The following is a 57,671-nucleotide window of genomic DNA, read 5'->3' as shown; positions in this document are numbered from 1 at the left end:
CCACGATGTCGTGGTGACGCCGAGCCAATTCGGATTCCGGCTCCCCGACGCCGGTCAGGTACTCCCGCAACGACACTCGACAGAAGCGGTCGAAGGATTCGCCCGTCCTCTCGATGAACTTGCGGGACCGGTTCAGAAGCTCGGCCGGGCGGACGTGCACGTCAAAACGGGCCGGCGAGGAGATCCGGGATTCGCCGGTCGCCGGATCGGTCACGAACGCCCGCGACTTCCATTCAGCGGTCCGCTCGACCACCGGCTGATCTTCGGCAGGCGCGTGGCTGCCATCGTTGGTCGCCCAATGCCCGGTGATGGCGTAGGTGGTGGCGACCGCGACAGCCTCACTGAACTGCCGCATACCCACCGCTGAGGCACCGACGGACAGCGGCAGATCGACTTCATACCGCTCTTTGAAGTCGGCTGAACTGGTCAGCATGACTTCGTTGTTGGCTTCAGAGAACCTATCTGACACCCAGGCATCTGAGTCAGACGGCCACGCCGCATATTCGTCTGTCTGCAACCGCGCGAGACCCACGTCGCGAACAGGCTCCCCCGCAGCCGTACGCAGCAGGATGTGGGATTCGTTCAGTGCCTCGATCAACGGATCGAAGACTTCACCCACCATTGAGCCGGCGGCAACGCTCACGAGGTTCGACAGGGACGCGTAGATCTGGCGTTCGATTGTTCCCTGGCTGCCCTCGAGGACGCGGGCGAGGATCTCTGAGGTGCTGGTGAGGTTGCCGCGGAGGCCGTTGAGCGTGCTCGTCACCTCGGCCGGTAGTTCGATGACGTCCGAGGGACTGTACTTCGCGAGGTCTTGCGCGCTCGGCAGCACCACGTTCTGCATGTACTGTGAGACCCGCTTGACCAGTGCTGTTGCATACGGGAGACCGAGCTGTGCAATGGCTTTCGTGGTCACTGCTTCGAGGCGCTGAGCGAAGACCACGTGCCAACGGTAACTCCACGAATAGGCCTGCTCGTGGCTGCCGTCCAGCAATGACTGGCGGCGGTCGGCGAGCGCGTTGTGCACACTCGACACCCAGTGAGCGGCGTTCAAGCCGTCGCGAGCGTCGATGTAGCCGCGCAGATTGGTGTTCACCACGTGTGCAGACAGGCTCGTGACATCCTGACGAGGCAACACTGTGGTCGTGATCCATTGCCCGACAACTGCTTCACCGGCAGTCACCGGAAGCTCGAGCTCGTTGCAGATGTTGGACCACTGACTGTCCAGGATCGCCGCGGCCTGGTCATCATCAGAGGCCGGATTACCGGGTTGCAGATGGCCGCGCAGCAAGCGTTCGGCGCTGCTCCGGGCGAGGCGTTGTGCCGAGTACTCCGCGTACCGATCGCGGCCCATGCTCAAGCTGGCGAACCCGAACGACCCCCACGGCAGGTTGTCCCACTGACCGTTGCCCCAGCCGATGAACTCGCGATTGCCTGCGGTTCCACCACCGTTGGACAGGTCCCATTCGACAAACTGTTGCGACGCAGACTTACTCATCATCAACGCCGACAGTCCCCTACCCAGACCGCGATACACGGCCTCGGGCGAACCGTCGCCGAACAGGGTGCGCTCAGCACCGACATAGCGTCCGACCGGGAAGACACGAGCAAACGGGATCAGTTCACCCTCTCCATTTTGCTGCCCGAGTGCGCGGAGGATCGAGACATCGTGTTCACGGGCGGCACCGGTTTGGCTCGCCACGATCTCACCGAGCATGGCCAACGCATTCGCCCGCACACCGGTGATCGCCGACGAATCCAGACTGTCGAAAATGTCCGGCGCGACCATGAACACGCCCATGAGACGCGGGTCGACGCCCGGAATCAGTGTCAGCATCCGGCAGATATCGAGGGCCATGGAAGCTCCGGCACCACCGGCCATCGACGACACCACGAGAACCACCGGGCTCTCACCGGCGTCGAACTTGCCCGAACCGGGAAGGTCGAGACGTCGCATCTCGCTTTCGGTTTCAACGCGGAACAGGCGATCCCAGCTGTGCTGCAGCTCTTCCCGCACCTTCGCGACCCGGCTCAGAGTGATCATCCGGCCGAGCGCGCGATACTGCCCGGCGCCGGTACTCAAGGGCGTGTGAATAGAACTGGGGTCCCGTGGCGCCCACGTCGCCAAGGCGTCCAGCTCACCGCCCGAGGCCAGACGTTGGGAGATGGCGTTGTCGAGAACCTTGTAGCTGTCACTCTGCGGTCCGGTGCCGACATAAGCGCCACCCTGGTCGCGGACGTTGCCGAGCCCGTCGGGGCCCGGGGACGGAGCTGTAGGCACGTCGAGGTGCACGAACTGCCAGCCGGCCGGGATCTGTGTGACGCCGAATGCAGCGAGGTCCGAACGCAACTGGTCCATCATGTAGGCCAGCGTTGCGCCTCCCGAACCACCGCAGCCGACAACCAGAAATCTCCTCATACTGTTCTAGCCCTTCATAGCGTTGGTCGATTTCAGCGACGGAATGGGTCGAATGGTTCGTCAGGAATCCTGGGAGCAGCTCCCGGAGAACCCTTTTCGAGCGTCGGACGGCTCGGCGACGGCGAACCCGGTCGTTGCTGCCCGGCGAACGGATCAGCACCGGGTCGTGCGGCAGATCCGAATGGATCGCCCGAAGTCGGTGATGCCGAGGGCGACCCGGAACCACCGAAGGGATTGAACGCCGTCGTCGCCGCCGGAGGCTGAGCTGACGGACCTCTCGGAGCTGTCACTGTGGTCCGTGAGCGCAGCTCTTCGAGGGTGCGCGGCAGATGCCGCATCATGTCCTCGACGAGCGCGTTGACCTGCTGCGGTCCGGCGTCACCACCGGCGAGCAACACCACTGTGGCCCGATCTGCGGGACCGTTCGGGTCATGCAGCACAAACCATGTGTTGTGCACCGCCAACGGCAACCGAGCGTTCGGCGTCTTGCCGTGCATGGCAGGCGACTTACTGCCTGCACCGGCTCGATCACCGGACTTGGCGACCACAAACCCCGCACCCAACGGCGACAAACCGGTTCGAGTGATCAATTCGATGCCACCGAGGTCAAGGCGCCGAGCAGGTTTGTCCAAGCCTCGAACCAACTCGACAAGGTCGCGATCCCTGATGGCGAACGGCTGTCCGTCACGCAACACCGATCCCCCACTCACGGTGACCGGAATCTGCTGCGCACGCAGTGCCCTGGCCGGGATCCGCGCCGTGAACCACTTCGCCAAGTACAGCAGGAGCAACGGCACACCGGGGCCCAGGATCAGTGCCACCACGAGTGCGATGAGGAAGTTGTTGGTATTCAACGGCTTCTGCAGATCCGCGGTGAACGGCACCTGCACCGCCACGGCCCGCTCGGCTTCATCGGGAGGTGAGACGATCACCTGCACCGATCCGTTGACCACACCGTTGACCGCATCCGGAATCGACAGGGTCAGCGGCAACGTCTCCTGCTGCCCTTCGGCCAACGTCACACAGTTGTCGGCCGACGTCGACGATGCGGCGACGGTCAGCTCGTCCAGACCATCCGGAGCGGCAACAACCTTCGCGGCCGGTTCTTGCGGCAGCCAGACGCATCCGGGGCCGGTCACGGTCAGCGAGCCCTTGAAGTTTCCGTTACCCTCAACGGTTCCGAAGTCGATCGTGCTGCCGACCGAGGGGAAGCCTCGGGGCGGATCGATGGTCGCCGGGATGTCGATGGACCTCGGCGTCAGCAAGGTGCCCTGCACTCGTTGGCCGTTTGCACTGGTGGCGTCGGCGGTGGTGATTGCGAGCGACAGTCGCATCGTCGCGCTGCCGGCGGGCACTCCGGAGAGATCCATCGTCACCGGGTTCGAGATCGCACTCTTGTCCACATCGGAGACGACGGGGTAGCTCTTCCCGTCCTTGTCGACGAGCGTCGCTGAGAACTTCGCCTTGCCCAGTAGTTCCGTGGGATCGATCTTGCTGCCTTGACCGTCGACGACGGAGAACGTAACCGGGACATCGGCATCGTCACTATGCAGCGCGGCATTCTGATCACGGTCCCAGGACGGAACGAGATCACCCGAGATGTGAATGTTCGATTTGCTTGTAGCCCCGGAAGCACCGGCCGGATCAACGAACGCCAAAGCCCACACGCCCTGCCATTGCGGCGCTTGAACATTGCTCATCTCGAAGGACACGGTCTTCTGCGACGGCCACTGGTAGTCGACTTTCACGCCGCCCAGGTCGCCTGTTCCACCAGCCCGATTGTCGAGCGGCAGCCGTTCACCCTTAGGCGACACCAGGGTCGGCACCAGATTCGCACCATCAGCCGTGGCCAAGACGTTGACGTTGCCGACCGAGCGGTCGAGAACGAATCGATGCTGACCCGCTTCACAGACCACCCGAGCGCAGACGATCGCCTCGGTTTCCAGCGGAGCCTGGCCGGGCGTGCTGAATGCGTCGAAGGCGAACAGCAGGTCGTCGATGTCTTGGGCGAGATAGAAGTCGCCTGGAATCGGAGATGTCAGGTCGCCACATGCCGCGGGTTTCGCTTCACCCGTGGCGATAGACCTCATCAGATCGAAGTCTGCTGCCGAGGAACCCGCCGGCGCGAGTCCGATGCCGAAGGTGACGATTCCCGACGACCGTAACTGGTCCGCCAAACCTCCCGAGCGACAGATGCTCTCGGTAGCTGCCGCGACGGCCTGATCGACACCGGCCTGCCCATTGAGGTCGACGCCGGGCGCATATGGCTTGTCCGCTCCGCCTCGCGGAGTGAAGTCGAGTTTGCCGTCAGAGAACCAAGCAACGGCGCGGCAGTTGCCGCCTCCGACCTCACCGGCTGCCGGTTCGGAGAACTGTTGACGTGCGCCTTCCAGTGCGAGCCAGTAGTCGGTGTCGACGCCGGTGTTGCGGTTACGGAAGCGATCGATGCTGGACTCCACCACGGGCAGCGACGCTTCGTCGAGCGCGGTCCATCCGAGCTCGCTGCGGTACTGGTCGGCGAAACCGGAGACCGCCACCTCGATCTTCACCCCGGAATCGGAGGCGAATCGCGCCAGTTGCTGTGTCAGGTACTTCGCCGCCGTGACGCGTGCGGCGTCCGGATCGGACGTCTGCAGGCTCGTCGATTCGTCGATCATCAGCAGCATTTGTCCGGATTGTTGCGCCGCCAGACATGCACCGAACTGGGTGGCGCCGTCGCCCTCATCGGCGCTCGCTGTCGGCGCCAGCACAACAGCAATCACCGTGACGCAGAAGAACATCGCGAGCAGTTGTGCTACTTTTCTGATCTTAACGCTCATTGACGACCTACCCAGAACGCGAAACCCAGTGCACCAATGACAATTCCGACGACAGCGATGAGAACGACCGCGCCGTACGCGGTGGTCGCCCAGCCAGGGCTGGTATAGATCGGCGCGGAACGGCGTTTCGTGTCAGCCAGCGTGAATGCGGCCAAGATCCCGATGGCGATCGGACCCGACAAAGCCCATCCAACGATCGACAACCAGTCCGAACGACCGATGAGCCCGACGACCACACCCAGCAATGCGGTCACGCCCGCGGCGATCAGCAAACCTGTCGGCGGGCCTGCGATCTGGAGCGGCCCCGGTTGGGGCACACCGTTGCCACGCGCGGAACCGAATGCACGTTGAGAGGGTACGGAACGAGGGTTCGGCACGGCACTACTGCCTGATCCAAACGGGTCGAATGGTGCTGACACAATGCTTCTTTCAAGTACTGGTATGGACAACGCTCCGCCGAAGCAAATGTCAGCCCATTTGAAATTGCCGATACGCGACGCAACTAGTACGGCACATTTCAGATCCGCAATAGCCTTGCCTGACCGTCGAATTGAGCGCCGTCAGGCCTGTCATACAAACAGATGACACCGACTCTCAAGTCTCGCAACGCATTTAACCATCCAGGTCCGACATCCACCGCACCAGTCCGGTGAATAGGCCCGATCAGCCCACGTTCACACCGTATTCACGCGCGATTCCAGCAAGGCCAGATGCATACCCCTGCCCGATCGCGCGGAATTTCCACTCAGCTTCCCGGCGATAGATCTCGCCGAATATCATCGCCGTTTCCGTCGACGCGTCCTCACTGAGATCAAATCGGGCCAGTTCACGGCCATCTGCCTGGTCGACAACACGGATGAAGGCATTCACGACCTGCCCAAAGTTCTGGCCAAGGGCGGCGGCATCGTGGATGGTGACCGGGAAGACGATCGACTGCACTCCTGGAGTCAACGCACTCAGATCAATATTGATCAACTCGTCATCACCTTCGCCCTCCCCCGTTCGGTTGTCTCCGGTGTGCTCGATCGCCCCGTCGGGTGAGGTGAGGTTGTTATAGAAAACGAAGAAGGAGTCGTCGAGTACCTTCCGATTCGAATCAACAGCAAGGGCACTCGCATCGAGGTCGAAGTCGACCCCCGAGGTGTCCCTGACGTCCCATCCGAGCCCGACGCCGACTGCCGTCAAGTTCGGAGCTTGCTTGCTCAGGGAAACATTTCCGCCTTTACCCAGGCTGACCGACATTTTTTCCTCCAACTAACTCCGTGCGCGTAGTCCAAACGATGGACACGGAGCGGTTCGCTTTTCCATTGTCGCACTTGACATTATCGCGTTGCGACATCCCGGGCAGAGGAATTACACGCAGCGCTATGGACGGGCGTTAATTCGGCGAATTGCCGAAACGGCGGGCTGTCCACGCCGGCCAATCGTCCAGCGGCAACAGAAAGTTCGTCTGAACAGATGATTGTCGATGACGTTCGAGAATCACATCGCCACCGCCGACGCACCTTCGCTACACCACCGAGCTGTCCGAACACCTCGGCATTGCCCAGAGCTGAATGCCGATCCGCAGTAATTGAATTCAACGTGGACCGGAACAACGTCGCGCACGCTTCGAGAAGTCAGACACGCGTCGGTGACCACGCTGTTCGGAATCAGCAGTGTATCTGTAACACTCAGGGCCCGGGTGGCTATATCTCTATGACTGCCGTCGACTCCCCTCCGACGGCGCACGCCCCGAAAGGCCACCCCTCCGCCATGCCCGATCCCTTTGCCATGCCCTCCAACTGGGACCGCCCACCGCCCGGCCCGCCGCAGCGCACAAAAAAACGCAAGTGGCCGTGGATCGCCGGTGGGTTGGTGGCGGCACTGGTGGTCTTCGGTGCCATCGGCGCGGTGACCGAGGACGACAAACCGGCAACTGTCGCTGACAAGGCGCCCGCTCCCCTGAGCACGACAACCACCACCCTCACCGAGAAGCCGCTCCCGGTCGCGACCCCCATCGCGCAGGTGAACAACGCTTCCGGTGCCAACAGAGCGATGATCAAGCTGAACGCACTGGAGGTCAAAGGCCGCGCGCCGAAGACCGGGTACGACCGTGGCCAGTTCGGCAACGCCTGGACCGATGCCGTGAGCGTCGAAGGCGGACGCAACGGGTGCGACACCCGCAACGACATCCTGCGCCGCGATCTGACCGGAATTGTCTACAAGGCGGATTCACGAGGCTGCACGGTGCAGTCCGGCGTGCTTGTTGACCCATACACGGCCACGTCGATCAATTTTCTCCAGGGCCAGGACACCTCGAGTGCCGTCCAGATCGACCACGTGGTGGCGTTGTCGGATGCTTGGCAGAAGGGCGCGCAGCAACTCACGCCCGGCCGGCGCGTCGACTTCGCCAATGATCCGCGCAACCTGCAGGCCACCGACGGCCCCATTAACCAGCAGAAGAGCGACGGCGACGCTGCCACCTGGTTGCCGCCAAGCAAGGCATACCGCTGTACGTACGTGTCCCGACAGCTGGACGTGAAGGCCGAATACCAACTGTGGGTCACGCAGGCCGAGAAGGACGCGATTGCACGCGTTCTCAGCACCTGCGGTGCCTCGATGCCAGAGGCTCCCGCTGTCGCCAAAACAGAAACCGCGACTCCCGTTCCCAGAACATCCACACCCGCGGCGGTTCGCCCGGCGAACACTCCGCCACCGGCGCCTGCGTACACGCCGCCTCCTGAACCCGTCTACACACCACCAGCGGTGGTCGACGCGCCGTCGGTCTCCTATGCGAACTGTTCCGCTGTGCGCGCTGCGGGCGCAGCTCCGATCTACGCGGGACAGCCCGGTTACAGCCGCAAACTCGACCGCGATGGTGACGGGATAGCCTGCGACACGTAGCCGCCGCTAACCGCGCCGTAATACACGAACGATACCTACGAGTTCACCGGCGATGGTCCCAGAAGATCGGCGACCTACACGACCGGTCGTCACCTGCCGGCTACGGCCACAACTCGAGCCTTGAGCAACACCGACTCCTGAGAAGATTCAGTCGCGCCGCAGGGGTCCGATCCACGGTGTCGACGATGCCGCGCATCAGCCCGCTACACCGCCACCGCCGGTCTTTATCCCCTTTGACATCACCAAGTTTGCCATCTTCGAGTGATAGCGCATCGCAGCGTCAGGCGATGACACACCGCGACTGGGGTACCCCTGTGAACCGGTCGATCATCCAACTGAGCGCGGTCGGGATACCGAAGAACTCCGGGATACCGTGTGCTGCTGCGGTTCCCGGGAGTATCTGTGGCAGCGGGAAGGTGGTGAACTGCACCGTCGCACCCCGGCCGCACCATTCGCGGGCGACTTCGCGTGAGCTACTCCATGGCACCACGTCGTCATTGTCGGACGCCACGATGAGAATCGGTGCTTCGGGCGTCAGGGTGCCGATGCGCTGCTCGTCGAAGATGGGCTTGAGGACCGGGCTCGCGGTGGCCACCTCACCCAAGGGACGACCACTGCTCGTCCACGCGCTCGTCCGTTGAAAGGCGTACCGCGCAAGCGTTTCCGGTACACACTGGTTCGAGGTCTCACGCAACAGCGACTTTCCCGCCTTGTTGAGCACCCGGTCCAGTTCAGGACGGGCTTCGGGATAGTCGGCGTAGATCCCGTTGAGCGCGTATCCGACAGCGCCGGTGAGGATTCCACCTTCGGCGAGCGCCAGGGTCTTCAGCGGGTCCACTGGCGGTGCGCCGGCGTAGGTTCCGCGGACGTTGAGTTCGGGCGCGTACTGGGCTTGCAGTTCGGCGGCTCCGGCGACCGCTCCCCCGCCCTGCGAGTAGCCCCACATCCCGAACGGAGTGTTGCCTGGGAGGGATTTCAGGTCGATGGCCGCGCGGGCCGCGTCGAGCACCGCTTGGGCCTGGCCCACGCGGTTGAGGTATCCGTGCACGGCAGGGGTGCCCAGACCTTGATAGTCGGTGACTACAACCGGGATGCCCTGAGCAACCGCCGCGTAGATCGCAGCAATTTCGTACTGCACCATCACGTCGAGTCCGCCGCCGTAGTGAATGACGGAGTTGAACAGCCGCGACGGTGCACACTGATCGCCTTGACCGTGGGTACCGACGGCCATACTGATGATCGGACGCGGACCGGGCTTGGCCCAGGGAATGGCCGGCTCAAAGTAGGTGCCGGTGACTGCGATCGGTGCACCATTGACGTCGGTGCTGGAATACATGATGCGGGTACCGGTGGCCGGGAAGGCACCACCGGCGGCCGGGATGCTGAACGCCAGTGGTGAGGGTTCGGACCGAAGAATACTTCCCGGGGTAGCCGAGACATCGGCGGGCGGCTGGTAGAACGCCGGCAACGGTGCCGCGCCCGCACTTCCCGCACCGGCGCACACGGTCGCCGCGGCGAGGGTCACCACCGCCAGGACGCTGATGAGCAGATGGGGCAGGCGTGCGACGGTGGGTGCCATTCTGCGGAAATTACCAGGTGCGAATTGCAGGGGGACCATTTTCGCGGACGCGGTGTCCGGGTAATTTGGGTGGCATATGAGATCTTCACTCGCGTCGTGCGAGAGATGACTGGTAGGGATCGGAAACTTAGTTCAATTCTTCCGGAACGAGAATGTCACCGCGCCACGGGAGATCACGCCCCTCCGAAAAGCCGCCGCAGCCACCCGCCGAAACCACCCCCGCCGCCGGCGGGTTCGTCGGTCGCTCGACGGTTGATGTCATCGACGTCGTGGAACGCCTGCGCTCGAGCCTGGATCGCCTCCACCGAATCGAGACCGGGATCAAGGAACGGGCGGCGCTCCTGAGTGCCGACCAACCGGGTGCGAAGCGCCGCCATACGAACAGTTTCGGCGTCACGCAGAGCCAGTCGAGCGGCGGTCTCCTGTTGCCGGACGAGCCTGTCATCAACGGAGCGAGCGTGTTTCGCGGCGTCTTCCAAGAGCTTCACCCGCTCATCGAGCTGCTTGCGACGGTTATCTAGCCACTGTTTGCCGTCTGCTACGGCTTGCTTGTCCGACGCGCGACGGGACGGCTTCAATTTGTCGACCAGTTCCTGCATTGCGCTTGCCTGCACTACCGAAGAAGCGATCCAGAACAGATCTGGCCCGAAGTCGACATCGCCCAACCACCCGCCTGTAGCAGCTTTCGATGAGGTGATCACCGCGACTGCTGCTCGCGCCTTCTCCACGAACTTGCGGTCCTTCTTGTCGCACTGCGACACCTCGTGGGAGGTGATGAGATAGCCGGATTCCACCAATGACCTTTTGTGCGAGTCCCGTTCGTTCCGCAAAACTTCACGCAGCCATGCGCCTGTCGCGAGGACAACCATCGCCACGAATGCACCCACGAGAAGGAACGCGATGTGCACCATCGAGGCGGCGACCAATGAAACGGCCACGCACACGGCGGCCGTATTCACAGTCAACGTTCGACTCGACACCACCGACAGGACCGGACGCTCCCTGCGGCGAGGTGCATCGGCGGCGTAGTACTCGCACAGGTCATCCACAGGAGTCAGAGCTCTTCAATGGTGATCAGGCCGTCCTGCAAAGCCCGCGCCAACAGGGCGGCCTTGGTGTTGGCCGGGCGACCGACAGCCTCGTACTTGCCGCGGATGCGCGAGATGTGGGTGTTGACCGTCGCAGCGCCGATAAAGAGCGAGCGCCCAACCTCCTCCTTGCTGTCGCAGATCAACCACGTTCGTAGAACCTCGATCTCACGCCCACTCAATTTCGGCCCAGTGGTCCGGGCACCTGCCTCATCCATCGTGTCCATCACGGATCCAAGTCCTCCTTCGGAGACAGTCGGAGTTGACTGCCATCTACGACGAGAAAGTAGAGGGAAGGTCTGACATTGAAATCCATTGCGCGACTGCGACTTTACTTCCACACGTGTCATTTCGAACGCATGATCGAGCACTACCCGTCGGCCGCCGCATCTTGTCAGACCGGCTCGCTACCCTCTCCCAAGGACGCCAGGAAGGGATCAGCGAACCGCTGGCGGGTATCCGCACCGCCACCGGCTCGACGAACCTCATGCCGTAGGCGGTCGAACAGGGGACACACAGTCGCCCGCGCCATGCCCTAACGTTGAACGTTGCCGGAGTCTCAGGACCCCTGGCATCAGATGCAAGACAAACTCGGAGGACGTAGTGAACCAGCGCGATGCACGTCAACGGTTCGGCATCGTGGCCGATGGTCTCACTATCGACCTTCATGCGCATCCGGCCGTCAACCTCGCATTGGTACACAATGGTGTGCCACTCGTGATGGGTCTCGAGATTCGCAACGACTCGGACGCAGACATCGTTGATGTCAAGGCGACTGTCGAACTCCATGGAGGCGGCCGGCAACTCTCGCCCTCACACAGTGAGGTCCTGGACGGGCCACTCACACCGGGACGAATCGCCTTCTGGGACAACTATCCGGCGCTGGTCCCGCAGATCCCCCATCTTCGAGAACTCAATGAAAGCTACACCGCAACGATTTCGGTCACCGTGTCCCGGTTGTGGGGCGATGACATCCACCTGAACGCACCGATTCGGGTTCTTGCCCACAACGAGTGGTTCAACGCACCGGTCTTTTTCGATTCACTCGCAGCGTTTGTCCAACCCAACACGCGCGCAGTCGCATCGGTTTTGGACGTCGCGTCGGAGATCCTCGCCGCGAACACCGGTGACTCGGCGCTCGGCGGGTACCAGAAGGGTCCCGAACGCGCGGCATTGATCGCGGCGGCGATCTATGAAGCATTGCGACGCCAGCAGATCCGGTACATCAATCCGCCCGCGTCGTTCGAAGGCACCGGCCAGAAGATCCGCACCAGTGCCCAGGTTCTCGACGAGCGTTTCGGCACTTGCATCGATCTATCCGTCACGTATGCCGCATGTCTTGAGCAGGCAGGCCTTCGACCACTCATCTGGCTGACCACCGGCCACGCGTTTGCCGGATACATGCGCGAAGAAACAAATCTCGCGCACACCAGCATCACCGAGCCGAACGTCATGATCAACCTTGTCGAGTCCGGCCAGGCCGTGCCCATCGAGGCGTCGTTCTACGACCTCACCCCCGCCGGTTCTTTCAAATCTGCTGTTGCTCAAGGCCGCAAACACTTCGCCGATCCGGATTCATTGAGCGGCGTCGTCGCAATCGGATCGGCTCGCAAAGACGGCATTCGCCCACTACCAACCCTCGACGAGATTGCCCACATTCCGATCACGCCACCAGCGGTCTCCACCACCGCCGATCTCGATCTTCCGCCGGAGTTGCGAGGACCCACGAATTCGTTTGAGGCCGTGTTCGATACCACCGACACCGCACCCGCGCGCGTCCAGAAGTGGAAACGATCGCTGCTCGACCTGAGCACACGCAATCGTCTGCTCAATCTGAAAGCCTCACGCGAGGTCATCGACCTGCACGTACCCACCTCTGGCCTCGCGCTCCTCGATGACCTCATTCACAATGAAGCGAAGATCGAGCTCGTACCCCACGACACGATCAACTCGATCCATGAACTGCAGGGCGCACGCCGAGCCCAGGACATCGACGACGAGACCGTGATCGAATACCTCCGGGACCGTGGCCGTATCTACGCTGCGGTACCGGCAGAGTCCTACCAGACGCGACTCAAGCACCTTCAGCGAACAGCGCGCACCATGCTCGAGGAAACCGGCAACGCGAACCTCTATCTCACCTTCGGCGGGCTGATGCACACCACCAGCACCGGAAAACTTGCCCGAGCGCCGCTGTTCCTGTTGCCGGTCAAGGTCATCGGCGGAACCGGACGAAGTTCGTTTCACGTGGTTGTCGACACCAGTGGCGTCTCGACACCGAACTACTGCCTCGTCGAGTGGTTGCGTCTCAAGCACAACGTCACGATCGACGCACTCGAATCGCCTCCGCTCGACGGCAGCGGCATCGATATCGATGCTGCTCTCCGGGGCATACGCGCGGCAATGGTCACACACAATCTGGATATCAGGATCGACGAGACAGCCGCACTGGCGATCTGCCAGTTCGGCACCTTCGGAATGTGGAAAGACCTGGAGGATCATTGGGACATCCTGGAGAAGAGCCCGGTGGTCCGGCACCTGACGCACACTCCCGGTGAAAGCTTTCGCGACGCGCGGCGCCCAGACGGTGCCGGCATCGAATCCGTCCCGGTCGACGAACTCGACGTGCCTGTTCCCATCCCGGCCGACGGCTCGCAGCTACGGGCCGTTGCGCTTGCCGCAGAGGGCCACACATTTGTGTTGGAAGGGCCTCCGGGAACCGGGAAATCGCAGACCATCACCAACCTGATCGCCCATACATTGGCACAAGGAAAGACAGTTCTCTTTGTAGCCGAGAAGCAAGCCGCGCTTGATGTGGTGAAGAAGCGCCTGGCGAAGGTCGGGCTTTCCGACTTCACGCTGGACCTGCATGGAAAGAATCAGAGCGCCAATGTGATTCGTGCACAGCTGAAGAAAGCTATCGACAACTCGCCGCACTACAACCAACGTGCCTGGGCTGCGCGGCTCGCCGAACTACGGTCGAAACATCTTCCGCTTGACAACTATCCGAACAAAATTCATCAAATCAACGGTGTTGATCACTCGTTGTGGTCCGCGCACGACACCCTCCTCAGCTTGGGCGACGGCCCGATTGCATCGATTCCACCGGCATATGTGGCAGCCCCACCGGTGGACGTTCCGGTGATCACCGCTGCGCTGCAACAGTTCGAACGGGCAGCGCGATCGGTCACGATCGATCGCCACAACCCGTGGAGCATCGCCGGACGTATCGACGCCGAAGCACCCGACAGTGCCTATGTGGATGCGAGTCACCGCCTGTCAACAGCCCTGACCAGCGCCAGACAACTACCTGCTGTCGTCTCGATCCTGGAACGGGTGTCAGCACCTGAATCGATCAATACCCTACTGCCCCAGGCACGTCGACACGTCGGCCAACTCGCAGGCACCGCAGCCGCCATACAACAACTTCACACGCCGCACTGGGACGCCGAACGGCAATCATTTCTGGGCGACCTCACCGCGCTACAGCAGCAGTGCGGTCCGATCACCGCTGTTTTCCTACCCAGTTTCATCGAATCCGGGTCTGCCGATGCCTTGCTGCTTGCGGCAGAAGAAGCCATCAAAGGTCTGTTCGGAAAGAAGAAGCGCACCGAAGAATTCATCCGGAACAGCGCGTCGGTACTCCTTCCGGGTATACAGCTGGACCCCGAAGCAGCCATCCCGCTCCTCCGGTCCATTCCGAGCACCCGGGAGCTGGCCGGCCGCACGGTGGCGCGCATGCACGGCCTGCTCGGTCCGCTCGCGCCACCGATGTGGAATCCCTTCAACACCGATGCCGCACAACGACTTCAACCGGCGTTCGATCAGATCGAAGCAACCAGCCACTTCGCCGGCAGTCAATCCCAACTGTGGCAGATCCTCATTGATGCCGGCCCGTTGCAGGAACCCGACATCGACGGACTGGTTGGTGTCGCCCAATCCTGGCAGGAGTGGCGCAGGCTGCTGGGAACCAGCGACACAGACTTCGATCACTGGTGCAACAAATCCCAGTGGTTCACTGCCTGGTTGCGAGACTCCGATGCATGGACTGCGGACATCGCTGCTGCCGGAGCGACACCCCTACGCCAATGGTCGGCCATGGCGTCGTTCCTCGACCCGCTCCGCGTCGCAGGTCTGCACCTGTTCGTGGACGAGCTCCTGACCGGCGCCATCGGCGCCGGCGACGCCGAGATCGCCTTCATGCGAGGGGTTGCGGTCTGCTCACTCGACGAACGACGGCGGGCACACGGCCTCCTCGGCTTCGATCAAGCACTCAAAGACGGTGAAATCGTCGACTACGCCAAAGCTTCCGACAACCTGCGTCAAGAGCAGATCGCGGCGCTGCCCGCACAGCTACTCGAGAGGCGGCCATTCCAGGCCAATGCGCTCACCGGAGATGTCGGTCAGCTCCGACGGCAACTGGATACCAAGCGCGGTGGCACCACCTTCCGGCAGTTGATGAACCGCTACGCCGAGCACATTCTTGCCGCGACGCCCTGCTTCTTCGTCAGTCCCACATCGTTGGCCCAGTTCATCCCGCCGGGTTCCGCCACCTTTGACGTCGTCGTGTTCGACGAGGCGTCGCAAGTCACCGTCCCACAGGCGATCGGCGCGTTAGGGCGTGGACGTTCCGCGGTGATCGTCGGCGATTCGCAGCAGATGCCTCCCACCGCGATCGGGCAGGTCAATACCAGCAGCGGCGACGATGCCAGCGATGGTGCCGGAGAAGACGAGGAGGTGGTTCCCGACGATCTCGAGAGCATCTTGACCGAGGCTGTGGAGTCGCAGATTCCTCGGCTGTGGCTCTCGTGGCACTACCGGAGTCAAGACGAATCTCTGATCGCGTTCTCGAACAAGAAGTACTACGAAGGACGGCTCGCGAGTTTGCCGTCCCCTGGCCTGGACGACACCGCGGGCGTGGAATGGCGCCGGGTGGACGGTCATTTCAACCGCGAGAACACCAAGGTGCTCCATCGGACGAATATCGTGGAGGCCGAGGCGATCGTCACCGAAGTTCGTCGACGCCTATCGAACGCCCACCTGGCCGGACAGAGTATCGGTGTCGTCACCTTCAACACCCAACAACAGACTCTGGTGCTCGATCTGTTGGAAAAGTCCGGCGATCCGCTGGTGCTCGACCAACTCCGGGCTGACAAAGAAGACGGGATCTTCGTCAAGAACCTCGAAAACGTGCAGGGCGACGAGCGTGACGTCATCCTGTTCACCACTGCGTTCTCGAAGAGGCCCAACGATCCGAAGATGCCGCTCAACTTCGGTCCCCTGACCCGGACCGGTGGCGAGAAGCGGCTGAATGTGGCGGTCACCCGCGCCCGACGCAAGGTCATCGTCTTCACGTCGTTTGTGCCATCCGACATCGATCTGTCCCGCACCAATTCGGTGGGCATGGCGCATCTGCGCGGCTACCTGGAGGCAGCCGCCAACGCGGCCGACATCGCGGCACAGTCGGGGCAGGCATCCCACGCCCCGTTGGATCAGATCCAAGCCTCGCTCTGTGAAGCATTGCAGGCGCGCGGATTTGACGTTGCAACGAACTACGGGTTGTCCGAGTTCGTGCTCGACATCGTTGTGCGCGAGGACAGTTCAACACCATGGCAGGTCGCAGTCATGCTCGATGGACCGCTATGGGCCCAGCGCCCGACTGTCGCCGACCGCGACCTGACACCGCAACTACTCGAAACGATGATGCATTGGGGCGCATTCGTTCGCGTATGGCTGCCCGAATTGATCACGCAGCCCGACGCGGTGATCCGGCGAATCTCTGATGCGATCGCGCGGTCGAAGGCTCAGATGGCTGCGCGTCAGGCTGCGATCGACGAAGCCGCCGAGGCTCAGGCCATGGCAATCGCAGCGGCCGAGCCGATTCCGGACACGGTCGCCGAACTCGTCATCCCGAGCGAACTCGCCCCAGACCACGCCCGCTGGCTAAAGCCAGAGGATCTACTGCCGCCCGTTGATCCGCCTCTGCAGGAAACCGTTGCGCCACTGCGCAATGCCACCGCGACTCTCGAGTCCCCCACCGGCACGGGGACAGGCAACGTGAATGGGGACATACGCGAAATCGCCTATACCGAGGCACCAGCCACTGCCTTGGGGCCGAGAACCGACCTCGAACGGGTCAACTCCCCTTCTGTTCGGGCAACGATCACCAACGCCGTCCGTGAGACTGTCGACATCGAGGGCCCGATCTCGATGGATCGACTTGCTCGCAGCATCGGACGCCGTTTCGATTTGAGTCGAGTCGCTGCGAGTAGACGCGACATCATCGTTGGGTGCGTGCCCCACGAGCTGATCCACTCCTCTCCACTCGGCGAGTTCGTCTGGCCCCGCGAGATCGATCCGACAACCTGGCGCGGATTCCGGCCGACACCAACAGGTCTGACGCGTCCGCTCATCGATATCGCACCCGAAGAGATCGTCAACGCGATGATGTCGGTGTGCGCCACCAAGGTCGACGACGAAACGCTGCGTCGCCAGACACTCGCGGTGTTCGACCAGAAACGGATGACCGGGCCGGCGAAAGAACGCCTCGACGCCTGCGTCGAACTCGGCATCAAACGGGGACAACTGATTCACCTCGACGGCTTCTATCGATCGGGTTCATAGTCGTCGGTGCCAGCAGGTAGCCAACCACGCTGGGACACAACAGCCTTCGCTAAATCGTCGATGCCATGGGGCAAATCTATTCGCGCCCGACCAACATTTGAAATGAACTTAGCCATGCACCCAACCATCGCACCTGCTGGCCGATCCACGTTCCGGCGGAAGCGCGTTCTCATTCCGGCGGCGATTCTCCTGGTCATCATTGTCGCTACGGCCTCCTTTTTTGCGTGGTATCACCGCAGCCCGGAGCAGATCGCCAACGCCGCAGCCGGCGAGTCTCGCGTCGAGATACCGCCGGACGCAATTGAGGTTTCGGCCACCTACGACCGCATCCGCATCCAAGGTGGTTGCTCCCGATTGTCATTCCTACTGCCGAGTCTGCAATGGCGCACGTACTTGCAGCAGTACGTCACCGGTCCATTGGCGGCATCCAGCTATGGCCCCACGTCAACGTGCGACGACATCCCATTCAATTGTGTCGAAGATGTCCGCCCCAATGGGCTCACAGGGTTCATCACCAAGGACGAGGTTGACGATGGGGCCAAATATCGGCGTCTCTTCGTGGTCCCGGAATGTGAACCTGGCCAGACACTCATATCGTGGAGCGCGTTCGACGTGTAGCTCAAACTGGGACGGCACGGTTGAGTGCGAGGGCTTCGACGTGTTCGTCGACCACAGCTTGCACAATCCACCGGTCCCGAACTCCACAACCGCGCCCCATATCGAACGTGTTCCCGAATTGTCGCATCGCCTATAGCGGCGAGATCATGCGCTGCTGCCGAGCCTCCCGCGGAACACGTTTCGCTCAACCCATCGGTAGGTGACCCACGCTGTCGCACGCACCAGACCCTTCGACCTGGTGAGGGGCATGCCACCCAATTCGCCGCCGTACGGCGCCATGCCGGTGGCTGCAACATCATCGATCCCGAGATCTCGCCCGGCGTTTACCTGGTCTGTGGTGGAGCGGTGAGCGTGATGCCCACGGGCCCACAAGTAGGCCGGGCGGCAAGACGGATTCCCTGCGCCGATCGCGATCGATCACTCGCTTCGCGTCGAACCCGCAGTTTAATCGGATACGATCACGCGACCACTTCTCCTGGCAGCAACCGGAGGCGATTTGATAGACCTACCACGAGCTCCGCGCGCTCTCGCCAGCGAACGCCTTCGATCCGAGCGCGCTGCGGCAATCAGATTGCCCCACGTGCGACCTATCAACGATTTGATAGAAAAGATAAGTCGAGACACAGGCGTGACGGACCTTGCCTACAACGACCCGACCTTCGGTGGCATCGACGCCGAGGTCTTGTTCGTTCTGAAGGCACCTGAGGGCGACGCGAGCGCGGACCGGCACCACGTGAGCTTCCAGAGCTTCGACAACGACGACGCCGGTGCCGAGTTCCTGTTCCGAGCCTGCAACAGGCTCGGCCTCGCTCGCGAAAAGTGCGCAGGATGGAACATCTGCCCGTTCCCCATCGAAGGTAAGAACCCTTCCCGCACAGAGCTCGATCGTGCCCGGCCATACACGATGCAAGTACTCGAATTGCTTCCGCATCTCAAAGTGGTTCTACTGCTTGGTAATCCAGCACAGAAGGGATGGGAAGGCGTATTCCTACGTCGTCGCCCCGATGTCGAGGTGATCATGGGGGCGTCCCCATCGCCACCAGGGATCAACCAGAAGCGAAATCGCGACAATTTCGAAGACGCGATTCGGCGTACCGTGCGAATCGTAGAACCAACATGAATTGTGGTCGCCGCTGCATCAGCAAGAACGTGACAGCTGAATCATTACGCTCCGGGGCTTGATGAAAGGCAGCAAGCAGTGGACACTGAGCCGCGTTGGGATGGCATCGTGACTTCGACACACTTCGACACGTCGACAGTACGAGCACGCCACGAGTTTGCGGATCACGCGAAGCACGGACACTGGGACGCCGTCACCGACATGTTGAAAGAACAGCCTGAGCTGATCAACAGCACTCGACTGGACAGCGTTTCGCGATATACACCGCTGCACCAGGCGGCATACCTGGACGCACCAGCAGAAGTCGTCCAGGCGCTCTTGAATTCCGGGGCGTGGCGGACGCCACTGAATCACCGTGGTGAGCGTCCCGTTGATGTAGCAGTGCGGCGAAACAACCAACACCTCGAGCAATTGCTCGAACCGGTCCTCCGAAATTCGGTACCAACTGGAATTCTGCGTGTCATCCGCGATTATTTCCACGAGGTCATTCGCGGCCGGATCCAGGAAATCGACCCCACTCGTGAGCTACGACTACCCGAGCTGGACCCGCTACTCGAATACGAATCGGTGAAGATGTATTCGGTGTCCCCGGCATGTACGGCGGATTCAGCTATTGGTTGGAGGCGGACGGTGTCGAAGCAACGCTGATCTCGGAGAGCTGGTGTCGAGTCGTCGAAGGATCGGGGCAACGACACGAGATAACTTCTGCCGGTTACGGACTCACCGATGACGGCTTCGTTTGATCATCGAAGACTGAGCCCGACCTCCCTGAACATCACTGTGCACCCAGCCCCTTCAGGGCTTCGACTAGTGGTCGAACCGAACCCCGCCCGGTGTCCATTGCCTCGGCGAGGAGTTTCCTTGCCGTTCGAGCTATTTTGCGCGCATCGCTCTCTAGCATCCCTTCGAATCGTTGATCCAATAGCCAAGGGGCGTCGGTCGACGCTTTTGCGGAAACGAGGTCGAGAAACACCTCCATCGTCCTCACTCGCTCCTTGATCGAATCTCCTGTGCAGTCAATCCATTCGAGTTGATCACTCCACAATTCACGCCGCGCATGGCTGTCTGACACGTCAACGAAGCTGCCAAATGGCGCCATCACACCACTGTCACTGCGAAATTGATCGACTTCGAGCGTCAGCCGCGAAACATTGTCATCGTTGAGCGATGCCCCGACAACCATCAGATGACGAGTCATCAACAACGACTGCAGCAACGACCCTGCGGGTCTTGTCGCAGCGTCATATCTGACGAAGTGACGTCGAGTCAGAACGATGCTGTCTTCGTGATCTACGTCGCCGTGCATCTTCAGTATCCAAGGCGAGCGGGGTGACGTTGTCGCCCAAGGTAATACACTGTCGACTTTTTGCCCGGTTGCACCTACAGCAGCCTCGTAGAGGCGATCGTAATTCGTCGTGATCACTTCGTTGCACTGCAGACTGGCCAGAAGCACATGAGCAAGCGACGGCCGCGTGACCTTCTTGATGATCGCCGCAACCTCAGCGCCAAGCTTTCCCTCCAGACGTTTCTCCAGGAGCTGCGCCTGGTCCAATGCGGGGAGGTCCTTGAGGTCGTCGAGCCTCTTTGAGTGGTGCTCTGAAAGCTGATCCAATAGGTCGTCCCATCCAGGTAAACCCGCTGCGACGCTTACCCCGGCACCGATGAATAACGCTAAGTGCTTGGCGGCTGCCAACGCACCTAGTGAGTCAGCACTTTCAATTAACGCCTTCGGAAGCGGCCAGGAACCCATCTCCCTGCGCTTATGCTGCGCAGCTGCGAAGACTGTTCGCTCTGGCGTCACCAAGATGACGTCGATTCTGAGCCGTCTGACGGCCTCCTGCAGCGTTTCCAACAGCGTCACAATGACTTCACCTTTTCGGGCAGCCATTCCACCACCAGCAATACCCAGAATCGGCATCGCGACGCGAAGTACAGGCCTCCCGCCGCCTGGCTCGTCCCGGCTGTCGACGATTGTGTTCAGCAACTCTGTTACGCGAGAAGCAAGGACATCGAGTCCAGCGGATAGCACGTCCCCGACATCGATGAACCACACGTTGGCGCTGTGCGCACTCTGGGCGTAGTGGGCGGGCCAGCTTGATGGTCGCACATTTGCGATTGGGGCGGTCAGAAGCGCGTGCCATCCCGACTGAACATGGAAACCAGCGTCCGTCGGCACCACGGCCACGTCATGCTCAACCATCTCGATGCGACCATGAACCAGGAAGATGTGCCCACTGGGCGAGTTAGTATTCATTCGCCGAATCTAGCCCCACCCGGCGGACAAACGCGGAATCCTCCGGCCATCCGAGCGCAGTACCATTCGGCACCGGGGCCATGGTTCGCCACAACGGAAGCACCGTTCGAAGACACACTTCCGGTCGTTACGGTAGCGTCCACAAGAGCCCAACGATGGTGAGCCGAGGCCGAACTCGATTCGACCGCGACCGAAACGCCCAGCGAACGAGCATCGGTTCGGTCGGCGGCGCGGTCGTTGGCGGTTCCGCTAGCGAGCGGGCAAGAAACCCGCTGCCGGCCGACGCTCCGTACCAACCAGACAGGCTCTATCCAGCATGCGGTTCTGTAGCTCACACGAAACCTCCGGTACCAGAAGGCATGAGTGACATGCAGCAAGGTTCGCAGCTCCCGCTCCGGTCGACATCGATTCCAGGCAAACGGGGTCGGCCGAGCACCACTGCGCTCGCTCAGTCGCGGATTCGATGATCTTCGTGATGTTCTGAACCGTCCCGTGCGAGCACAGGCCGCCTAGGCTGCCTGCCGCATCCGCGGTTGCGGTATAGAGCAGGATGCCTGTTTGGCCTGGTTCGCCGTAAACCCGTTCCCGGATCGATGACGCCGGGTAGCCCGTGTCCAGTGCAAGTTCGTTCAGAAGCGCATGTGCCAACGAATGGAGCATCAGAAGTCTCGGCGAAATCGGATCGACCGTTCCCGCTTGCGCAGGCGCCGCCGATTGCATTGCTGCGGTGAGGGTCGCGGCCCGCGTGATGGCGAACTTCTCCGTCTCCCACTTCGCAAGGGCCTCCTCACGGAATCGAACGAATACTCCCTCGCCGAGAACCTCTACCGCCGGCAACCAGTCCACGCGCTTCCGAGAGAGAGCACCGGGGGACGTGGCGGCGGTTTCCTTGACCGCGCTGACACGCGCAAACCCACGCAGTGCCCGGACCTCGCGCAACCTGGTGACGCGCGATACAAGGTCCACCAGGTCCGCGATACCGTCCTCTGACGATACCGACTCGGGAACACATACGAAGGTCTCAGATCCGTGTACTTCGGGGTGCGACCGGCCGAGCGCCTCGTACTCGTCACCTCGAAGTGCCTTGACAGCATCCTCATACGATGTGGGATCACCTTTGTGTCGCCGGTATGCGTCGATGAGTTCGTCAGCGTCGACACCATGTTTCCGAGCCAGGATCCCGAGCATCGCAGCGAGGTCGTCACCTTCGATGTCCGTCAACTGCGGAAGGATAAGGGCAAGAACCTCTTCCACTCTCGTTTCAGATCGATCAACAGTGAGCGCAGATCTCACATCCGCAAACCAGACGTTCGACGCGCCACGTTGCAGACCCACGAGCTGCTCGCCACAATTCTCACGGTCGCCGTCGAGCCATGGGGATGCACCGCCGCACTTCATACCGAATGCGCCGCTACCCAGCGCGCCCTCCAGTGTTCTCGAAGCACCACATGAACATGTGACCGAAATGCCTGCCAATGTCGAGTTGGCCGCGTCGGTCGTGATCCTTAGCGGGTGCTTCTCGGTTCCGATTTTGTCACCCCGGTGCACCCAGAAATCGTAGGGGAAGTCTTGGATGTGACTGTTTGTGCAACACGCGACAAAACGTGATGGCACAAGTCTTTTCGTAATACAGTGCCGACATTTGTTGACGTAACGGCCCTCCACCTTGTCCGCGAGTCGCTCGAACTTGTCGAGTCGTGTGCAATTCGGGCAGTAGACCCACTCTGGGAAGCGCGCGATCGGAACCATCGAGCCACCTTCGCCGCCTGGCGGCGAGTAGAGGCGGCTCACCCCGAGCAAGCTGCACAACCGCGGTTCGTCGACAAGCTCCTCAGGCCGGGGCTTCCAATTGTCCAGTCCCGCGACGATGAAGCTCTCTGACTCGACTGGCAAGATTGCTCCGACGCCGTACGTGGTAATCAACTGCGTCCGTCGAACTGTCGCTTTGACTGGCTGACGTTTACTCAGATTTCGGCTCAGAGCCATCTGACTGTGCCTCTCGCGCAAAGTATTTCTCGAACATACGGGACTCGACATCAACGTCGCGCATACTTGACAAAGTCGGCCAAGCGGGTTGCTTCACCGGATAACTCGCAGGTTGCGAGCCGTCGCTGGCAGAGGTGAGCAGTGGTTGCGCTATCGACCGCCGACGGGACGCCTTCGGGTGGGACATTTTTCCATACTCGTCGACTTGATCTCTCTCGGCGGATTCGGACCAAGTAGTGACCAGTGCCTTCAATTGATCAGCGAAGGCGTCGGCCTCTTCTGGCGAGACGCGAGTTGCCCTTGCGATCAAGGAGTCAACGATGCCGTCAACTTCCGACCTGTAGCGCTCGATCTTCGATACCGATCCGTCCTCACGTAACCCCTGAACCATCAGTCGTACCGCCGACACCAGCGTGCCGTGAGCACCTCTGTCCCGAGCCCGGGACGCGAAAGGTGTAGCCGTAGTTGCCTCCACCTCTCGGTAGAGAGCTCGATGAAACGGGATGAACGACTCATAGTGGGACGCGTCGCGGGATCTCTGCGCGTTGAGCGCGACAATCACCAACCCTGGGTGACGACGACCGACGCGGCTGGTCGACTGGATGTACTCAGAGGTGCTCTGCGGCTGGCCGGCAACCACCATGAGGCCAAGCCGGTCGATGTCCAGGCCGACTGAGATCATATTCGTGGCCAGCACAACGTCGGGGCTGTCGGGCGACGGATATGAAGATTCCAGGGATGCCATCGCCGTAGGGATTCTGGTCTGGTCCACGCGTGAGGTCAGCTCGACCGGCTCTTGGGAGATCAGTCGCGGATCAGCTCCGCGGCGAGCTGCCACCACCTTCAACCGATCAGGGACGTCGTCGAGCACTTGCAGGTAAGTGGACCCCAGGACCCGGAGGCTGTTGAAATAGCCGAGCAGAGTCCAGTAGTCGTCCTTGACCTTGTCGTCGACCCCCAACGCGTGTGCTGATTGAAGAAGCGACGAATACAATCGGACCAGCATTGTTGCTTGGCTGGTACCCGGCGCCATTACCCCGACATATCGTCTGGTCCCCTTCTGCTGCGGCGTCGATTCGACGGAGAAGTAATTGTCCGACGGATCAAGCCCAGGGGGCGGAAACTGGACCGACTCGCGATCGAACACTTTGCGGACCTGATGTTGGGCGCGGCGGATGGTCGCGGTCGACGCAAGTACCTTGGGCCGCCCGGCACCGGTACACGCGAGGTCGAGCGCTGACTCGTAGAGCCCGACCATGGTCCCCAAGGGCCCTGAGATCAAATGAAGTTCATCCTGGACGATGAGGTCGGGTCGAGAATCAGGGCCGTCGACCGACAGCAGCGGACCCACTTGTTGACGCCACGCCATCAGCGCGAACTTGTCGACTGTGCCGATGATCAGGGACGGCCTCTCGCGATACACATCCTCATCGGTGACCCAACAGGGCAGCCCGTTGGCAAAATCGCACGAACTGTTCGGGCACGAGATGATCAGCTCCCGTCGGTTGCTCGCGTCGTAGTCACGATGGCTGAGTCCGACACCGCACCACGGACAGCGAAGCAGCTGAACCGGGGTTGACCCCTCGGGCTGTTCTCCAGACGCGTACTTGTTGAGAATCTCTCGAGCTTCGTCCACCTTGTTGGGCGTAGCTTGATTTCCGACCCACAATCCCAAGGAGATCGATTTCGACTGCGGCAATTCGCGTCTCCGGATCAATTCGAGTGCGCAGATGAGACCTGCGGCCCTCTCGAACTGTTGGCGGGTGAGCAGCCGAAGCGTGTAGCGCATGATCGCCGAGACCCCGCCGTCGTCCTCGCGTCTTAACCTGCGCAGCAGGATGGAGAACGCGATGCATCCGAGATAGGCCTCGGTCTTCCCACCGCCCGTTGGAAACCACAGCAGATCGACTACTTCTCGATCGCTGTCGAGCGGGTCGGCGATTGCCGAAATGTTCATCAGAACGAACGCGAGCTGGAACGGCCGCCACTCCTGCTCACCTAGGACAGCGCCGCGGGCCTTGTCTTGTGCATTACGTTGCTCGACCATGGCTTCGTTCATCAGACGAAAGGCGCGCCCGACTGTCGGGTCTTCGAGGGCCTCTATTCCCTTGCGGATGCGTTTCGCACAGATGGCGGCAAGATCCATGTGTTCCAGCGCCGGCATGCGATGTACGACCGGCATCTGTTCGGCTGCCTGCCGTCGCTCCGCAATCCAGCGCTCATAGGCGCTTGCCATCTCCTCCAACTGCGCGAAATCACTGTTCCGGGACAGTTCGCTCATCGACAGCCGATAGGTTCCATAGTCGTCGGAGTCATCCCCGCCTGACGGCCGCGCCAACCTAACATCATGTACTGGAATGAAAGTCGTCCGGAGATCCCTGACGACTTCAGCGAACTCGTCCCAGATGACGGCACAACCATGTCCTACTGCAAGCGAAGGCTCGTTCCGATACAAGAACTCACTCGACCTGGCGTCTGGATCATTGCTCTCTGTTTCTCGTGGTCGTCGCCTGTCGATGAAGCCGCCCGTGATAGCGCTGACAACGATCTGGGGCCGAAACCAGCAGTGCGCGTCACTATGTCCCTTGATATCGGCTTCTGATGCGCCGTTGACCAGCGAAAGCGTCACTCTCACTTGCCCGTCGACCACCGGCCTCACGAGACCAACCAAACGCAGCTTCTGATCACCCTCGGTGATGGGTTCATCGATCCGAGTCATTGTGGTGGTGGATATCGATTTTGCCAGGTCAGAATTCACATCGATCGGCGACCAACTACCTGATTCGGCAGCTTCATAACGCCGAGCGCTCGCCATCACCCTGATGTCTGGGGTCTCTCGAGGATCGACAGTAAAGGTGAGGCCCATTGACGATGGTTTTGTTGCGTGCGAAAGTGCGACCGCCGATTCGGTCGCTCCGTCGGCAACTGGTGTGCCGCCGGTGAATTCTTGGGCTTCGTCGGCCTCGAGGCCCTCGTGATACTCGGATTCGGTCGATACGACCGCCGACCTTCGGGGATGTAGGACACCCACGACTATTCGGTTGAGCGGCGGCTCGTTTAGCGCGACTGCCTCGACAGGGCCGGCCAGCTCGTCCTCGAGTCCGGCAACGATCTCATCTCGAGCCTGGTACCACGGCGAAAGGTCTTCGCTCACTGAACACTCCCCTGATCGACTACCTGCGCAAAACCGAACGGCCGTGGTTTCAACCAAAATCGAACACCATCCTCGACTGACCATCTCGACTCGATACCCTCGATGGCCACACTCCCGAGGTTTGGCCAACCGTAGGACGGACGCGTTCTGTAAAGCTTTGCCAACGACTTTCCAAACTCGACCGTTGTAACACCAACTGCGACATCACCTAGCCGACATCGGTAGGTCGGCCACTCCGCCCTTCCTGAGGCAAGGAGCTGAAAGCCGATGCGCGCCTTCGAATCAGCACGCACCAATGCCTCCTGCCCTGCGTCTTCGCCTACACGTGCGTCAGAACGGAGGTCGGCAGGCGTGATGGCCACTTCGGTTGGCTTGTCGAATGCCGGGTGTGGGCGATATACAAGCCCGGTACCACGGAGATTCTTGGTGAATGGGGCCTCCCAGTCGATGATGACGATCTTGTCACGGGCGCGGGTCAGCGCGACGAAGAGCAGTTCACTCTCGGGTTGGCGCCGGCCGACAGGCCTCAGAAGGGCCCGCGCATCGACAACCGCCACGTTGTCCCACTCGAGTCCCTTGGCCTGGTGGATCGTGGACACGACCACACCGTTCGTTCGGTGATCAAACCACGGTTGAGTTGGCTCAAAAGTAGACGCGCAAAGTTTGGCTATCGCGCGCCAGGAAATCTCTGACCCCGAGTTTGAGGCGTGCAATAACAACCGGAACCAGCCAGGATCGACGTCCTCGCGAATCTCCGAAAAGGCTGTGAAACCGGCCATTGTCGCCGGTGCTCCCCCAAGCGTCGCCCAGAGCTCCGCGACCCATGGCGCCACTACTGAGCGTGAACGCCTTTGCTGACGCACAACGCAATTCAGACCGCTGCTGCTGAGTTCGTGGAACAGGCGGAGGGCTTCTGCATTGGTGCGGACAAGGACCGCCGTCCCACCACTCCAATCGGCCGCCTTCACGGCGAGCTCGGGGAGCTGTAGATGCGTGAGATCTGAGACGAGGTCATCCAACCCGTCCAACCGCTCCCCGTCAGACGCCGTTCTGAGCTCTCGCGCCACGGTCATGACCTTCTTCGGTCCTCGGCGCCGCGCTCGGTACGACCCGTTCAGCGTCAGCGTATCGCTGATACCCCTGCGGCGAAGCTCAGCTTCCAGCTGAGTCCACGCTGACTGACCTTCCGTTCGCGAATCGTCGAGAAACTCGTAGATCGCCTGCAACGGATCGCCGAACACAGTCACCCCGGCATCGTCGGGCAGGTGATCGATCATCGCACAGAGAAGGGTGCGACGTTCCAACGAAAGGTCCTGTGCCTCATCGACGATGAGATGAACGACATCATCCAGTTCGCCGTCATACTCATTTCTGAGCTGAGCCGCGGCTTCTCGGACGATCCGATCGAAGTCACGGCTACTCGGCCGAGGCAATTCGGATCCGGTACCCGTCAACTGCCATGCCAGCGAGTCGAGCGTCATGGCTGCAACGGAAATGTCCAGGCCGGCCAGTTCCCCACCAAAGGCGTCAACGGCTGCTTGGATCGCAGCGCGCGAAAATGAGACGTACAGTACCGATGCGTCTTGGTCGCTGGCGGCGTCGGAGCCACTGATCTTCTCGATGAGAGCGATACTCGTGGCCGTCTTTCCGGCTCCTGGGCCGGCAACCACCATCCGGCGCGCGTCGTTTGGTGCCTCCAGGACTCGTCGCTGCGAATCATCAAGCACTAACTTCATCGGACTCCGGTTCTCCGGCATCGATGATCTCTTTCAGGCTGTCGAAAACGATACTGTCTCCGAATTCTAGGACGTTGTCGATCACGTTGACGATCAAAACCTCGTCACTACCACCATTCAAGGGTCCTCGCAGGCCACGTCCAACCATCTGCTGGTAGCGCATCTCACTGCTCGTTGGCCTCGTGATATAAACGGCCCTCGTCTTTGGGGCGTCAAACCCTTGTGACAGCACCGCATAGTTGGTAAGCACACGTAGATCTTCGGACTTGAATCTCTCAATTGCGAGTCGGCGATCATCAGGACTGGTGTCTTGATCTATCGACGCCGCCGGACGACCAGCAAGAGTCAGCAGCGTCGCCAGCGTCTGTGCGTTCTCGACGGAAGCAGCGAACACGACAATTTGCCAATTATCCGGTTTGCCTAGGATCGACTCTACGATTGTCTGGGTTCGTTCGTGGACGCGGCCCAGCCTCCGTTCGGCATCGCTTGGCATCCAGTACTTCTCGCGAAATACCTCGAGTTCACTCGCCGACAACCGAATATCGGTACCGGCAAGAATCTCTAGAGACGCACGCGCTAGGACCTCGTCGCGCTGCAGACGAACTTGTGGTCTTTCAGTACCGAACACGCTTTCGTCGAGAAAGTTGTTGTCGAAGCGCCTCAGCAGACGCTTCGTTTCGTCACTGTCTCTCCGCCCCCGATAGGGCGTGGCCGTAAGACCAAGAAGCAACTTAGCGCGCTCATCGACGGTTCTCCCGCTCCATTCAAGGATCTTTCGGTAGGAGGGATGCCCCGCACCGTGAGCCTCGTCGATGACGACCAAGGGAGACTCCGACAGCCAGGCGAATGCTGGATTCGAAATGGCACTCCTGGCAAGCTTCTTCCACGTCGCCACAACAACCTGGACCCCGCCCGTCTCTTCTACCGTTTCGTAGTTAGACCAGTACCTGCTCAGGATTAGTTGAGCATCCTCCGCGCCCTCGGCTCGCCACAAGTATGACCAAGTATCAATTGCTTGCTCGCAGAGCTCTTTTCCATCGGTTATCCACAGAATTGGGCCAGGCAGGTCTGAGTTGGAGTTTCCAAGTGCGCCGCCCCGGATAGCGTAAATAATCGTCTGCACCGCGACGCGCGTTTTTCCAGCGCCGGTTGGCAGCGATATAATGCCGCGTTTCGGACCGTCGCCAATCAGCATTCCAAGAAGGCGGTTTGACACGGTCTTCTGATAGTCGTGAAGGGGTTTCAGTTTGATTGGACCGTCAACATACTCCGTCGGTTTGTTTCGGCCGAGCATCTTTGTTCCGGCCCAGGAATCGCTAAATCCGAGCTCACTAACCCATTTTCGCGTTGAATACGAACCATGCCACGTGGAGGGCGGCGTAACCGGAAGGTTTTGGGGATCAACCTTGCAGACGCGCTCAAGCACACGCGTACCGAACATTGTGACACATAAGCCTGCCAGCTCTAGCCCACGAGGCGGACGAAGCTGGGATTTCGAAACGTATTCTAGTGCATCGCGGGGCACTAATGCCTCAAGACGTTCTTCGCCAGCGAACAATAGGAGTCGTTCATCGTCCGACGCTGCTCGCCTGATATCTCGAAGCCTCTTGGTGTTTTTTCTTCGCTGGATTCCATCTAGGAATACGTCTACTTGCTCATTTGAATCATCGAGCTCCAGACACGTCAGAATCTGTTTCAACACTTGATGATCCGAGCTTCCGGTCACAAGAAGAGTATTCTTTTCTCGCGCCTGGACGCACCCTACACGCATTTCCGGGCGCCCTGGGACCAGAGCAATCTTGCTAATCGATAAGCACTTCTGCAGGGTGAGATCATCTGGCTCGTCTTCCATCTCAACCTCGTCGAAGACGTTAAAGACATCCACCAGACGGACCGGCTCAGCACTTGTCTCGTAGCTGTAACTCAACGGAAGGTCTCGTCCCTCCATACATCCCCAGAACTCCCGCAAGTTGTAAGCATCGTCGGGGCTGTCTACCACGACTGACGGGATTCCAAATTCTTCGAGGTCTCTTTGGGCTTCATTTGAAGTGGCCACTGCCACTTCACTGGCCGGCAAAACCACCCAATCGGCGCCGCGCCGAACACTGAGAGTTGCAGGAGGGGTATCAGGATAAGTGTGGCACCACCACGCATAGAGTGCACCGACTCTCTCGACGTCGTCGCGGGCGACGTGCGTGCCGAGCAGCCGAGTGAAGTCACCGCTGCTAAGCTCAGAAATTTCCGTCCGGAGACCAAGCACCTGACTGGCTTCTTCGCTGAGATCAACTCCAATTACGCACGGCACCAATCCTTCAATCTCACCGGTATTCGAGGACGGATGAAAAGCCTCGCCTACCGGCACCGACCCGAGCACCGTTGGCAAGTAGCCGTGCATCTTGATCCACCAGATCTCGGCGGCGGTGAACCGTCCAGCCTTTCCCACCTGCGGATGTGTCACTTTAACGCGAGGGACATGAAGGTGTTTGATCACAGCGACTGTAAGCGCGACCCTATTAGTCAAGGTCAAGTCAGGAAGTAGTTGCAACGGTCCAAGCAGCGAATCCAGTCCGTCGATCCGCATGTTCTCGCGCGCAGATAAGCTAAGTCGCATTTGGTCACCGACGTCGCGTCTGACCTCCTTGACGTACCCACCTACCCATTTCTCTCCTCCGCGGAGTCCCGGTACGGGCCGCCCTCGAACACCTAATAGCGCAAGGATCTCGACATCCGCGGCATGATACTCACCGTCGACCAGGTGCTTCTCATCATCCTTCAGCTGCTTCAGGCACTCGCCAGCGAGATATTTACCCTCGGGGAGGACCCAAATCCCGCGCCCGTCCAGCACGTGGACGACTGAAGCCGCCTTGCCCTGCAGAATCCGATCGAACGCTTCGCGGACCGTCGCTTCTCCGGAGCCACGCATGGCTATCCAGAGCTGATCCCACTCAATAGGACGCCCACTCGCGAGGTCAGCAAGAAGCTGAAGCACTTCACCACCGCTGTCGAAGGGGGTGATACCCAGCTGCTCCAGCGCGGTGAGCGTCTGTGGTCTCTCTGTCACCTCACGGTCGATAAATGCCGCCGCGCTTTGCTGCATATCCGTTCGAATGAAACAACGTCCACTGACCGGCCGTTGTAGCTTTCCACTCTCCAACAGGATGATTCGCGACTCTCGAACGTCCATGCGAACACTGTCATTTATCCCCTGGACCTTCGACGCGATCTCAATTGCTGCGGCCGAATGGTCAGCATCCGGCGTTGCAACGACAGCTTGCAGCCAGTCGAGCACCCGACCCAAACGTTGATTGTTGTCCTGCATAAGTCGATCGACTCGCGACCGCCGGTCAACAGTTCCAGTGCAGTCCGGATGAACCCACTGGTCTCTTTCGCCTGCGACCTCAAGCCATCGCGCCGCATAGTCACCGACCAGTTCGCTCGGGACTCGCCTAAGAGCGCTCGGGGACCTGAGTTGACCGTCCAGATCTGGCAGACACCTGGAGGCCCGAAGCGCTTTAAACACCGGCTCGTTAAGCACCTTATCCGCCCAGCTTCGATCTTCCTTTCCACGAGCGGGCAATGTATCGATATATCGGGCATAGCCGCCCTCCACAACGAGATCCTTTCGAGCTTCAACGACAAGCCTGGGTAATACCTCGGTCAGAATCTCATAGTTAAATAGGCACTCGATTACATTTATCCGGTCATCGGATAGTTTCCACGGCGCATTGATTCGGCCACTAAGGGTGGTCTCGGACTTTACCGGGAAAAAAGCACTTAACTGACCTAAACCCTTACCAGTCTTAGGCACGGCCCAACTCACTTGCACAATTTCACGACGCGCTGAATGCCCCGCGGATTCCAGCGCCGCTTCCGATGGCTGGTGATCTACGGTGAAAACCGACCACTCCTGCTCACCGTCTTCAGTGGTCAGCACGATCTTTTTGCCTCGCTTGGAAGCGGCGAATTGGCGGTTTCGTCCTGCGACCTCATCGCGGAGATCGAGCAGCCTAACGTGTGGCGCAAAAAGATTGAAAGATTCATCAAACTCACCAATCTCCACTGAAAGTTGTTCGACCACATTTGGCCTTAGCGGTATCTTGACGATCGTCACCGCCCACTCGGAAAGCGCCGCGAGGACGGAGTCTGACCGCATTTCCTGTTCTGCATCAAGCACCCAAGCCAACCTCAGCGCTGGAACGTCAGCTGGCTCCAGATGCTCGCCAACCTCGTTGGTCAGCTCACGCGCCGTTTCGACGCGGTTGAACTCGAAGGAAACCGACTGACTGAAAATCTGCGGTCTGTCAGAGATACCGCTAATGGACTTGAAGCCGAGGCCGAAGCGGCCGATTTCACTGCCGGTCTTATCCGACAAGTGTGTGTAGAGCAGGGCGCGCACTCCAGAAGCGACGAAAGCCCTGCCCTGATTGGCGACGTAGAGGGCCTCTGCCGTCAAGGTCACCTGGACCCGCCCCGGCGACTCTCTAAGGGCATCCGCAGCATTTTGGATCAGTTCCTGGATCTGTTTTCGGCCGTAACCACCCTCGGCGATACCGCGCTCTTTGCCTGCATCTTCGTGTACGCGGTTGGAGTCCTGCTTGTAAACCTCCACACACTTGGCGTGAAAATCGTTCACCAGACCAACGAGCGACTGGTCGGGACTTGCCCACCCCTGCTCAGACATCGAGCCTCCACATTCTCAGCGGCTAACTTGCCACTCCCACATACCGTTTCAAGAGAAGTGATATCAGGTGTATCCGACAACGGCGGGCGAAACCCGATCAAAAGAGGTTGTTTGAACTACGGAACTTTCCGGTCCACACCCCTCTGCGCCGTGACCGCTCGGTTCGTCTCGTGCACGTGTGCCGACACCATCCGCCCACCGGACCGGTTCGGATGTCGCCCCGCCGGCTACTATCGCTGACATGACAGACGAATCCGATCGCAGCGCTCAAGCGCAGGTTGTAGATCTGTTCGCGGGTCCGGGGGGACTCGATGTGGGCGCATCCTGGCTCGGACTCTCAGTGGTCGGCGTCGAAATCGACCCCAACGCATGCGCAACTCGTGCGGCAGCCGGCCTGGCGACGGTGCAGGGCGATGTACGCAGGTTCGGGCCGAAGGATTTCCCAGGTGCAACGATTCTCACTGGTGGACCACCGTGCCAGACGTTCACGCTCGCCGGGACTGGATCGGGGCGCAAAGCCCTGGAGAAGGTCCTCTCACTCGTCGAAGACATGGCACGGGACCGGGATATCACAGAAAGTGTCGACGAGCTCGAGGACGAGCGAACGGGACTCGTGCTCCAACCCCTACGATGGGCTCTCGAAGCACTCGCTGACGAGAGACCATACGAGGCGATCGTTCTGGAACAAGTCCCGTCCGTGCTGCCTGTCTGGGTCGCTGTGGGCGAAGTCCTAGCGCAGAACGGCTACCGCATCGATCACGGCATACTTCGTACCGAGCAATACGGTGTACCTCAGACTCGCCGTCGAGCAATTCTTGTGGCCCGCCACCAAGACGAAGTTGCCCTGCCGACTCCTACTCATGAGAAGTACCGGAAGGGCAGCCCTCGGCAGGGTGCCATCGGAATGCTGCCGTGGGTCTCGATGGGTGAGGTTATCGATCGCGGTCGAGAGTTCACCGTCATCTCCAACTACGGGAGTGGCGGGGACCCCAAGAATCGCGGCAGGCGTACTTCCGAAGAGCCAGCGGCAACTGTCACCGGCAAGGTGACCAGGAACAGGCTGCAGTATGTTGACGGCAAGTCAGATAGACTCACGCTGCCCGAAGCAGGTCACCTTCAAACTTTTCCGCTGGACTTTCCGTGGGCCGGCAGCAACATCGGCCAACAGATCGGTAATGCAATCCCGCCACGGCTGGCCGTACACGTGTTGGCCGCGGCAACCAAGCTACCCGTTAGCGACGCTGCGCTGGACAAGATCGTTGACACACCATGGAGTAGGTCGCGCCATGGCATGGACTACGCCGTCAATTCGAGCCAATTACCGGCACCGCTTACCGAACGTCTCACCTAGCGTGCCGTGCCCGTCCGAAGCGAATCAATAGTCCCGACGATTGCGTCTGCAACACCTTCCGCAGCCTCGTGTTCCCAGAATCGCAGGACCGTCCATCCGCGACTTTGTAATTCTGCGTCGGTTCGTCGGTCCCTCGTCATGTTGGCATCAAGTTTTGCAGCCCACCACTCAGCGTTCGCTGCCGGTCGTGTCGCATGTTGAGGACACCCATGCCAAAAGCACCCGTCGACGAAGACGACAAGTTTCAGACCGCGCCACACGATGTCACCTCGGGCCCGGAGATCTTTTTCCGGTCGGACATCAACGCGGTAGCGAATACCGCGGGAATGAAGTTCCCGCCGGATCAAAAGCTCAGCTTGAGTGTCTCGGCTTTTTTGCTTGCTCATGCGGGCCTGGACCGATTCGGACGAGGCAACGGGACGCGAACTACCGCGCGCCAGAGACTTTGACTTCATCTCCACCCCCACCACGGCGACGTCGTGTTCGTTTCGACTAACCTTCCAGATCGATAATCGGCGAACTCGCCTTCGATGAATCGAAAGTAGTGAATCTAATTACGCGATCATCGGAGCTCTGTGCAGAACTCGGTGCGACGTAACCGAATCCAATGACCACCTTGCTTGGATCAAGCCGTCCGCCGTTCGACCGCAACTCCTCACGGTACTGCGACTCGACGATAGGATACAAGATGAGAGCGCCGCGTCTGTCGTATGCGACGAGTTTCGTTTCTCCCACCTTAGCGGGCGACAAGCTTCCGTCTGACGCGCCAGCGACGAAAGACGGTACCGGGCGGTGCTTCGGGTCACTGATTGCTCCAAATAACGGACCACGACGTCGATCGCGCGCGAACCACGAGAAGGAGCGATCGTGTGACCCCAAAACCAGCCCGGGTTGCGCCATAGCGTCCGAAGTTACATCTGAGCCGAGAAGCTGCGGAGCGAAGACAAGCCAGTCATTTACTTGCGGAGGTTCAGATTCAGTAATTCTGCTCAGATATGTCAGATACGGCGCGAATTGAATTGGCGATACCCACTTGAGTTTTTTAAGAAGACCCAATAGGTCTTTCGCTGTAATCTTCGCCGTTAAGGCCTTCAAAGGAAAACTAGTATCACCCAAACTGTAGGTAAAATCCGTGGCATCTTTCGAAAGAGAGTCAAACACTGGTTGCCAAAGCTCGTTATTCTTCTTGAGATCAGCGGCACTAGTCGGATACGCCGTTGGCTCTTTCCAGACGCCAGGTGTCGCTATTTCAACGAGCCGCGCATTATACATTTTATTCGGACTCGCCGGCTTAAGCCACGCAAGATGCTGAGAAACCAGGGGCGGAACCTGCGCAGGTGTGAGTTGCGGGACTCCGTCAACCATCTTCGAATACTGCTTTAGTTCTGTTCGAAAACTGTTCTCGTCGTTACACACCGCCTCGAACGCCTCGTAGAGGTCGATTTCCTTCTTCCCCACCTTCTCAAGGCGTCCGATATACAGGCGAACCAGGTCACGGTAGCCATCGCGGAAGCCGAACCACCGGCCCATCTGCATTAGCGTTGAGGCGTTGCCAGCGCGACGTCGGAAATACGTGACCGTCAAGCCCTCAACGGTGAACCCGCGCGATAGCTTCTGCCCGCCGATTAGAATCTTCCAAATCGATCGCTTGGAGAAGTCGGCTTCGCCCGTCTCTATATCTTTGTCGCCGTTCACCACGATTATAGGTTTTTCGTCCCCCCCGATCCGAATCGCTGCCGGACCAATAAAGGGCATCAGCTCCTGGTAGGTAGACGGAACAGAGTTACCGGCTGCGCGAACTCGCGAAACCGGCTGTACGTCGGTTTCAAACAAGTCGCTCAAGCGGGAATGGCCGCGTGGGCCTGTATAGCCAGAGTCAAACCAGAGTTTCGTCACCCTGGCCAGCAGTTCACGATGTTCGATGGTCCAACCAGACTCGTGAATCAACATGGTGTGATGCTGAAAGAACCGGTCGCCCAAGCCCCCGTTGGCCTCACGATAGAGCTTAATAGCAGCAGTGAGAACGAACATGTCCATCGCTCGCTGTAGACATGTGTCGTCGTTATCTTCTCCACTAATGTCGCGCACATGCGCTTTCTCGTTTGAGTTCGCAAAAGTTCGCTCGTGGTCCGACAGGGATGAATCCAGGTCATGGAAATCCGATGCACCCATGTATCCGAATGGTCGAGGCAACGAGATGATGAAGTCCTTGGGGAAGATGTCTTCACTATCGCTTGGATCGACAAAAACGTTCGCGAAAGGCGTGGCAGTATAGCCAACATATTGCGCGCGCGGCAACATCTCTAGAAGTTCCGATATTTTTCGATTTATTGCCGTTCTTTCAGCGTTCGGCTTCCCTAAATCTACGGTATTCAGCGAGGCTTCATCGGACTCGTCGTCTACTATCAGGACCGGTATTTCCGACAGAGGCGTCGTAATATTGTTTAGGTCCTTCACAAGTTTCTTCAAGACCGAGCTATTCTTCTTGACAACCATCAGGCGGGCCGAGGACCGATCCAGATTTCTTGAATCATAGAGTGGAAGTCCGGGCTCCCTTTTCTCAGATTCGAGAGCCACGATTCCTTGACGAAGACTCTGATAATCTTTCTCGCGTGTGGTCATCCGCACGATGTCAAATGCCCCGAGCGCCGATGGTAGCTGACCGAAAGAGACGAACTTGCCCTTGATCCATGCAGGGTCGTCTGCATAGTCGGACTCGAACTCGCTTGCGCCTCTGAGGATATTCTCTCGTCCTACGAGTTCCATGTCGAGCCTGCGTTGAGTCTGCTCTCTCAGCAGATTTAGCGTGCCACCTAAGACAATGACCAGCCTGTACCCGGCGTCAATCGCTTTTGCGATTACGCCGGTAAAGTTCGCGGTTTTCCCCGACTGCACATATCCGACAACGAGACCCTTGGATTGATATGCCTCTGATCGCGTGGGGTCCGCTAAGCGCTCCACAATGCGGTCAGACGCCTCATCGATACCGTTAACCGCTGCGACAGGCCACCCTTTGTCCAGCAACAGATTATGGTAAGACGGCCAGTACCACTGACGGTCTCCCAATCTCTCTGGCGGATACCAGGGTTCGTGATTCTCGGCGATCACGACCGGGCCGTCTTCATTAGGAACCGGAATCAAGTCGGTCAGGAGCTGCTTGGTGGGCGGGTCGAGGTCAAGTGCACGATATACGTCTTCGCGTCGGCCAGCTGTTCTCAGGTCGAACGATGACCACTCTGGCGCGTCGCGGTAGTCCCAGTGGATCAATTGGCGACGCCACAGCTCGATGAGGGGATCCGAGGGACGAGCCGCCGTAAGGGCCTGCGTGAAGTCTGCCTCTGTCGCATACGTCTGCGCCTCAGCGGCCATATCCTCCACCTGATAGTTGAGTGCGCGTGAGAGCCGCTTCGGTCTGCTTCCGTTCATGTCCGCCAATACGGCGCGGTGCAGGTCTAGTCGAAGCGTGTCGGTCATGGTGATCCTCGTCTTTCAGGGAAGGCAGAGTGTTGAGGGGTTCAGCGGGGAGTCATCCGAAGTAGGGAGCCCGGTTACGTCAATCTCATACTGCACCGACAAGATTCGGTCGTGCGAGGCGGTTGGGAGATTGTCGAACCGCAGTCTGGGAACCGCCTTCGACTTCAGGAACAATGGCTCGTCCCGCAAAGCCCATCGCTCGTCGTCGAAGTGGTCCGCGCTCCAGCCCGCTTCCGCCAGAAGGTCGGTCAGCCGCGCCCCTGCGCTGGCGCTTTCGTTTGTGGCCGACAGTCGAACTGCTTCTATCGACTCAGAGAGTAATCGTCCGCTCGCCCCACCGCGGGTCAGTCGTATAGACGTGAACCATAAAGGACGTCCGGGAGAAGGCTCCAGCTGTCTGAACCCGTGGACCGCGTGGCGCCGGCGCTCTAACGAGGTCGTCTTCACCTCGACGTCGAACGCAGGAAGGACGAAGTCGCGTTCTTCGTTCGCTGGTCCCGTCCAGGACTGCATCGCAACATCCCACCCGAAATCCAGCGCCAGCAAGCGAAGGACTGCCAACTCGCCATGGAGACCGAGCCGCTTCTGTAGAGAGGCAACACGCTGTTCATCCAGCAACACATTCCAAGACCGTATGGTCTCGGTAAAGGCGACGTTCAGGGAGCTACCTGCATTGATACGGCCCGCGATCGCGATCAACAAATCGTGAAAGTCGCGAAGAAGCGAGAGCTCCGTCGTTCGAATCCGTGCCATACGAAGCCCTCGATGAGATACCTGGTCGATGCAGACGGCGGGCAATCGCGAGTGCGGCGGGCGATGGCCGGGTTCGAGTTCAACAAATAGCGCGATTTCCCGCCCGTCGTCGACCACTTCGTACTGCACGAGTGGATGCGCGCCGGATTCCGACAGTCGATAACTCGTCTCCAGCGCCTCCGCGAGGTAGTGCTCAATGGCGGACCATCGCAACTCACCTGGCTGATGTTGGTCAGTCATGGTCAGCTACCCGATCCAGTTCGGCCCGCGCCGCCGAAACCAGGATGGCCTGCCACAGTTGAAGGTTGTCCTTTTCGCGGCTCCCGCTGTACTCAGTTTTAAACACCTGATTGAGCATCAGGTACACCAAGGACTTCACGAGCGGTGCATCGTTCAGAGTGCCGCGTCGACCCCCGAGGATTGCGGCGCGATAATACTGGTTCAGCTGTATCTCGCGGTTGTTGCGATCGATCTCGAAGAACTGGCCGTGATCGAGCTGTTGCCAGCGAACCGCGATCGGGTCTTCTCCCGGGATGAATGGAAGCTCCTCCTCGACCGTCTCCCGTACGGACGCGTCGATTCCCTTGCCTGGAGGGATAACCGGGGTGCGGCTCACCACAGACCGCTTGCGTGAATCGCGGTAGACGCCATCTGCGTCAACAACGAACTGCGGGAAGAGCCGGCCCGTGGTGTCCTGGGCGTTCTCGAGCGAGGTCACGACTTCAGGCGACATCTCGACGCCATCCTTTTTGACGCTCATCCGGAACACCTTCTCCGAACCGTCTGGGATGTCCACGGCCACGCGCGAGAGCGAAAGATGCTGCTCCGGCTGCCTGAAGTTGTTCCAACCGCCGGCCTGGACCAGTCTGTTATGGCGATAGAAGTAGAAGCCCTGGCGGTCGATGACCGATCCGACAGCCTTGTACTCGTCGAGCGTGGATTTCGCCGGCCAGATGTGGGCATCGAACTCGACGAGGCCAACAGATCCCACATCTGCCACGAACGTTCGCGGGTACTCCGGGTGGCCGGTGACCGGGTAGGCGAAAGGGTCAAGTGCGATAACCCCGAAGTTCATGTACTCGACTCCGCTCTGGGCATCTTCGACTGCGATCGTGATGTTGAAGTCGTCCCGCGACAGGAACCGATGTAGGTGTAGTCCTAGGTGCAGTGCCAGCTTGCTGATGGTGCGATGCAGGTAGCGATCCGTTTGGCCACCTGCGCCGTTCTGTGGAAAGTTCTTGACTCCATCCCATCGGATGACGGTGCCGTGCCACACGATCGGACACTCGTAGTATCGATCAATGAGGCCTTGCGCGTAGTCCGGATCCACCACGTCGCATTGAAAACCTGATAGGGCGCGCTCCATGAGCCAGCGTCGTCCTGCCGCACGTGTTCGTCGAGTTTTGCTGATGACCGTAACCGAAGACGCGTGGCTCAGGGAAGCCGATTTCAAACCCGTGCCGAACATGCCCAATGCCTGTGCGCTGTAGCTTTGACGACCGCCCACTGTCATCGCGACGTCGAGGCCGTCTTCCGACATGCCTTCACCGTCGTCGATGACGAGGAGGCTGATCAAACGATCGTCCTCACGCAGGAAGTGGATCACCACGTCTTTCGCGCCGGCATCGATGGAATTGTCCACCAGATCAGCGATGGCGACCTCGAATCCATACCCTTGGCTGCTCAACGCCTCCATGTACCGCGCGTCTGGAGGGAGATGCTTGGTACCCGTTGTGGGGACTTCGAACTTCCAGTCGTCTGCCATGCCTGTCCCTGTGATTCGTAACTCACGATATTTCAACCCGAACATATCGAACGAGCCAGCGCTTGGTCGCAACACCACATCAGCCGTCTGTCATTCCGTCGCCCAAATGGCACCGGCGAGAGAATCATCTAGCGACGTCAATGTAGTGCGGTTGTGAAGCCAACTGTGCGGAGTCGGGCCGTTCGCTCCCCTACCCGACACGCCCTTGGTGGCAGCACAGATAGGATCGACCAGTAATCCGCTTCGGCCCGACAGCATGCGTCTATATGACAAGGCTCCACCCGTGCGGGAAGACTTTCATGCCTTCCTGGAGCCGTCTTGCCGTTGTACCGCAACTCTGTCGCTGGCGTTCGATCTCAGATCGAGTCCGGGAGTCTCGTATCCCTATTGACCGAACAGTTCCGTTTCCAGATTGGGTACAGCCCCTCCCCCGCGGAAGTCCGCTCGTGGGAGCGAAGCCTTGCAGTCCTCGCAGGCGATCTTGTGGATGCAGGTCTCGAGAAGGCCGAGCTTCTCGTCGAGTACCAGCTGCCGCTAACCAGCAAGCGTGCAGATGCGGTGATATGTGGTCTTCACCCAAAGACCGGTCAGCCCTCCTACGTGGTGGTCGAACTGAAGCAATGGAATAGCGCATCGGTCCTCGAAGGTACGGACGACGTCGTATTGCTCGACGGTGCTGGCGAGCGACTACACCCGGTCGAACAGGTGCGCCGCTATTGCACCCACCTGAGTGATTTCATCGCGACATTGGGCGGAAGTACCGATCAACTCGCAGGTGTCGCCTACCTGCACAACGCCACCGACATGGACATCCAAGACCTCTGGAAACTGCCACAGTCCGATACCGGACGTCTCTTCACCGGGCAGCGGCGCGGTGAACTGTTGAAGTATTTCAACAGCAAGATTTCAAACAAATCCGGTGCCGATGCAGCGGACCAACTGTTGTCGTCGGCCGTCCGTCCCAGCAAACAACTTATGGCCCTAGCCGCGGACGAGGTGCAGCGTCGCGAGCAATTCGTTCTCCTCGACGAACAGCAGACCGCGTACTCGTTGGTCCTGCGAGCCGTCGACGAGTCGTACCGGTCCAACACCAAAGAGGTCATCATCGTCACCGGTGGTCCTGGTTCGGGGAAGTCTGTCATCGCGCTGAGCTTGCTCGGTGAACTATCGCGGCGTGGCCGCACCGCGCTTCACGCGACCGGGTCGTCGGCGTTCACCATGACCCTGCGCCGAGTAGCAGGTGCTCGCGCACCGAGGGTCAAGCAAATGTTCAAGTACTACAACCAATTCATCGACGCCGAACCCAACGAGATCGACGTGCTCATCAACGATGAGGCTCACCGGGTCAAGGAAACGTCGACCAACCGCTACACGAAAGCGGCACTCCGCACTGGTCGACCACAGGTCGAAGAACTGATCGATGCGGCGCGGGTACCGGTCTTCCTGTTGGACGAGTTTCAGGTGGTTCGGCCGTCCGAGCGAGGAACCGTCGCGGACATCAGCGGCGCCGCCGAACGTATGGGATGCAAGGTGCGGATGGTTTCGCTCGACGGGCAATTCCGTTGCGGTGGCAGCCGCGCCTACGAGAATTGGGTGCTTCGTCTACTCGGCCTCGAACCGGGTGGACCTATCGAATGGATCGGTGACGAGTCCTTCGCGGTGCGGGTCTCCAACTCGCCATCCCTAGTCGAACACCAGCTGCGATCGCTTCTCGACGAAGGCTATTCGGCGCGAATAGCGGCCGGCTATTGCTGGACCTGGAGTGATCCGGTAAAGGGCGGCGGCCTTGTCGACGACGTCGTGATTGGCGACTGGAAACGCCCGTGGAACAACAAGAAGCAGACATCGCACGACGGTGCGCCCGGCACGCCCTACTGGGCGTCAGACCCGGCTGGCTTCAACCAGGTCGGATGTGTCTATACCGCGCAAGGATTCGAGTACGACTACGGCGGCGTCATCTTCGGACCCGATTTGGTGTGGCGGTCGGACCACTGGGAAGCAAGGCCTGAGTTCAACCACGACAACCAGGTCAAGCGAGGTAACCCAGATGGTTTCGACCGGGCAATTCGGAACACGTACAAGGTTCTACTGACTCGAGGTATGCGCGGAATGACGTTGTATTCGACGGATCCCGAGACGCTCGCCCTTCTGCAAACGCTGCTTCCTCATGACTGATTACGCTGGATCGAATGGAACCTTTCCAGATCCTCGCCCGATGCGCGTAGGAGATGTTTACAGGTATCCGCGCGGGTTTCCAGATTCTCAATCTAGCGTCGACGGCTTCCCAAACTTCTTCTTCCACACTGCAGCCCTCGGTGGCACGCGCTTGTCGTTGGAAAGTGGCATCAACCTCCCGAAATCGGTCGGAGCGGTGGATGGTGCACGCAGACCGGTTATCGCTCTGCGTTCCAGCCCCGCGAAAGCTGGCAGTGAAACTACGCCATGGCACGACGTATACAACCTCAATCACGGTCACGTGAGATACTTTGGCGACCATAAAGTGACGTCAGTGGGACCAGTCGGCAATACTCGGGGAAATGCTGGACTCCTTGAAGCTTCTTTGCTTCACAGGGCGCTTACCCCAGATGAGCGTGCCTCGGCGCCGCCGGTCATGATATTTCGCGCGGTCCCCGAAGGTGGCGTCGTTAAGGGGTACGTCGAGTTCTGCGGTATCGCTATCGTCGAGCGGGTCGAAACGCTCGTCCAACGCGATCCAAAAACTGGACAAAGCTTTGCCAACTATGTGTTTGACCTAGCTGTCCTTAGCACTGCGGCAGAGAGCGAGCTCGTCGACTGGAGATGGATCGACGACCGCCGGAATCCAGATCTGTCGTTGAAAGAGACACTTCGCTTTTCGCCTTTGGCGTGGCGAAAGTGGGTAACGGGCGGTGCCGCTGCACTCCCAAATGTGCGGCGACAGGTCGCGACCGACCGCCTTCGGTCGAAAACGGATCAGCAGCCTCAGCCGGGTTCAGCGGAGGCCAGAGTCCTCGAAGATACATATGCCTTCTTCGACGGCCGCAAACACGCGTTCGAGGTACTCGCCGCTAGAGTGGCCGCTGATGTCTTAGGTCGTCGCGGCGCACGCTACCGCGAGGGCTGGCTTACACGAGGGAGCGGAGACGGAGGCACCGATTTTATTGGGCGCCTTGATGTCGGGGACGGCCCCGCGATGACTTCACTGGTCGTCTTGGGCCAAGCAAAGTGCGTTCTGCTCGATTCTCATGTCAGCGCTGAACAACTCGCACGCGTCGTGGCGAGGCTCCGGCGTGGATGGATTGGCGTCTACGTCACCACGGGTGTTTTTAGCAAGGCCGCACAGACCGAAATGATCGACGACCAGTATCCGATAGTGCTGATCGATGGGCAAACTCTCGCCGAAACAGTGAGACGGTTAGCGATGGAAAGCTATGGGGGAGATCTGGAAATGTTCCTCACTCAGCTGATCGCTGACTATCCGCTTCGGATCAGCGCACGCCGCCCCGAGGAAGTCCTGACGTTGTAACCGGGAGCGCGATCGATTTGCCTTGCCCAAAGTTCCAGCTTCCCATTCGGCAGGCGCGCGACCGTACAAAGCTACGCGAGAAGTTCGCAAAAAGTTCCCGACAACTTTCTTGGTGAGGCCGTATTTTGTCCATGCGGAATGGAACTCACGCAGCGTTGCGTGAGTATGAGATCATGAGATGTTGTGTCGGCGGCGCCGACTAGTGAACTCAGCCTGCGACTGAGTCTTTGGGTGTGGCCCCCAAAGAGGTACTTCACCACGCGATTTTTGTTGAACCGCACAGGCTCGATCGCGAGTTATGCTGCGCGGTCGGCGTCTTTGTTAGCGATGGCGTCGAGGAGATCCTCGTGTTCGTGCCGGAGTCGATGGGGGGATCGCTGTCTGCCGGAGCACCCAGTACAGCCGGCCCTCGAGAGATTCGAGGATGCTCACCAGCAGGTCGTTCCGGGCGAGATCGCTGAAGTACCCGTGTAGTCGTGCAGGTGGGCGTATTTGTTCGGCAATCCTGCGGACCCGATTGCGCAACCCGTTTAACTTTGCTGCTGTTCAACAATCCATCGATGACGCGCCAACTGCGCCGCTTCCACCCGGCCGCACAGCTCCCGCAGCGGCACGTCGGTGTTCTCTGCGACCAACTTCCCTAACGCCTGATACTTGCTCACCTGAAAGCCGAACCGACTAACGAGGTAATCCCCCTCCTCCGAATAGATCGAATGTCCCAGGGGCACAACACCTGCCTCCCCAAAAGTCAACAAGCGTTCAGACACCCAACTCTTCGGTGGCGTGTATCCCGGGTTGAGGTAGGCCCGCAGGATGGGGCGCAACACCGACAGCACCTCGCCCAATCCGGCATCACCATAGCCGTAGGTCGATGCGTTGCGGCCGAGCGTCAACAGGTACTGCGCTGTCACGAAATCACCATCCTCAGGACGGGCTGCGACCGACCCACGCCCAAACAAACAGGCCTTGAGGGTCCGTAGCGGATCAATCGGGTCCGATCTCCGTGCCACCGCAGCTCGGCTGATCAACCCTTCCCCACCGACGACGCGTTCAACGACATGCTTGGCCGCGCTCTCGCTCTCAGCGACCTCGTCGCGCGCTGCTTGTCGATACCGGTCAATCAGCGCCAGTTCCCGCTGCCCGACGTGTTCTTCACGGGACGACTCCGGCGGCGGCTCCGCGACGATCTCGCGGCAGACCAGATCAGTCCCCTCCAAGCGAGTTACCATACGCAGCAAATCAATTCGGCGCACCTGGCCTGAATCAAGTCGCGTGCGCAGTAATACGATGCGGCCGGCCGGCACGTCCGGGCGCGACAGATACAGCGCCACCGTGTCCGCAAGGCGATCCGACGTCGCGTTGGCCGTCCACTTCCCCGGAATCTTCATCGCCGACTTGATCAAGGCATCGTCCCGCCACAGACACTCCCACGCTTGCTGGTCAGTCAGGTCGGGGCGCCGCACCAGGTCTCGCCAGGGCTGCCGTAGCGGGTCTGCGGTTTCAACCATCCACGCGACCATCGGTTTCGGCAATACGGCTGTGGCTCTGCACAATGCCTGCATCACTGCTTCCATCGGCGCTCCTTGCGGCAGGGGTCAACAGGGATTCAACGGTGCCCGACGCTAATCGGACCGCGATATTGCGCATCCGCGGCTGCGAGCGTGGCTTCAGTCCCCCGCCGGAGGGAGAAGCTCATCCGGGTAGCGGTATTCACACCCCAGGTCGTTGGGGCGAGCGCGTTCCGCAGTTGTCGCGAAACCAGGTGACGCAAGCATCAGCGACGAGTTCCGGGTCACGACTGAACAGATAGCCGTCGGTGCAGTCGTCGAAATGGTCGTTGAAGAGCCATCGGTTCAGGGGCAGATTGTCGGACGAGTAGTCGGCGATCAACAAGTGGCCGAGCACCGTTCGCGACCGCCGGAGCACCATCACACCGCCATCCAGCATCTGGACCTGAACACACGTGACGTCGACTTCGTCGTCGGCGTCGTCGTGATAGACGTAGTCACTCGGACCCATCTCGAAGATGAAGCCGACTGGCTTGTCGGTGAGCGACTCGACGATCCATGTCGCCATGTCTGACCACTCGTGCACGTCCGACGTCTGGTCCGATTCTTCCATGGTGGCCTCCCCTCAACCGATCTCTGAAGACAAGATAGCGCCGACTACCGACAGACGGCGGCACTCGCACCGTCGAGGCCGGCAACGTTCGGTTCGCATGTCTGGAACCACCGCAGTACACCCGCTCAATGCCACGTTGACTCCGTGCAGCAGCTGGCTTCGGGACTTGAACCTCAGCTCGTCCGAAACTGATGCAGCATAGTTTCCCTCGCTCGTGATTCCGCCTTGCGTGCCGTCCGCTAGACACTTGTGCCGATGATCCGAGACGACCACAAGAGGGCGGATCGCCGTGATCACGACGCCAACCACAGGGATCGAGACTTAGCCGAACCACACGGCTTTGCCCTGAACTCAAGGCAGTTTCACCAGAGATAGAGAAGGCCGGAGACTGCAGCTCCCACGAATCCTGCGCCACCGAATGCCACTGCGGCCCAATCCCCCTCGAACACCCGGTACCCGTACGACCCGAGCGCTACACAGGCGAGACAGGCAACGAGCGGAGCAGCGATCCATAGAACCGGAATCATGAAAATGATCAGGTACACGAGACCGAAAAACACGAATCCGAGCACGAGACCGCTGATGGCCCGTGCTGCCTCGCGTGCTGTCACGGCATGTACCTCCTTGACCCAAGCTGGCCTTCCCGTCGCGTGAGTTACGCCATCTTGAACACAACAGATGCAATACCTGAAGCGGCGAAACTGGCCATGGGGCCCAGTCCAGAGGGAAACAATGCCAGCGACTTCGGCTGCGGGGATTGGAGTCACCAAATGAACAACCCATGTACCGACCCGCTCGAGCATAAACAACAATCAGCCGCCACTCGCCCAATAGCCCTCTCAACGGCAGCTGACATCACGCCACACTCACGGTCGCCGCGCTCGCAGACGTGAACGTCGTGCAGCTAGAAAATGACGCGCCCCAGCAATGACCAGCCCGATTAGTGGAACCAGCAGGTAACACGTGCCGATGAAAATTATCGTGCCCCATATGAAGAAACCTACGAGAATCGATCCTATAAAGTCCGAAAGTGAATCGGCGGAGTTGTCGCTCAAGAGACCGATCGCCATTGCAATGGTAAAGCCCGCTGCACAAACCACGTATGCCACTGGTATCGCCCACAGCATCGACGATCCCCACAGCCGCAAAAACCCTGACCTTTTCGACTTCATTCCTGAATCTCGACAATCTTGACTTTCGGCGGATCGCCTGGTGAGCCGAGCTCAGTTCCTACGACTGGGGCAGAACCCTGCTGGGTGCCCGGATAGCCCATCTGTGGAGGGGCTTTTGGAGGTGCTCCAACCTGAGGAACATCGCCCCCAATCTCGTGGTTAGGACCCTTGGGAAGATTCGCGAGTGGACCCCATTCCCACTGGGTCGCTTCATGACTCACCAACGTAGACGACGTGCCGTCGGAGTTGTATTGGTAGATCTCCGCCGACGGAAAACTGCCCACCTTCCCGCCAACGTCAACTGTTCCGTCCGCGTTCGGCTTCACCGTGACGTCGCCCTCAACACCAATCCCAAACCTTTTCCCGAGCTCAGGTTGATAGGTGTCCGTCCCAAAGTAGTGAGTTCTTACTGTGCCGTCGGGGGCCTGCGCAACTCTAACTTCTGGAATATCCGCCTTCGGCACGTTTGGCCCACTGGTCACAACTGTCGGGTTCTGACGAGCGACCACTACCCCGTTCTCGTAATCCACGTAGATCGAAACACGAGAGTGTTCTGCGTCGGCGTTGGCATCGGGACCACGATTATCGCCTGAGTTATTCGGGAACGCTCGCCCATCAATTACGTCGCCGGGATTCAGCGTGATGTTCTGAGCCTCTTCCCCCGGAATGTATAGATTGGTTCGAATTACTCCGTGGCCCGGCACGGGGTTGATGGTTCCAACCACGACATTTGCATCCGCACCTCGATACTTTGGGTCATAGGTCTCTGAATCCAGCGCCTCGGCCATGCGCCACTCGTTCTCGGTCAGGGGGACACGGCCGTAGACTTCTTCGAAGGCGCTGACCTGGTTCTGGTGACGATTAATGCTACTTTCGCCGATTGCATCCGGTGTATCCCGAAGATCGGTTGTGGGTAGCTGGCCATCTGCACCTCGGATTGCGGCGGCGAGGCTGCCATCTGCCCGATCAGCGGCGAGCAACAGATTATTCACTCTTGCCTGCAGGTCACTAAGAGACGCGTAATAGTCGGCCTTTGCTTGCTGCGACCAGCCATGCATCGATGACGGGCTCGGGTCGCTGACCTTTCCCGAAACCGAATCAATCGCAAAACCATGAGTATCCGCGTCAGCACGGATACTTCTCAGCGACAACTTAACCGCTGAAATCTCGCCGGCCGCAGCCTTAGCTGCGTAGGCCACAGCCAAGGCTTCCATAGAGTGCCGGCTCAGGTCGAGGCGAGTCTTTCCAATAGACTCCGATGCTGCGTCGGCTGAATCCCCAGACCAGGATGTGAACACATCTAGGTTTGCCAAACCCATCGAGGTGTCATCGCAGTGTGCGGCAGTCGCCGTGCAGATTGAGAACACCTGCTCAATCTCTGCTGTGCTCCAACGGTCAACGTCGGCAATCGTGATCGACATACCTGACTACAGATCCAACGGGGTCTTACGAATTGTCGACAACTTTTCAGCGCTCTGCTGTTCGAGGCCCGCAAACTCCGTGTTAGCGCCCGCCAAACCGTTTGCGTGTTCTTCGATGCGTTTGGTCAAATCCCCGGCAGTTTTACGCCACCGGTCCAAGACTACTGAGAGCGCATCTCCGGACCTCCCGGCCCACCCAGATTCGATGGATTCCCCGAGCCGTGCATGCCCCGTCTTAAACAATTCCTCGCTATCCGCATGCCACGTCGCTAGCTTCGCAGCACTCCTGAGCATGAGCTCAGGGTCCACACCAAACTGAGACCCCACTAGCACCCCCCAGCGCCGATCAGAACCTCTGCTCTGATTTGTCCGTCGAACTCTACCTGCTCATCGACGACGGTCAACGGCCGGTGCCTGAATGTTCAAGTGGCTGGTCCGCTTCGATCCGAAGTGAGCAGATGAGCTGTGGCTCTTCGGAGTCACGTACGACGACTCCGTTTCTCATGGTCAAGTTGCCGCCAAATCTAATCCTCTTGCAGCGAGTAGGCACGCCCAAGAGTGAATTGGCAGCTTTTCCCTCAACTCCACCGACCCACCTCCCGCTCACCATTGTATTGAGCGGCAAGGGCTATCGCACTGATCAGTACTGGCATGAACAGTTCGATGGCCTGCCGCTGTCGACGGCAGCCCGCGATTTCCTCGGCGCTACCGCCGACGGCAGTCCACGCTTGTTCCATACCTTGCATCTGACTGATCTGGTCGGCGCAGATGCGCGCATACCGGCGCAGCATCGGTGTGTTGCCTCTGCACCCGCGGGCGATCTCTTCAGGTGTCAGGGCAGATCGATCACCGCGGGAGTACCGGTCGACCATATCGATCAGACGCTCCGGAACCTGGTCGAACAGCATGCAGTCGACATCGTTCTCCGCCTCGGGTTGGAGTTGCTCGATCATGTCGATCGCTCCATCGCTACAGAACTCTTGCCACGCCCGCACCGTCGCCAGGAGATTGGCCTGAGAGAAGACAGCGGCCTCCATCGCGCGGACCGCGAACACATGGCCTTTGGTGACCACGATCGAGATGTCGGGCCAGCGCGACGAGTGTTCGGCGATCACCGCACCGAGCAGATCCATGTCCGGAATCTGGTGCGCCAGCACCGTACAGAACTCGAGTCGTAGTGTCTGCGGCGACACCAGAATGTTGGTGTGGAGACCCTCATCGGTGACCAACCCAATTACCTTCTGGTCGAGCGTAACTCGTTCCCCGAAGCGCGCGGCCAGGATCTTATAGGTCATGTCCAGCAAATGTGGCGCATCATCGGGCACATTGCCCACCGATGCGGCCGCAGTCCTTTTGACTCCCCTGGCCGGCGGTATGACGGAGGCAGGCGCTTGGAACTGTTCACCGGCCCGGGCCGGCGTCTCGGGTAGCGGAGCAGCCGGGTAGCGCACCGTCAGGACCGTCGGATTGTCGAACTTCCACACCTGCCACAGTGATCGGACAGCGGCCGAAACGAGCTTGTCGACACTCCGCTTGCCAACCTCGTGGATGATCACGCGGTTGCGCAGCAGCCGCCAGCCCTGCCCCAACAGGATGAAGCGTTCGGCCCGCGCCACCGAAAGCGCGCCGTTCAACTCGAAGGCCACGAAGGCCATCGGATCGATCGTGCACCGCAGCCGCCCGGATCCGGTCAGCGTGAATATCAGCAGCGGGTGGTAGCCCCCGACCAGATCGGTGCGTGCCACCTCGATGAACGCGTGGCGTTTGAGAGTCGCCACCCCGGCGGCCAACTCCTCGGCGAACAGGCTCCAGGTGGCGCGCTCGCTTGTGTCGAAATTGGTGTCGTCCCCAAAATCCAGTGTTGCCATGGTGCCCTCCCCAGCGCCGTCGATCATCGGCGATGACCTCGTGGCACACGGTAAAACAGGCCTACGACATCGCGGTGCGCACCGAATCCCCGCTGCAATCCGCGATCCTGGTTGCTAGGTGCCCGAATCCATTCTGCGGAGTCGGACCGGCAAACCGTCGGCCGGCGTCGGACCGGTCCCCCAGGCCATCAACGGAACATAGGACGGAGGTACCGTCCATTGGAAATCGAGGAGCACACGATGCAGGATTGCTTTGACAGTCAGTGATGCGAAGTGCATACCGATGCACTTGTGCGCACCGGCCCCGAAGGGTGACCACGCATAACGGTGTATCCGCGTCATCGTCTCAGGGTCGTCAAAACGACTGGGATCGAACTCATCTGGCCGATCCCACCACGTGTCCAGTCGCATTGATGTGTGCACACCGAGGGCGATCTCGGCGCCCTTGGGAATGAAGTGTCCCAGAATGCTGGTGTCCGCGGTGGCTTGCCGAAACAAAGTGCCGGCAGGTGCGTACATCCGCAGCGATTCCTTGAAGGCGTTGTCGAGGAGCTGCACAGCGTTGAGGTCATCCATCGACGCCTCGTCGGGCAGCGCTTGTACTTCCTCCCGAAGTCGTTGCTGCAGTGCAGGATCCTTGCCGAGGTGGTACATCAGCATCGACAGCGCGATGGTGCTGGTGTCGTGGGCCGCCATCAACAGGAAGATCATGTGGTTGACGATGTCTTCGTCGGTGAAGGTACTTCCCTCGTCGGTCTGCGATTGGCACAGCACGGTGAGCAGGTCGTCGCCAGTACTATTGCGCCGCTGGGGAATGGCGCTGCGGAAGTAGCGTTCCAGGTAGCGTCGACCGTGCAGGCCACGCGACCATCGCCCGGGCACAATCGGTTGGCGCACAACAGCTTGAGCCCCAAGCACGGCGTCGTCGAAGGCGTGCGACAGTTCGCGTGCGGTCGCCCCGTCGGGAGATTCACCGATGAACACCTGGCTCGCGAACTCCAGCAGAATGTCTTTCGTGCGGTCGTACAACGGGACCTTGTCCCCCGACGTCCACGATCCCAGGGTTTTCGACACCAAGGGACGCGACAATGCGAGGTAACCCTCGAGTCGCGGTCGGGTGAAGGCCTGCTGCATGATTCGCCGGTGGAAGAGGTGTTCGTCGAAGTCGAGGAGCATCAGGCCACGATGAAAGAACGGGCCAATGACGGGCTGCCACCCGATTTCGCTGGAAAAGACCCTATTCTTGTCCAGCCAAACTTCTTGGAGCGCTTCGGGACCCGTCACCGTGACAATCCGGAACCCCAGGGCCCCAGTCCACGACACGGGACCGAACAGCTCGTACCGCTCCCGCCCGAAGGCCAACGGATGCGCAACACTCTCCATCACGTGGCCCAGGCCGGGCACACCATAGCTGCCCATGACGGGCTTCAGGTCACTGCCGGGCGGAGGTTCTGCCAGCGGGCGCACCGGCGACGGGTAGACCGAGGCGGCTCGCGCGGCCGCCCGTTGAAACCTGTCGGTTATCACCGCCCGGGAGGGCAATAGTGAACTCGTCATCGGGACATACCCACCACTTCAGATCCGGTGCGATCTCGTGCCAGTTGGTTCTGCTCGGACGGTACCAGCGCGAGAGGTGCTGTCAAGGATACGGCGGAGATCAACAGCCTTCTGACCAGAGGTGACCGGCCGTACGATCGACATGCCGCCCGTTGCGGCACCAACCTCCATCAGCGGACTTCACGCCCGCTCGCCGGCACGACGAGGAGCGGAATGCCAGTACTCGGAATAGGCGGAATCTTCTTTCGCGCAAAGGATCCCGACGCGCTGAACGCCTGGTACCGCGAGCACCTTGGCGTCGGAGCCGGATGCGTGGCCCCAGACGCCGGCCATGCCGACGAATGGTCGTGGCAGGTACAGGGCGGGCCAGTTGTCTTCTCGCCGTTCGAGTCGGGCACCGACTACTGGGCAGCGGACAAGCAATACATGCTCAACCTCCGGGTCAGCGACATCGCCGACCTACTCGACCAGCTCACAGCCAGCGGGATCACGGTGATCGTCAAGCCCGAATGGGATGCAACACCCGAGATCGGACGGTTCGCGCGAATCCACGATCCCGAAGGCAACGCGATCGAATTGTGGGAGCCACCGCCATTGAAATGAGACTAGGACATACGTAGTATGCATTTCGTAGGCTATAAGCCTACTCTTTGCTTACTGGAGGTGCTATGGCTTCGCAGCGTGCGACCGCGCTACCCGCTGCCCTTGCGCGCCTACCGCTACGAACAATACGGCCCCAAGACGCCGCAAACGCCTACGCACACCCACGACCGGAACTCGCGCGGCTCGTCGATCGCGGCGTCGTTCACCGCACCGCGCCTGGCTACTACATCGCTGTCCCTCAGCAATATCAAGGCCGGACATGGCTACCCGAACTCGAGGCCGTCGCCGCAGGGATCGCTGGGGCCATCTATGGCCCAGAGAACGCAATTTTGATGGGTGTCAGCGCTGCCCGCGTCCTCGGTGCGTTGCCGAGAGTACTGGCAACCGCGTTTGTGGCGGTACCAAAGCAGCATCGAAGAATCGAGTTAACTGATCGGACGGCATCGATTCGGTTCGTCAAACGGAACACCACCACTGTGGACGCAGAGAAGGTGACAACCGCGTTGGGTCCGGCGCTGGTGACCACCCCGGAGCAAACCATCCTCGACCTCGCCCGTAGGCCCTCGCTCGGTGACGCAGAGGTCGACGTTCAAGCTGCAATATCCACCCTGTATCGGCGTGCTGACCATGACCGACTCACCGAGTTGGCAATCTCGCAGAGACTTGGTGCGGCCTTGCGTCGCGCCGAGAGCTGGACCGGCGTCAAAAAGTGAATCTGGACGAACGTGATGTTGTCGCCAAACAGTTCGGAGTCGCACCCGGACAAGTCGAGCGCGACCACCTGATTTCACACGTCTTGGCGTTTCTCAGCGGCAATTATGCTGACAAACTCTATTTCATCGGCGGAACCGCGTCGGAGCCATCAATTCCGATGCGGCCGAACTGTTTCGCCGTTTCGGACCGACCGCCCGAGTCCCCGGCCCGTTCTTGTTCGAAACACCGCCTACGGAAGAATCCTGGCAAGCGCAGCTCGCCGGTCAGACTCGTTTGACCGTCTCCGCTGCTGATGCACTGGAACGAGTCCGCGAGGCATAGCGGGCTGCTGCACGAGCATGAAGCGGGCTGATGGCCCGAACTGCTGGCCTGGGTCCGGTCTCCAGGCAACCGCTTTGCGGGGCCGGCGAGACACCGCTCAGTGGTACAGCGCGTCGATCTCGTCAGCGAACCGGTCGGAGACCACGTTCCGTTTGATCTTGAGGGTGGCGGTGAGCTCGCCGTCCTCTTCGGTCAGGTCCCGGACAAGGATCGCAAACTTCTTGACGGCCTCCGAATGGGAGACGGTTGTGTTCGCGTCGTCGACCGCAAGCTGCAGCGCCGCAAGCAGTTCCGGGTCCGCCCGGAGATCTTGGGCCGTAGCACCGTCGGCCTTGCCGTTCTCAGAGCCCCAGTGCGCCAGCACCTCCGGATCCACGGTCAGCAGCGCAGCAATGAAGGGCCGACCGTCACCGACCACCACGGCCTGTGAGATCAGCGGATGTGAACGCATCCGATCCTCGAGCGGCCCCGGTGAGACGTTCTTGCCGCCTGCAGTCACGAGCAGGTCTTTTTTGCGGCCGGTGATGGTCAGGTATCCGTCGTCGTCGAGGGCACCGAGGTCACCGGTGCGGAACCAGCCATCATCGAACGCGTCGGCGGTGGCTTGCTCGTTGTGCCAGTAGCCGTCGAAGATCACGCCGCCGGCAAGCTCGATCTCGCCGTCCTCGGCGATGCGGACACTGTTGCCACCCATCGGCTGCCCGACGCTGCCGATCCGTTGTGCGCCTGGCACATTCACGCAGTGCGCTGCCGTCGACTCGGTCAGTCCGTAGCCTTCGTAAATCGGCACGCCAACGCCCCGGAAGAAGTGGCCCAGACGCGGCATCAGTGCGCCGCCGCCCGAGATTGCAAACCAGCAATCGCCGCCGAGCGCCGCCTTGAGTTTGGAGTACACCAGTCGATCTGACACCTGGTGCTGCACCCGGAGCAGCAGGGACGGCTTGCCGGTATCGAGCGCCTCGCTGTAGCGAACGGCAGTCTTCTCGGCGAAATCGAAGATCGCTTTCTTGGGCGCACCGCCCTTGGCCGCGGACTGGGCGGCAGAGTCTCGGACCTTCTCGAACACCCGCGGCACACCGAGAATGGTGTGCGGCTTGAACCGCGAGAACTGTCCGACGATGGTGCTGAAGTCCGACCAGTGCGCCTGCGTCCCGCCGGCCTCGAACATCGCCAATGACACCGCACGGGCCAGTACATGTGCGAGCGGCAGGAACGTCAGCATCCGATTGCCGGGCTTGGCGACCGTGCCGATGCTGGCGGTGAGGATGCCGCGGACCTCGGACAGGAAGTTTCGGTGTGTGAGCCGGCAGCCTTTCGGGCGGCCGGTGGTACCGGAGGTGTACACCAGTGATGCCAGGTCATCGGCCCGGATCTGCGCGATCCGGTCCTGCACGCTGCTGTCACTCTGCTCGCGGCCGGAGGTGACCAGTGCGTCGACCGCACCATCATCGATGGCCAGCGCGTCGACGCCGACGTTCGCGAACGCCGCTGTGTGTACTGCAGATTCCCCGATCGCCAGCACCGCACCGGAATCCTCGACGATCCACCGAATCTGATCCAGCGAGGAGGAGTCATAGATCGGGACCGACACCGCCCCGGCGGCCCAGATGGCGAAGTCGAAGAGGCTCCACTCGAAGCGGGTGGCAGACAGCAACGCCACCCGGTCCCCCGGCTGCACGCCGCGCTGGATGAGTCCCTTCGCGACGCCTGTCACCAGCTCGGCGAAATCGGTGGCGGTGACATCGCGCCAGGTGTCACCGTCCGGGCGGGAGAACAGGACCAGATCCGGTGTCTGCTCGGCGTGGCGGTAAACCGACCGCACGAGGGCGTCGTTGTCGGCGATGGTGAAGTTTGCCTTGGCCTTGTACTCACGCACAGTGGTCATCTCCGGGGGTCTCAGTACCCGTGCGGACGGGCGTGGTTTTGGAACGGAAGTGGTGGAGCATGGTTGCGAACTCAGCGACGTCGCCCGTCGACCAGTCCTGAACGCGGGCTTGAACCTGCGCAAATCGCTGACGATCCGCGATCGCGAGAACATCGCCGCCCAGCTCAGTGAGCGTGAGCGGGTGTCCCTGGCGTAGTGGACCAGGTTCCACGAGGATCCACCCGGAGTCGACGCATTGCCTGAGTTGGCGCGACACCGTCGAGCGGTGAACCTCGAACGCGTCCGAGATGTCAGTGGCACGGCAACCGGGGTGACGCGAGACGTACGACAGAACCGAGTGCTGCGCAAACGTGGCCGATCCCTCGGCAGGACGTTCGCCCGTCATCACCTCACGGACCAGGTGCACCAACTCCTCGTGCACCTTCGACACTGCCCCACTTCTATCGTGTTGCATTACGCAACTATAACGCTGCGGGCGTATGGGTCCGCCGCCGCCCGCCATACACCCATCAGCGCCTGACACCGACTCAACGAATCGCAGAACCGTTCCACAAGACATCAAAGAACTGAGCTGCCATCAGTTCTTCCTTCTTGTTCCGGCTGAGTCCCAATGCCTTGCGGTATTTCAGGACATGCTGCAACGACAGCGCTGAATACAGGAGCGGGAGGTGATCATGCGGCTGCTCGTAAACTCCACCCGCGCCCCTGGCGGCAGCGAGATCGGAACGCGCACGGGTCGGATGTTTCAGCGCGTCGCGCAACACCGCAGATTTGATCGCCTTCTTACGCCCAGGCGGAACCACAACCGGTCGGTCGGGGTGAGGCCCGAATAACGCAGCATCGAACTCCTCAGCCGTTGCGACTGTGCAGCCGGCCGTCGGACGCGGATTGCACTCGACCATATGGTGCACACCATCGCCGGTCATCAGGTAGTCGAAACTGATCTGGCCATGCCAATCCAGTTCTCGCGCAATGGTTTGCGCAGCGTCCAAGGACTCCGGTGAATCCACCGATTCGTAGACGATGCCACCGCGGTCGTCGATCGTGAGCGCGTGCTCGTAGCACGAATGCAATACGACCTCACCGTGCTGAACCACGCTCCAGCTGCAACGGTCGACACCACGCAGATACTCCTGGACCAACCATGGGTCTTCAGGTGTGGGAATGATGTCGTCGAGCGATCCTTCCCCGGCCAACGGGCCGGAGTTGGTGATGACGTCCAGCCCACCGCGCCCAAAGGCCGCGCGAGCGAACCAGTGCTCCCAGTGCGTCACGGCCTCGCGGAGCTCATCGTTCGACGTTGCAACAATCGAAGTGGCCACCGGAAGGTCCAACCCCTCGCACATCGCACTGAAACTAACCTTGTCGTGGACCTTCGCAAGCGTCTCGAAAGATGGGAAAAACAGTTCGGCGCGCCCTTCGAAACGGTCACGGTACGCGGCGAGGTAGAACACCTCCTCGAACATCGGCAGCAGCCAGTTGATCTGATGCTTGTCGATGAGAGCGTCGACCGCGTCGATGAACGCGGCGGTTTCCTGCGCCGGCGCAGGCACCTGCACGTGCCGTGCGGCGCCACGCGAATGACTTCCAGGTGAGGCCCTGAAGGTGTCGGCTGCTGTGACGTCACGGCCGGCCATCCCTAGCTTATGGATTTCGTCGACTGCGAACGGCATGCGCGACGTGGTCACCAGCAGCCGAGGCTCAGGGGTGCTCATGTCCTCGGATACTACGCACCCAAGGCCGTGAAGGTGTCCGAGATCGACAACCTTCACCGACTCCGTCTTGGAGATAGCAAAATACCCTGCATTCGGAACCAATAAAGGACCCGAATACAGGGTATTCGCAAATTGTGTTCGGCGGTGTCCTACTCTCCCACACTTATTAAGGTGCAGTACCATCGGCGCTGGTAGGCTTAGCTTCCGGGTTCGGAATGGGACCGGGCGTTTCCCTACCGCTATAGCCGCCGTAACAATGTGAAACCATCACACAAACTAACCATCAAACGATTAGTGCTGATCATTTGTTTGTTTGTGTGTTGTTTCAGATATTGCACAGTGGATGCGTGACTTCTAAGTCATGTTTTGGTTGTAAGTCCTCGGCCGATTAGTACCAGTCACCTACACCCGTTACCGGGCTTCCAGTTCTGGCCTATCTACCCCATGGTCTGTAGGGGGCCTTAACCACGCAAAGGTGGTGA

General features: G+C 60.2%; 37 protein-coding genes and 2 rRNA genes (1 of these 39 running past the window's edge). 11 read left to right on the top strand and 28 right to left on the bottom strand.

Features of this window, described 5'->3' with window-relative positions:
• The 4 genes from AC1TQG_RS12650 to AC1TQG_RS12635 all read right to left on the bottom strand — a co-directional run.
• Positions 1–2,419: the 5' portion of a tubulin-like doman-containing protein gene (locus AC1TQG_RS12650; protein ID WP_482137384.1), read on the bottom strand. It extends 1,157 nt beyond the left edge of the window; only the first 2,419 of its 3,576 coding nucleotides appear in the window; its start codon is at positions 2,417–2,419; the stop codon falls past the left edge of the window.
• Positions 2,420–2,451: 32 nt separating this feature from the next.
• Entirely contained in the window at positions 2,452–5,238 is a 2,787-nt protein-coding gene (locus AC1TQG_RS12645; RefSeq protein ID WP_482137383.1) for a vWA domain-containing protein, read from the bottom strand.
• Positions 5,235–5,555, bottom strand: a complete 321-nt coding sequence (locus AC1TQG_RS12640; protein WP_482137382.1) for a hypothetical protein — start codon at positions 5,553–5,555, stop codon at positions 5,235–5,237. The genes AC1TQG_RS12645 and AC1TQG_RS12640 overlap by 4 nt, the downstream gene beginning before the upstream one ends.
• A gap of 346 nt (positions 5,556–5,901) precedes the next feature.
• The gene (locus tag AC1TQG_RS12635) at positions 5,902–6,480 is read right to left on the bottom strand and encodes a TerD family protein (protein WP_482137381.1); all 579 of its coding nucleotides are present in this window, start codon (positions 6,478–6,480) and stop codon (positions 5,902–5,904) included.
• A 513-nt stretch (positions 6,481–6,993) separates the two neighbouring features.
• Between AC1TQG_RS12635 and AC1TQG_RS12630 the strand changes: the two genes are divergently transcribed.
• Positions 6,994–8,124: a GmrSD restriction endonuclease domain-containing protein gene (locus AC1TQG_RS12630; protein WP_482137380.1), complete on the top strand. Its 1,131-nt coding sequence runs from the start codon at positions 6,994–6,996 to the stop codon at positions 8,122–8,124.
• A 280-nt stretch (positions 8,125–8,404) separates the two neighbouring features.
• On the opposite strand, the gene AC1TQG_RS12625 is transcribed toward AC1TQG_RS12630, so the two are convergent.
• The 3 genes from AC1TQG_RS12625 to AC1TQG_RS12615 all read right to left on the bottom strand — a co-directional run bounded on the left by AC1TQG_RS12625 (position 8,405) and on the right by AC1TQG_RS12615 (position 11,018).
• Positions 8,405–9,703, bottom strand: coding sequence for a lipase family protein (locus AC1TQG_RS12625; protein ID WP_482137379.1), 1,299 nt, complete (start codon positions 9,701–9,703; stop codon positions 8,405–8,407).
• A gap of 173 nt (positions 9,704–9,876) precedes the next feature.
• Positions 9,877–10,752 (bottom strand): hypothetical protein, encoded by an 876-nt coding sequence (locus AC1TQG_RS12620; protein WP_482137378.1) that lies wholly within the window; start codon positions 10,750–10,752, stop codon positions 9,877–9,879.
• Positions 10,753–10,757: 5 nt separating this feature from the next.
• Positions 10,758–11,018: a LuxR C-terminal-related transcriptional regulator gene (locus tag AC1TQG_RS12615; RefSeq protein ID WP_482138720.1), complete on the bottom strand. Its 261-nt coding sequence runs from the start codon at positions 11,016–11,018 to the stop codon at positions 10,758–10,760.
• A gap of 376 nt (positions 11,019–11,394) precedes the next feature.
• On the opposite strand from AC1TQG_RS12615, the gene AC1TQG_RS12610 reads away from it, so the two are divergent.
• From AC1TQG_RS12610 to AC1TQG_RS12595, 4 genes are all read left to right on the top strand, one after another.
• The gene (locus AC1TQG_RS12610; protein WP_482137377.1) at positions 11,395–17,415 is read left to right on the top strand and encodes a DUF4011 domain-containing protein; all 6,021 of its coding nucleotides are present in this window, start codon (positions 11,395–11,397) and stop codon (positions 17,413–17,415) included.
• Between the two features lie 6 nt (positions 17,416–17,421).
• Complete coding sequence (locus AC1TQG_RS12605) at positions 17,422–18,033, top strand: hypothetical protein (protein WP_482137376.1); 612 nt, start codon at positions 17,422–17,424, stop codon at positions 18,031–18,033.
• Positions 18,034–18,661: 628 nt separating this feature from the next.
• The gene (locus tag AC1TQG_RS12600; protein ID WP_482137375.1) at positions 18,662–19,153 is read left to right on the top strand and encodes a uracil-DNA glycosylase family protein; all 492 of its coding nucleotides are present in this window, start codon (positions 18,662–18,664) and stop codon (positions 19,151–19,153) included.
• Positions 19,154–19,261: 108 nt separating this feature from the next.
• Complete coding sequence (locus AC1TQG_RS12595) at positions 19,262–19,801, top strand: hypothetical protein (protein ID WP_482137374.1); 540 nt, start codon at positions 19,262–19,264, stop codon at positions 19,799–19,801.
• A gap of 127 nt (positions 19,802–19,928) precedes the next feature.
• Here AC1TQG_RS12595 and AC1TQG_RS12590 read toward each other — a convergent pair whose 3' ends face one another.
• From AC1TQG_RS12590 to AC1TQG_RS12570, 5 genes are all read right to left on the bottom strand, one after another.
• Positions 19,929–21,407 (bottom strand): SIR2 family protein, encoded by a 1,479-nt coding sequence (locus tag AC1TQG_RS12590; protein WP_482137373.1) that lies wholly within the window; start codon positions 21,405–21,407, stop codon positions 19,929–19,931.
• 249 nt (positions 21,408–21,656) lie between these two features.
• Positions 21,657–23,393: a DrmB family protein gene (gene drmB / locus AC1TQG_RS12585; RefSeq protein WP_482137372.1), complete on the bottom strand. Its 1,737-nt coding sequence runs from the start codon at positions 23,391–23,393 to the stop codon at positions 21,657–21,659.
• Positions 23,368–26,259: a helicase-related protein gene (locus tag AC1TQG_RS12580; RefSeq protein ID WP_482137371.1), complete on the bottom strand. Its 2,892-nt coding sequence runs from the start codon at positions 26,257–26,259 to the stop codon at positions 23,368–23,370. Before AC1TQG_RS12580 ends, drmB begins: the two co-directional genes overlap by 26 nt.
• Before the next feature lie 284 nt (positions 26,260–26,543).
• On the bottom strand, positions 26,544–28,304 hold the full coding sequence (locus AC1TQG_RS12575) for an ATP-binding domain-containing protein (RefSeq protein WP_482137370.1): 1,761 nt from the start codon (positions 28,302–28,304) through the stop codon (positions 26,544–26,546).
• Positions 28,267–32,964 (bottom strand): DEAD/DEAH box helicase, encoded by a 4,698-nt coding sequence (locus tag AC1TQG_RS12570; RefSeq protein ID WP_482137369.1) that lies wholly within the window; start codon positions 32,962–32,964, stop codon positions 28,267–28,269. The genes AC1TQG_RS12575 and AC1TQG_RS12570 overlap by 38 nt, the downstream gene beginning before the upstream one ends.
• A gap of 241 nt (positions 32,965–33,205) precedes the next feature.
• Between AC1TQG_RS12570 and AC1TQG_RS12565 the strand changes: the two genes are divergently transcribed.
• Positions 33,206–34,315 carry a DNA cytosine methyltransferase gene (locus AC1TQG_RS12565; RefSeq protein ID WP_482137368.1) on the top strand — a complete coding sequence of 370 codons (1,110 nt, stop codon included), beginning with the start codon at positions 33,206–33,208 and terminating at the stop codon, positions 34,313–34,315.
• Here AC1TQG_RS12565 and AC1TQG_RS12560 read toward each other — a convergent pair.
• The 4 genes from AC1TQG_RS12560 to AC1TQG_RS12545 are packed head-to-tail and all read right to left on the bottom strand — an operon-like array spanning position 34,312 to position 40,307.
• Complete coding sequence (locus tag AC1TQG_RS12560) at positions 34,312–34,770, bottom strand: very short patch repair endonuclease (protein ID WP_482138718.1); 459 nt, start codon at positions 34,768–34,770, stop codon at positions 34,312–34,314. The two genes, AC1TQG_RS12565 and AC1TQG_RS12560, sit on opposite strands and share 4 nt — an antisense overlap.
• A 37-nt stretch (positions 34,771–34,807) precedes the next feature.
• Complete coding sequence (locus AC1TQG_RS12555; RefSeq protein WP_482137367.1) at positions 34,808–37,789, bottom strand: Z1 domain-containing protein; 2,982 nt, start codon at positions 37,787–37,789, stop codon at positions 34,808–34,810.
• 15 nt (positions 37,790–37,804) lie between these two features.
• Positions 37,805–38,782: a PD-(D/E)XK motif protein gene (locus tag AC1TQG_RS12550; protein WP_482137366.1), complete on the bottom strand. Its 978-nt coding sequence runs from the start codon at positions 38,780–38,782 to the stop codon at positions 37,805–37,807.
• Positions 38,775–40,307, bottom strand: a complete 1,533-nt coding sequence (locus AC1TQG_RS12545; protein WP_482137365.1) for an ATP-binding protein — start codon at positions 40,305–40,307, stop codon at positions 38,775–38,777. The genes AC1TQG_RS12550 and AC1TQG_RS12545 overlap by 8 nt, the downstream gene beginning before the upstream one ends.
• A 318-nt stretch (positions 40,308–40,625) precedes the next feature.
• Between AC1TQG_RS12545 and AC1TQG_RS12540 the strand changes: the two genes are divergently transcribed.
• Positions 40,626–42,482, top strand: a complete 1,857-nt coding sequence (locus tag AC1TQG_RS12540) for a DNA/RNA helicase domain-containing protein (protein ID WP_482137364.1) — start codon at positions 40,626–40,628, stop codon at positions 42,480–42,482.
• Positions 42,475–43,812 (top strand): restriction endonuclease, encoded by a 1,338-nt coding sequence (locus AC1TQG_RS12535; protein ID WP_482137363.1) that lies wholly within the window; start codon positions 42,475–42,477, stop codon positions 43,810–43,812. The genes AC1TQG_RS12540 and AC1TQG_RS12535 overlap by 8 nt, the downstream gene beginning before the upstream one ends.
• A 530-nt stretch (positions 43,813–44,342) precedes the next feature.
• Here AC1TQG_RS12535 and AC1TQG_RS12530 read toward each other — a convergent pair.
• From AC1TQG_RS12530 to AC1TQG_RS12520, 3 genes are all read right to left on the bottom strand, one after another.
• Entirely contained in the window at positions 44,343–45,386 is a 1,044-nt protein-coding gene (locus tag AC1TQG_RS12530; protein ID WP_482137362.1) for a hypothetical protein, read from the bottom strand.
• A gap of 136 nt (positions 45,387–45,522) precedes the next feature.
• Entirely contained in the window at positions 45,523–45,933 is a 411-nt protein-coding gene (locus tag AC1TQG_RS12525; protein ID WP_482137361.1) for a hypothetical protein, read from the bottom strand.
• 362 nt (positions 45,934–46,295) lie between these two features.
• Entirely contained in the window at positions 46,296–46,544 is a 249-nt protein-coding gene (locus AC1TQG_RS12520) for a hypothetical protein (protein ID WP_482137360.1), read from the bottom strand.
• 358 nt (positions 46,545–46,902) lie between these two features.
• Between AC1TQG_RS12520 and AC1TQG_RS12515 the strand changes: the two genes are divergently transcribed.
• Positions 46,903–47,127, top strand: coding sequence for a hypothetical protein (locus AC1TQG_RS12515; protein WP_482137359.1), 225 nt, complete (start codon positions 46,903–46,905; stop codon positions 47,125–47,127).
• Here the strand turns inward: AC1TQG_RS12515 and AC1TQG_RS12510 are convergent.
• The 4 genes from AC1TQG_RS12510 to AC1TQG_RS12495 all read right to left on the bottom strand — a co-directional run bounded on the left by AC1TQG_RS12510 (position 47,102) and on the right by AC1TQG_RS12495 (position 51,951).
• Positions 47,102–48,526, bottom strand: coding sequence for a hypothetical protein (locus tag AC1TQG_RS12510; RefSeq protein WP_482137358.1), 1,425 nt, complete (start codon positions 48,524–48,526; stop codon positions 47,102–47,104). The two genes, AC1TQG_RS12515 and AC1TQG_RS12510, sit on opposite strands and share 26 nt — an antisense overlap.
• Before the next feature lie 6 nt (positions 48,527–48,532).
• Positions 48,533–48,835 (bottom strand): WXG100 family type VII secretion target, encoded by a 303-nt coding sequence (locus AC1TQG_RS12505; protein WP_482137357.1) that lies wholly within the window; start codon positions 48,833–48,835, stop codon positions 48,533–48,535.
• Positions 48,836–49,104: 269 nt separating this feature from the next.
• The gene (locus tag AC1TQG_RS12500) at positions 49,105–50,394 is read right to left on the bottom strand and encodes a TY-Chap domain-containing protein (RefSeq protein WP_482137356.1); all 1,290 of its coding nucleotides are present in this window, start codon (positions 50,392–50,394) and stop codon (positions 49,105–49,107) included.
• 114 nt (positions 50,395–50,508) lie between these two features.
• Positions 50,509–51,951, bottom strand: a complete 1,443-nt coding sequence (locus AC1TQG_RS12495; protein WP_482137355.1) for a cytochrome P450 — start codon at positions 51,949–51,951, stop codon at positions 50,509–50,511.
• Between the two features lie 213 nt (positions 51,952–52,164).
• Between AC1TQG_RS12495 and AC1TQG_RS12490 the strand changes: the two genes are divergently transcribed.
• Positions 52,165–52,554 carry a VOC family protein gene (locus AC1TQG_RS12490; protein ID WP_482137354.1) on the top strand — a complete coding sequence of 130 codons (390 nt, stop codon included), beginning with the start codon at positions 52,165–52,167 and terminating at the stop codon, positions 52,552–52,554.
• 65 nt (positions 52,555–52,619) lie between these two features.
• Complete coding sequence (locus tag AC1TQG_RS12485; protein ID WP_482137353.1) at positions 52,620–53,267, top strand: type IV toxin-antitoxin system AbiEi family antitoxin domain-containing protein; 648 nt, start codon at positions 52,620–52,622, stop codon at positions 53,265–53,267.
• Positions 53,268–53,686: 419 nt separating this feature from the next.
• Here the strand turns inward: AC1TQG_RS12485 and AC1TQG_RS12480 are convergent, their stop codons facing one another.
• The 5 genes from AC1TQG_RS12480 to AC1TQG_RS12460 form a co-directional block, all read right to left on the bottom strand.
• Positions 53,687–55,465: an AMP-dependent synthetase/ligase gene (locus tag AC1TQG_RS12480; RefSeq protein WP_482138717.1), complete on the bottom strand. Its 1,779-nt coding sequence runs from the start codon at positions 55,463–55,465 to the stop codon at positions 53,687–53,689.
• Positions 55,458–55,928 carry a MarR family winged helix-turn-helix transcriptional regulator gene (locus AC1TQG_RS12475; RefSeq protein ID WP_482137352.1) on the bottom strand — a complete coding sequence of 157 codons (471 nt, stop codon included), beginning with the start codon at positions 55,926–55,928 and terminating at the stop codon, positions 55,458–55,460. Before AC1TQG_RS12475 ends, AC1TQG_RS12480 begins: the two co-directional genes overlap by 8 nt.
• Before the next feature lie 73 nt (positions 55,929–56,001).
• Positions 56,002–57,189, bottom strand: a complete 1,188-nt coding sequence (locus tag AC1TQG_RS12470; protein ID WP_482137351.1) for an ATP-grasp domain-containing protein — start codon at positions 57,187–57,189, stop codon at positions 56,002–56,004.
• A 136-nt stretch (positions 57,190–57,325) separates the two neighbouring features.
• Positions 57,326–57,442 (bottom strand): 5S ribosomal RNA (rrf, locus tag AC1TQG_RS12465).
• Positions 57,443–57,556: 114 nt separating this feature from the next.
• Positions 57,557–57,671 (bottom strand): 23S ribosomal RNA (locus AC1TQG_RS12460); the annotation flags it as partial.

The organism is Williamsia sp. Y844 (genome assembly GCF_056786475.1).
The sequence above is the reverse complement of the archived record's forward strand: the minus strand, read 5'-3'. Positions and strand labels throughout refer to the sequence as shown.

Coding starts and splice junctions, on each gene's coding strand:
- AC1TQG_RS12550 (WP_482137366.1), bottom strand. CDS start 38,782: ATGACTGACCAACATCAGCCAGGTGAGTTGCGATGGTCCGCCATTGAG.
- AC1TQG_RS12590 (WP_482137373.1), bottom strand. CDS start 21,407: ATGAATACTAACTCGCCCAGTGGGCACATCTTCCTGGTTCATGGTCGC.
- AC1TQG_RS12580 (WP_482137371.1), bottom strand. CDS start 26,259: ATGGGCCTCACCTTTACTGTCGATCCTCGAGAGACCCCAGACATCAGG.
- AC1TQG_RS12560 (WP_482138718.1), bottom strand. CDS start 34,770: ATGAAGTCAAAGTCTCTGGCGCGCGGTAGTTCGCGTCCCGTTGCCTCG.
- AC1TQG_RS12500 (WP_482137356.1), bottom strand. CDS start 50,394: ATGGCAACACTGGATTTTGGGGACGACACCAATTTCGACACAAGCGAG.
- AC1TQG_RS12470 (WP_482137351.1), bottom strand. CDS start 57,189: ATGAGCACCCCTGAGCCTCGGCTGCTGGTGACCACGTCGCGCATGCCG.
- AC1TQG_RS12495 (WP_482137355.1), bottom strand. CDS start 51,951: ATGACGAGTTCACTATTGCCCTCCCGGGCGGTGATAACCGACAGGTTT.
- AC1TQG_RS12645 (WP_482137383.1), bottom strand. CDS start 5,238: ATGAGCGTTAAGATCAGAAAAGTAGCACAACTGCTCGCGATGTTCTTC.
- drmB (WP_482137372.1), bottom strand. CDS start 23,393: ATGGCTCTGAGCCGAAATCTGAGTAAACGTCAGCCAGTCAAAGCGACA.
- AC1TQG_RS12630 (WP_482137380.1), top strand. CDS start 6,994: ATGCCCGATCCCTTTGCCATGCCCTCCAACTGGGACCGCCCACCGCCC.
- AC1TQG_RS12475 (WP_482137352.1), bottom strand. CDS start 55,928: ATGCAACACGATAGAAGTGGGGCAGTGTCGAAGGTGCACGAGGAGTTG.
- AC1TQG_RS12525 (WP_482137361.1), bottom strand. CDS start 45,933: ATGGAAGAATCGGACCAGACGTCGGACGTGCACGAGTGGTCAGACATG.
- AC1TQG_RS12490 (WP_482137354.1), top strand. CDS start 52,165: ATGCCAGTACTCGGAATAGGCGGAATCTTCTTTCGCGCAAAGGATCCC.
- AC1TQG_RS12515 (WP_482137359.1), top strand. CDS start 46,903: ATGAAAATTATCGTGCCCCATATGAAGAAACCTACGAGAATCGATCCT.
- AC1TQG_RS12535 (WP_482137363.1), top strand. CDS start 42,475: ATGACTGATTACGCTGGATCGAATGGAACCTTTCCAGATCCTCGCCCG.
- AC1TQG_RS12485 (WP_482137353.1), top strand. CDS start 52,620: ATGGCTTCGCAGCGTGCGACCGCGCTACCCGCTGCCCTTGCGCGCCTA.
- AC1TQG_RS12510 (WP_482137358.1), bottom strand. CDS start 48,526: ATGTCGATCACGATTGCCGACGTTGACCGTTGGAGCACAGCAGAGATT.
- AC1TQG_RS12545 (WP_482137365.1), bottom strand. CDS start 40,307: ATGGCAGACGACTGGAAGTTCGAAGTCCCCACAACGGGTACCAAGCAT.
- AC1TQG_RS12575 (WP_482137370.1), bottom strand. CDS start 28,304: ATGCCGGAGAACCGGAGTCCGATGAAGTTAGTGCTTGATGATTCGCAG.
- AC1TQG_RS12635 (WP_482137381.1), bottom strand. CDS start 6,480: ATGTCGGTCAGCCTGGGTAAAGGCGGAAATGTTTCCCTGAGCAAGCAA.
- AC1TQG_RS12565 (WP_482137368.1), top strand. CDS start 33,206: ATGACAGACGAATCCGATCGCAGCGCTCAAGCGCAGGTTGTAGATCTG.
- AC1TQG_RS12570 (WP_482137369.1), bottom strand. CDS start 32,964: ATGTCTGAGCAGGGGTGGGCAAGTCCCGACCAGTCGCTCGTTGGTCTG.
- AC1TQG_RS12625 (WP_482137379.1), bottom strand. CDS start 9,703: ATGGCACCCACCGTCGCACGCCTGCCCCATCTGCTCATCAGCGTCCTG.
- AC1TQG_RS12555 (WP_482137367.1), bottom strand. CDS start 37,789: ATGACCGACACGCTTCGACTAGACCTGCACCGCGCCGTATTGGCGGAC.
- AC1TQG_RS12530 (WP_482137362.1), bottom strand. CDS start 45,386: ATGGAAGCAGTGATGCAGGCATTGTGCAGAGCCACAGCCGTATTGCCG.
- AC1TQG_RS12615 (WP_482138720.1), bottom strand. CDS start 11,018: ATGGACACGATGGATGAGGCAGGTGCCCGGACCACTGGGCCGAAATTG.